The sequence below is a fragment of the Ruegeria sp. CK2 genome, assembly GCF_056536585.1.
Genome location: NZ_JBQFPW010000016.1, coordinates 57,672 through 115,141, shown reverse-complemented (window position 1 = coordinate 115,141; position 57,470 = coordinate 57,672). Strand labels below are relative to the sequence as shown.

Sequence of the window (57,470 nt, the reverse complement as noted above, 5' to 3'; positions counted from 1 at the left end):
CTCTGGCGCAGATGTGCCAAAAGCCACAATGGTCAGGCTGACGATCAACGCGGGCACGCCCAACCGCAGGCTCAGGTTCACGGCACCGCGCACCAGCGCATCACCGGCCAGCAAAAGGATTACCAATCCAAGGCCAGATAGCAGCCATGCCGTCATGCCCGGCCTCCTTTTTCGCAGGCACAGGGGCCTTTTCCAATTTTGAAACGTCCGCAGCGCGGACATTTGGCCGATTTCAAACGCTTCTGACCGGGAAAGCGCAGCTTCCCGAACATCGCCAATACGCCCATGGCGATCAGGAACAGAGTGACAATCTTGACGATCACGTCACAAGCCGAAACGTGCGTAGGCTGCTCGCTCCTCTAGTCCGGCTACGGCATCATGCGCCAGCGCCGCACCGAACCGCGACCAGATCGGCTTCTTTACGCCATAGCGGCGAAACTTCACCTTTTCGCCAAACCGTTCCTGTAGTTTTGGTTTGAGATGGGCAACACCATCAATCAGACCCAACTCATGCGCACGGTGGGCCAACCAGACCTCTCCTGTGAACAGATCGGCGCTTTGGTCCAGCTTGTCCCCGCGCCTTGCTTTGACATGCGCAATGAAGTTTTCGTGGATGTCGTGTAACAAGCGTTCAAGCCGTGCGACATCTTCTTTCTTTTCCGGGGCGAATGGATCCAGCATCGACTTGGACTGACCCGCGGTGTGCACGCGGCGTTCAAAGCCCTGTCGCGCCAGAAAGACGTGGGCTCCGAACCCTGACGAGATCACGCCGATCGAGCCCAGCACCGAACTGTCATCAGCCCATATCTCATCCGCCGCCGCTGCCAGCCAATAACCGCCCGAGGCTGCTACATCCTCGACAAATGCTATGACCGGTATATCGAGCTCTTGCGACAGCCGACGAATTCGCGCCCCGATCAATGAGCTTTGGACCGGAGAACCGCCAGGCGAATTTATCTCAAGCGCGACTGCAACCGGCTTGCCTTTGCGAAACGCTTTTTCAATGACGGGGGCCAAAGTGGTGTCATTCAACGACCCGCGTCCGGCCATACCTATGGCACCAGACAGACGGATGACGGCCACGCTGGGCTGCTTTTTTACAAACGGCAGGCTGAACTTCATGGGTGCCGATGTAGAGTGCAGCCAAGATGTAAACAAGGGACTCGCTGGGCGTAAAACGCGACGTGAACCAATTTCATTAAGGCTGAGGGCAAAAATGCAACGCACCAAGGTGGGTCAACTTCGGATGCGCCAGCCTGTTTTGAAGATCCAGCCGATGATGCCCAGACAAATGCCCGTAAAGGCTAGAATGGCCAAAAGGCTGAATGTGATCGGCACATCCGCCAGCCCATAAAACGACCAGCGGAAGCCCGAGATCAGATAGACTACCGGGTTGAATAAAGTGATTGTCTGCCACAACGGAGGCAGCATCGAGATCGAATAAAACGTCCCGCCCAAAAAGATCAGCGGCGTCACAACAAGCTGCGGGACAAGGGAAATCTGTTCGAAATTGCTGGCCCAGATGCCGATGATAAACCCTAACAAAGAAAAGCTGAGACAGGTCAGGACCAGGAATGCGGCCATTGCCAAGGGGTGCTCGATACGTATGTCCACAAAGAAATTCGCCGTAACCAGGATTACCAGCCCGACAAACAGTGATTTCGTGGCCGCGGCCCCGACATATCCGATCACGATCTCGATGAAATTCACGGGTGCGGACAGCAATTCATAAATTGTTCCCAGAAACTTGGGAAAATAGATTCCAAATGAGGCGTTCGTGATCGCCAGCATGACAACTGACAACATGATCAGCCCGGGGACAATGAAGGCCCCGTAAGATACGCCTTCTACCTCTTGAATACGGCTGCCGATGGCTGTGCCAAAGACCACAAAGTAAAGTGAGGTCGACAGAACCGGCGACAGAAAACTCTGTGCCAGCGTACGGAAAAACCGGGCCATTTCGAACCGATATATTGCGGCGATTGCGGACCAGTTCATACGGCCTCTCCCGATACAAGGTTAACGAAGATCTCTTCCAGACTTGACTGACGTGTTTGCACATCGCTCAGCACAAGCCCCGCCTGCGCCACGTCGTTCAGCAACGTTGTGATGCCGGTACGATCTGCATTGGTGTCATAGGTATAAACCAGTGCCCGCCCATTTCCGTTCAAGGTCAGGTTGTGCGCTGAAAGGCTGTCGGGGATATCTGTTATCGGATCGGTCAGCATGACCTCGATTTGTTTCTTACCCATCTGCGCCATCAGAGTGTCTTTGTCCTGTACCAGCAGCAATTCACCCTTGTCGATGACTCCGACGCGATCAGCGATGGCTTCGGCCTCTTCGATGTAGTGGGTGGTCAGGATGATTGTGACGCCAGCTTGCTTCAACTCGGCCACGATGTCCCACATGTCCTTGCGCAACTCGACATCCACCCCGGCGGTGGGTTCGTCCAGAAACAGGATACGTGGCTCATGTGCCAGCGCCTTGGCGATCAGCACCCGACGTTTCATACCCCCGGACAATTCCTTGATGGAGTTCTTACGCTTGTCCCACAATGAAAGCTTGCGCAGAATCTCTTCAATCCGCGCGTTGTCACTGCCATATCCGAACAAACCGCGCGAAAACCTGACCGTGTTCCAGACCGTTTCAAAAGGCTCCAATGCGATTTCCTGTGGCACAAGACCAATCATTTTTCGGGCAGCGCGAAATTCTGTCTGGATGTCGTGACCGCCCACCGTGACGGAACCGGATGTCGGCGTCGTGATTCCGCAAACTGTCGAGATCAGAGTCGTTTTTCCCGCCCCGTTGGGTCCTAGCAGAGCAAGAATCTCGCCTTCTTCTATGTCCAGCGATACGCCTTTGAGCGCCTCAAAACCATCAGCATAGGATTTGCGCAGATCCTTGATGGATAAAATGGTCGTCATGTCTGCTCCCCGTTCTGCCGGACACCCTATCGCGCAGAAAGAACGCGGAACAGGTCAATTCTGCACATAGCCCTGCGCGTCAGTTCACGTCAGATGCCGATAGATCCTAACGGTTGCGCTTGGGCAGCTCTTGATTGGTTGTCCAGTCCCACGTGCCCTGATCCCGTTCAGCAACAGTCTGTTTCCAACCAACTTCCTCGGTTCGGGTTTTAAAGTTGATGCCTTCCGGCGAATGGCGGGTAATCCCGTCAAAAATCGTGGCCAGCCGCTGCGTTTGCATCATACCCATCTGTTCGATGGCCTGATTGATCACCATTTTCTGCATCGCCAGCTGGTTGACAGGAACTGATGCCATACGCGAAGCCATGGCTTCGACCGCATCGTCCAGCTGGTCGGAGGGAACTGCGTCCAGGATCAGGCCCATATCAGCCGCCTCGCGCCCGGTGATCTTGTCGCCGGTAAACAGCATGCGCTTGGCCTTTTCTGCTCCCAAACGATAAACCCACATCGCCGTGGTCGGACAGCCCCAGACGCGGGCGGGCATGTACCCGATCTGCGCGTCTTCGGCCATGATCGTCAGATCGGCACACAAGGCGATATCCGAACCGCCCGCCACAGCAAACCCATGGACTTTGCAGATCACCGGCTTCATTGCTCGCCACAGCGACATGAAATGCTGCGTGTTGCGCCACATGAACTTGTAATCCTTGATCGGATCCCACGGCATGCTTTGCGTCACTTCGCCCGCGCCATTGCCTTCGGCATAGTAAGCCAGATCGTAGCCAGCGCAGAACCCTGACCCGTTGCCCGCAAGAACCATGACATGAATATCAGGGTCCTCATCAGCTTGAGCCACCGCATCGGACAATTGCACAGGAAGCTCATCATTGATGGCGTTCATCACCTCGGGGCGGTTCAGGGTAATCCGCGCTATCCGCCCGTCTTTCTCGTATAGGACCACAGGCATCTGTTCCTCCTTGTATCGGGTCGAACAAAACACCCGAACTTGCGATCACCTAACCCTTACGGTCAAGACGCCACGTCGCAGAACCTCCCTCTTGCATTCCGGTCACAGTACCGAAACCTTTGCACAGGGAGAGTTACCGCATGCTGGATGGAATACGTGTCGTAGAGATCGAAGGCCTAGGACCGGCCCCGTTTGCAGCCATGTTGCTCGCGGATCTTGGGGCCGACGTCATTACCATCCACCGTAAGGGCGGAAGCATGGCCCCCGGGATGCCCGAACGTTCGATCTTGGATCGCGGAAAACGATCGATAGCGCTCGACCTCAAAGACGATGCCGACCTGGACACCGCCAAACGCCTGATCGACACAGCCGATGCTTTGATCGAAGGGTTTCGCCCCGGCGTGATGGAGCGTCTGGGCCTTGGACCCGAACACTGCCTGAAACGAAACCCCAAACTGGTCTATGGTCGCATGACCGGCTGGGGACAGGACAGCCCGCTTTCTCAGACCGCCGGTCATGACCTTAACTATATCGCCCTGTCCGGTGCGCTTTGGTACGCGTCGGCGCCCGAGACCCCTCCGCAGACACCCGCCACGCTGGTCGGCGATATCGGCGGCGGTGCCATGTATCTGGTCACAGGTCTTCTGGCTGGTTTGATCAACGCTGAAAAGACCGGGCAAGGCACCATTGTGGATGCAGCCATCTACGATGGCTCAGCCCATATGCTGAACCTGCTCATGAGCATGCGCCAAACCGGCAACCTGTCCGAGGCGCGCGGCCAAAGCTTACTGGATGGCCCGCATTGGAGCCGAACGTACATCTGCTTAGATGGCGGCTTCATCACGGTACAATGCCTTGAGCCGAAGTTTTACGCGCAATTTCTGCAGATCATGGGCCTCTCAGACGATGATGCGTTCCAACAGCAATTCGACCGGTCACTCTGGCCAGATCAGTCCCGGCGTCTCGCTGCGCTATTTTTGACGCGAAGCCGTGATCACTGGGCTGAACTGTTTCGCGGCACGGATGCCTGTGCCGCTCCGGTGCTCAGCCCCGAACAGGCACAGGCGCATGATATGAACGCCGCGCGCCTAACATGGCGCGACATCGACGGGACCTTGCAAGCCGCGCCCGCGCCGAGGTTCGCGAACACAGCTTGGCACCCAAAATCCAGCCCGATTCGAGGCGAACACACGAAGGAAATTCTGGCAGACTTGGCCAACCTGACCCAGTCTGATCCTTCATCTGGCTAAAAATATCCCGGGGGATGAATTGGCCGCAGGCCAAGAAGGGGGCTGGCCCCCTTCGCTTTCACCGGCTGCGCACGGTATCGATCATCAACTGAACGTTTTCCGGATCCGCATCCGGTGTGATCCCGTGTCCAAGATTGAAAATATGTGGGCCTTTTGAAAACGCCTCAACGATCTGACGCGTCTCATCCACCAGCGCCTGCCCGCCTGTCACCATATGAGACGACGCCAGATTTCCTTGAACGCACCCATCGACCTGCACATGCTCCACCGCCCAATCCAGAGAAACAGAATTGTCCAGCGCAACGCAATCCACACCGGTCGCCCCTGCAAACCCGACATAACCCTCACCTGCTTCCCTTGGGAAACCGATCACGGGGATGCCGGGATGCCGCGTTTTGATGGCTTGCGTGATTACCCGGCAGGGTTCGACGGCATATTTCTGGAATGCCTCGCCTTTCAAAGATCCGGCCCAACTGTCAAAGATCTTGACCACCTCGGCCCCGGCTTCAATCTGGGCTGACAGATACTCAATCGTTGCCGCAGTGATCCGATCCAGCAAAGCCTCGAACAAGGCGGCATCGCCCTCACGCAATGCGTGAGCAGGTCCCTGATCCGGCGTGCCGCATCCGGCGATCATATATGTCGCGACAGTCCAGGGCGCACCAGCAAAGCCGATCAAGGTTGTCTCGGCTGGCAATTCCCGCGACAAGATACGGACGGTTTCATAGACTGGCGACAGCGTTTCATGAATATCGCGGACCGGCTTCAATGCCGCGAACTCCGACGGCTGCGTGATCGTCGACAAACGTGGACCTTCACCCGTGACAAACCACAAATCCGCGCCCAACGCCTGCGGTACAAGCAAGATGTCGGCAAACAGAATCGCCGCGTCGAACCCGTAGCGGCGGATCGGTTGCAGAGTAACCTCTGCTGCCAGTTCGGGGTTGTAGCACAGCGACAAAAAATCACCCGCCTGCGCACGCGTCGCGCGGTATTCTGGCAGGTACCGTCCGGCCTGACGCATCATCCAGATCGGCGGCACCTCCTGCACCTCACCCGCCAGTGCCCGCAGCAGTTTTTTTGTCTCGGCCATCTTCGCCCCCAGTCGTCAAGATTGCGCAACGGGTCGGCTTTCGGCGGCAATTTGTCAAGCGCGGCCCCATTGTCAGGGCAATGTGACGCGACTAAAGCTGGGCGCATGACATTGACCCTGCCCACCCCCGCATCGCCCCTCCGGATTGGCACCCGTGGTTCTCCGCTGGCTCTGGCTCAGGCCTATGAGACGCGCCAAAGGCTGAGCAAGGCGTTTGATCTTCCCGAAGAAGCGTTCGCGATTAAGGTCATCAAGACCACCGGTGACAACCGCGCCATGATCGACGCGGACAGACCGCTCAAGGAAATCGGCAACAAGGGTCTTTTCACCAAGGAAATCGAAGAGGCGATGCTGCGGGGCGATATTGATATCGCCGTGCATTCGACCAAAGACATGCCGGTCGCCCAACCCGAGGGTCTGGTGCTGGATACCTTCCTGCCCCGAGAAGACGTACGGGACGCTTTCATCTCGGAACACCTAACTTCGATCCATGATCTACCTGAGGGTGCTGTGGTGGGCACTTCGTCCCTACGGCGCCGGGCACAGTTGCTGCACCGCCGCCCGGATTTGAACGTGGTAGAATTCCGCGGCAATGTCCAAACCCGCCTGAAAAAACTGTCTGAAGGCGTGGCCGATTGTACGTTTCTGGCTATGGCGGGCCTGCGGCGCCTGGACATGAGCGACGTTCCGGCCACCGCAATCTCACCGGATGATATGCTGCCTGCAATTGCACAAGGCACGATCTGCATTGAACGGCGCAGCACCGACCATCGCACTGCTCAAATGCTCGAAGCCATCCATCATGGCGAAACCAATCAGCGGCTGCGGGCCGAACGGGCGTTGCTTGGCGCGCTGGACGGGTCCTGCGAAACCCCGATCGCTGGTCTGGCTGAACTCCTGAGCGGTCAATTGCGCCTGCGCGGCGAAGTTCTGCGCCCTGACGGATCAGAATCAATCACCGAGGAATTGACCGGACCTGTCGCCGACGGGGCTGAAATGGGTCGCGATATGGCCGTCAATTTGTTGAAACAGGCAGGTCCCGGGTTCTTTGATTGGAAAAATTAATAAAAAATTTAAACAATGTGAACTACTTCACTGTCGCCCGCCCTGTCATCGGGCATTAAGGTGTCATACCGATTGGAAAGTCGGATCAGTCTCGAAAGTATCGAAAAGTTTTAGATTGTTGGTGTTGTAGTAAGTATTCGAGGGGGCGAGACTGAACCCCGAAATCCAATCAGTTAGGGCCGCTGTCAATTTCGACAGCGGCCCGATTGATTCATCCGCGAGATTCTAATCGCAGATCGCTTCAACGGCCTTGGCGACTGCCTCTCTCGTTTGCCCCAGATCAACCTCGTTTAGCGCCAGCGAAGGGTAAAGCTTGCCCGGTGACTTGAAAATCCCGTGCTCGCGTAAAACTGCGTTGTAAGTGGCATTGCGTTTGGGGTCGTCGTGTTTGGCGCTGCGGTAGTCTCTGCAGGTGCTGTCGGTAAAATAGATATCGAACAACGTCTCATCCCCACAGATCTGATGGGCAATCCCTGCCGCCCTCAGCGCCTCAGATTGCATTTTCTGCAATGCACGGCCAATTGTGCGGAGCCGATCATAGGCCCCGTCTCGTCGCAAAATCTCCATCGTCTTCAATCCTGCCACTGAAGCCACCGGATTGCCGGACAGAGTTCCCAATTGCATCAGCCAGCCGACTTCGCCAACGCGCGACTTATCGAAATGCTGCATGATCTCAGAACTGGCACCAACGGCCGCCAGCGGAAAGCCTCCACCGGTGATCTTGCCCAGCGTACAAATATCCGGCGTTACGCCATATCGCTCCTGGGCCCCACCATAGGCCAGACGGAAGCCGGTCACGATCTCATCGAAGATCAGCAGCACATTGTGTTTGTCACACAAATCACGAAGCCCCTGCAGATACCCGGGCATCGCGGGAATAATCCGTTGCAAAGGCTCGACCATGATCGCCGCGATATCGTCATGTTCGTTCAGCAGATTGGAAACCGCCTCCAGGTCATTGAATGGCGCGATCAGCATCTGCTCAACCACGCCCGCGGGGATACCTGCACTGTCCGGCACAGCCTGCGGGAAATTGACCTCGCGGCTGGGGGCAAGGCTCATTTGTGCTTCTGCGCTCATCCCGTGATAGCCGCCTTCGAATTTCAGGATCTTGTCGCGTCCGGTAAAGGCGCGCGCCAGGCGGATGGCGTACATGTCTGCCTCGCCACCCGAGGCGACAAACCGCACCTGCTCGCAACAAGGTACTGCATCCACAATGGCCTCGGCCAGTTCGATCCCTTTGCTGTTATTGGCAAAGAAGGTCATGCCTTTGGGCAATTGCTCCAGCACGGCCTCCATCACTTCGGGGTGACCATGGCCCAACAGCATTGGCCCCGAGCCGATTAGGTAGTCGATGTATTCGGTGCCGTCCTCATCCCAGACCCGGCTGCCTTCACCTCGGGCAATAATGATACCCGGGTCGAAATTTCCAAACCCACCGGCAGGCAAGACCGTCTGCGCGCGGGCGATCCATTCGGATTGAGTGTTAATCTTAAGCATCTCAAACAACCTCCAAAATCGGGGAACCCAGAACATCCATATCGGGCACAACGCCCAGGCCCGGGCCCTCGGGCGGGGCAATGCGACCATTGGTTCGAACAGGCGCGTCCGGGCAGATCCGCGGCGCCACGTAAGACGACAGATCACAGGTGTTCAGCAATGCCCCGTGCGGCGTGGACGCTGCAAAATGCAGCGAGGCAGCAGTAACGATATCCGAGCCCCACGTGCATTCCGCGCACGTCTCGGTGCCCAGATGCACACAAAGGTCCCGCGCCCGACGCATAGCTGACAAACCACCGAATTTGGACAGCTTCAGCGCTACCGCATCCATGCAACCTAACGCATGCGCCCGCAATAGTGAGGCCAGATCATAAGCGTTTTCGTCAATTTTCATCGGCAAACCGGTGGCCTGTCGAACAGCGGCACAATCTTCGAGCGTTTTGCAGGGCTGTTCCAACATGACATCAAGATGCGCCACTGCACGGCCTGTGCGTGTGGCATGCAATCGCGAGGCCCCGCAGTTCCAGTCGCCATAGACAATCGGACCCGATCCCACCGCTTCGCGCACTTTGAGCAAACGTTCCGCATCGGCCTCCCAATCCCCATCGGCACCCAGTTTGACCTGAAACTGACGTATACCGCTTTGGTACGCGGTGGCTGCGATCCGAGCCATTTCGTCTGGCGCAATGCAAGTGATCGAGTGGTAAAGCGGCATATCCTTGCGCGTCCGCCCGCCCAAAAGTGCATAAAGCGGTAAACCCGTAGCCTGTCCGAACAGGTCCCAAAGCGCAATATCAACAATGGATTTGGCATATGCATGGCCCGGCAGAAACCCATCCAGCTTGCGCATCGGCGCATCAACCCCAAAAGGTGAAATACCCAGAATTTCAGGACCCAACTCAGCCACTGCAGCTGGGACACCATCGGCATAGGCAGGTAGGTAATGTGGGATCGGACAAACCTCGCCCCAACCCTTCAACCCGGTATCCGTTTCGAGGCAAAGGACATGCGTTTTCACTGTCGCGCAGGTCTTGCTTTCGGCCATGTGATAGGTCTCATGGCTGGTCAGATCGACAGACCAGAGCGTTATCTTGGTGACCTTCATAGGTAGACCGCCACCGGATCGCCCAGCACGTCTTCGTCCGGATACACGCCAAGTCCCGGCGTTTCGGCTAGGTGCAGGTGGCCATTGCGATTGCGCGGGCCACGGCCTCCGGCGATATCAACGGTGATCATGTCCTGACAAGCCCAGACCGCGTGACAATTGTCGTCCGGAACGGTTGCGGCCAGATGCAGCGCCTCGGCATCGGCCAGAACCGAGCCGCCTGTGGCCATCACAAACATGTCGATGCCATGGGCCAGCGCGATGTCCCGTATCCGCGCGGCCTTGGTCAGCCCACCTACGCGGTTCAGCTTGATCCCAAACACCTCGGCCAACCCGTCACGGGCAATCCGGGCGGCGTCCTGCAAGGTGACAAGGCTTTCATCCACAGAAACGGGTGAGGCGTGACGACCCGAGATCGCCGCAATATCGTCTAGTGTTTCACAGGGCTGTTCGAACATCACATTCATGTCTTCGCAAGCCGTCATGACCTTCAATGCTTGCTGCCGCGTCCAACCCCGGTTCACATCGTAAAGAACGATCTCACCGGGTTTCAGGATGCTTTCTACATCGCGGACACGGGCAATGTCGCGCTCGACATCGCCACCAATCTTGACCGAATGTGCTACGTAACCACGGTCGCGATACCGCTCCATCGCTTCGCGGGTTTCTTCAGCGGTCTTCGCGCCAACCGAGGACGCAATCGGGCGCGGCGTGCGCGACCCACCGCCCATCAGATCCGCAATCGGTAAACCCGCTGCTTGCCCGGCAATATCCCAGCACGCCATGTCGATCGGGCTTTTGGCATAGAGATGTCCGGGCAAGGCCGTGTCCATCGCCCGCTCGACCTCAAGGACGCGACGCGGGTCAAGACCCAAGACAAAGGGCGCCATCGTCTCGATTCCCGCCCGGATACCCGGCCCGTGGGCAGGGACGTAAGTGTGACCCCAAGGCGTTCCTTCGCCCCAACCGATCAAGCCACTTTCCGTCTCGATTTTCACCAGAGTCGCATCCAACACCTCGAACTTCAGCCGACCACCAGACAACCAATAGGAATGCTCGAGCGGCAGATCGACGTGATAGACCGAGATTCGGGTGATTTTCATTTTAGCTCCACCTCGATAAACGACATCGGGGCATCCCCCGCATTGATCACGTTGTGCTGAACGCCTTTATCCCGGCGATACGCCGTACCAGCCGGAACGGTGACTTCATTGATCGTGCCATCGGGCAGCTCCAGACGCATATGGCATTCGGTGACAGCTGTAATCACATAGTCCATTGCGTGGCGATGCCATCCTGTTTGCGCACCGTGTTCGAAATCGAAACGGGTTACCCGAACACGCGCGTCATCGATCATCTGGGTTGCAACGGCCTGTGGTCTCATTTCAGATATTCCTTTTCTGGTTGTCCTGTTCGCCCAATCTGCACACCAGATCTGGCCCCGACACTTCAACGGCCCGAACTGTCAGGTGTTCACGTCACATCATGCGGCATCCATTTGCGGCAAATCTTCAATACCCTCGCCCCGCCATAGGACGAACGTCAGGATCGATTTGTCGTAGGTATCCATCGCATGGCTTTGCCAGCTGCCGTGCAGACGCGTCTGTCCCGGTCCAACATGGGCTTCATCCCCTGCGACTTTGAACAGGGCATTTCCGGCGAGGTTCAGATACAACTCCTCTGCCTGATGACTATGCCAATCGTATTTCAAACCCGCCCCCCAAAAGGCGATGTATCCACGTAGCTGGGTCGAGTAAAAATGACCGCTCGGTCCGAACAACTCAAAGTATCCGTACCTTTTAAGAAAATCGACACCGACCTCTTCCGCAGAATAGGCAAGCTGCCAGTTGACCAAATGCGCCGTTGCGCGAACCGCGTCGACCAGATGCGCGGTCAAATCTGTTCCAGCCTCGTCAAAGCTTTTGACCAAATCCAACGCAGGGATGGGCGTTGGCTGCAGACCCGACGGTGTCAGATCGGTCGGCCAGGCTCCAAAATCCGAGAGATCGGGGTGTGATTGGTGCAGCCATCGGGCCGCTTCGAGGAGGTCGTCGAGTGTCACGGGATCACCACAATGTTGCCGGTATGCGCTTTGTCGATAAAGGCCTTCTGGGCCTCACGCAGATCAGCTAACGGATAGGTTGCGGCCAATGCTGGCTTGATCTTGCCATCCTCTATGTATTTCACGACATCGGTGAAGTTTTTCGGCCTGTTTACGGTCGACCCGGTAAAGGTCAGATCGCGCAGGTAGAATGTACGCAGGTCAAGTTCGACCAGCGGACCCGCAATCGCACCAGAACACGTATAGCGGCCACCTCGTTCCAGCATATCAATTAGACTGGCCCAGATCGGCCCACCAACAACGTCGGCAACAACCGTCACCTTCTCGCCGTTCAGCGCAACTTTCAGGTTTTCAGGGCTGCGCGGCAGAATGCGGTCGGGCCCAAGCCTGGTGACATCTTCATGTTTTGCTTCGGACGCCATGGCAATCACCCGCGCACCACGCAACTTGGATAGTTGTATCAATGCGCCACCAACCCCGCCGGAAGCGCCGGGGATCAGAACGGTATCACTCGCGCCAACATTGGCGCGATCCACCATGCCTTCGGCGGTGACATAGCCACAGATGAACGTGGCCAGTTCTGCGTCACTCAAATCGCATTCTATTGCTGCAACGCCGCGTACATCAGCCTTAGTGTATTCTGCAAAGCCGCCGTCGCATTCCGACCCGAAATACCCGGCCTTGTCGCGGTTCATCGGATCGTCCCAGTCGCGCAGCCACCCGGCCACCATGACGCGTTTGCCGATCAGCGAGGGGGCTGCACCATCACCAACGGCCACAACGGTCCCCACTGCATCCGCACCTTGGATGCGCGGGAAGGTTAGTGGCGCGCCGCCCCAAGTGCTGTCCTCGTCGTCGACCTGCGAATAGGCCCCGCCGGTCGTGGCCTCATCCACGGCCTTGGAATACCAGCCCGTTCGCGTATTCACATCCGTATTGTTCAGACCGCAGGCGCCAACCTTGATCACGACCTCCATTGGCCCCGCTTGCGGCGTTGGCCAGCTGTCGTGCCATTCGTATTTGTCCATATCACCATGGCCGGTGAGGACCATGGCCTTCATTGTTTGGGGCAGCGTCATCAGATTGTCTCCAGAATTGCGTCCGTTCGCGGCAGCAAGCTTTGAGGGTCATAGGCGGGTTCACTCAACACGCGAGCTGCGCGGGGGCGGCCATGGATCACCACGGTGAGCTTTGTCCCTGGCTTCGCGGCGTCTGGCTCGATGTATGCAAAGGCCAGAATCTTGCCGATCGTGTGGCCATAGACAACCGATGCCGTGGACCCGACTACGCGGCCGTCCAGCAGAACCGCCTCACCTCCGTGCCCGTCGATTTCACCATCCGGTTCGATTTCCAGATAGGCGCAGATCCAAGGCAGGTCTGTGTTCAGAGTTTTGTCTTTGCCCAGATAGTCTTTGTCCGTACGTGCAAAGCGCAGCACGTCGGCCTCGGCCAGCGTAACCTCATTGGTCAACTCGCCCGCGCCTTTGAAGCCCTTCTCCATCCGCATCACGTTCATGGCAAAGCTGCCATAGTCGGCGATACCATAGGGCTCTCCTGCTGCCCAAAGCGCAGTGTATACGTCAAGGCAGGTGGCGTTGGGCATGTGTAGCTCCCACCCCAGTTCCCCGGCATAGGACATTCGGAAGGCCCAGACGGGGTGACCGGCGATTATGATCTGTTGCGCTGACAGCCAACGGAATCCTGCATTGCTCAGATCAACACCGGTACAGCGGGAGAGCACGTCGCGCGACCGGGGACCGTTCAAGGAGAGGGCGGACCATTTGGCGGACAAGGCAGTGATCTGTACATCTTCATCCCGGCGCTGCTGCGCCAGATGGTCCAGCAGGCGCTGTTCAAAGAAGGCGGCGCAGACCAGATAGAACCGATCCTTGTCCATACGGATTATGATCGTCTCCAATTCGATCCGTCCACGCCGGTTCAGCATATGGGTCAGGGTGATCGAGCCGATTTTTTGCGGCATCCGGTTTGCGGTCAGGCGGTCCAACAAGGCATAGGCGTCCGGCCCCACCACCTCGACTTTGGTGAAGGCGGTGACATCCATGATGCCGACGCGTTCGCGCACCGCTTTGACCTCAGCCGCGACCAAGTCGTCGACAGGTGTACGGCGGAAGGAATAGTGATCGCGTTGCTCGACTCCGTCCCGCGCAAACCAGCGGGGGCGTTCGAAGCCGTAGACCTCTTCATGCACCGCGCCTTTGGATTTTAGCAGCTCATGCAGCGGCGATGGCTTGATCGGACGTCCAGCCAGACGGTTGAAATGCGGAAAGGGAATCTCGTGGCGCAGGCAGTAATCTTCCTCAGCTTTGGTCACCTGCCACGCCTTTGTCGCGTAGCTGCCGAACCGGCGCGGATCGTACTCGCGCATCGAGATGTCGGCCGCGCCATGCACCATCCAGCGCGCCAGTTCACGGGTCAGGCCCGGGCCCCAACCAATGCCGATCTGTGTACCACAGCAGCACCAATAGTTCCGAACACCGGGCGCTGGTCCAATCAACGGGTTGCCGTCCGGTGGGTGCGAAATCGCCCCATGTACGTCGCGCTGAATGCCAAGCTCAGCAAAGATCGGCATCCGGTTCAGGCTTTCTTCAAGCCACGGCATGACCCGATCGTAGTCTGCATCAAACAGCCAATTCTCGTATTCCCAGGGGCAATGATCATGCCAGACCGAATTCGGATTCTCTTTCTCGTAGATCCCGATCAACCCGCGGTTCTGTTCCATCCGGATGTAACCCGAAACTTTGCGGTCGTCGCGGATCACCGGCAGTTCCTTGTCCAGCCCCTGAAACTCCGGAACCGGCTCGGTCACGAAGTAATGGTGCGTCATCGAGGTCATTGGCAGTTGAAGGCCTGACCACTCGCCCATTTGCCGCGCATAGGTACCGCCAGCGTTCACCACATGCTCACAAGTGATAGCGCCCTGCTCGGTCTCGACCACCCACTCGCCGGTCCGTGTCTGTGTGATGTTAGTCGCACGGCAGTTGCGGAAGATGCGCACACCCTTTTGACGGGCGCAATTGGCCATCGCCATGGTCACATTGGTCGGATCGACATGGCCATCATCCGGCGTATAGAGCGCACCCAACACGCCCTCGATATTGTAGAACGGGTGTAACTCGGCCACTTTCTCCGGTCCGACCAGCTCGATATTGAAGCCAAGCGCGCGGCCCACGGACAGGGTATGGCGCAGCCAGTCCATCTCATCCTCGGTATAGGCCAGACGGAGGGAGCCGCAGCCGTGCCATGTGACGGATTGGCCGGTTTCAGCCTCCAACACACCGGAATACAGCCTAATATTGTAGTCAACGCACTTGCCCAGTCCAAAGCTTGAGGTCGAATGCGTGATCTGCCCGGCCGCGTGCCAGGTGCTGCCACTGGTCAGCTCGGCCTTTTCCAGGAGCACGGTATCGCTGCCCCATCCTTCATGCGCCAAATGATAGGCCAGACCGACGCCCATGACGCCTCCGCCAACGATTACCACGCGGGCATGTGATGGCAGTTCGTTCCCGGACATGATTTTTCCTCTTCCCGAGTCGCGTTTCTACTCGACAGGCTAATTCCACAAATGTACCATCGTCAATCATGAATGACACAAATGTATCATCAACTGTTCTGAACCGCCTTTCCGAGGAATGGAACGCGCTGACGCCCGAGGCCCAAAAGGCCGCGCGTTACGTGCTGGAAAATCCAACGGATGTAGGGGTTTCGACCGTGCGCGAGATTGCAGAAGCGGCCAAAGTGAAACCCAACACGTTTGTCCGGATGGCACGGCAGGTAGGGTTCGAAGGATATGAAGACTTCCGCGCCCCTTTCCGTGACGCGATTCGTCAGGGCATCGTGTCCTTTCCCGACCGAGCACGTTGGCTGCAGACAATCGGCAAGACAGGCGAACTGGGCGGGCTTTACGCCGATATGATCGGCGCCGCGATCCGCAATATCGAAGACACCTTTGCCGGGATAGATGCCGAGCGCCTGAAAGCCGCAGCCGAAGACATCTGGAATTGCCGTCAGATTTTCACGCTGGGGGTGGGCGTCAACAACTCAAATGCTCGCAATTTTACCTATCTTGCCTCAACCGGTATGAAGCAGTTTCACGCCATACCTCGACCCGGCTCGACCCCAGTCGACGATCTGGCTTGGGCGGACGAGCAAGACGTACTGATCGCGATCACCTGCCATCCCTACCGCACCGAAGTCATCGACGCGATCAAGCTGGCGCGGCAACAGGGAATGACAGTCATCGGCATTTCCGACAGCCCGGCCAGCCCGGTGATTCTGAACGCACAGCACGGTTTTGTCGTTGCTGCCGACACGCCGCAATTCTTCCCGTCCTCCGTTTCGACCATCGCGCTGCTGGAAACGCTTCTGTCCTTTGTGATCGCCGTCTCCAGTGACGAGATTGTCGAACGGGTCGAACGGTTTCATCAACGCCGCCACCAGCTTGGCCTCTATGCAGAGGAGCCGGAATGAATGCCCCCCTGATCCGGTCTTTGGACGCGCGATACTACACTGATCCCGCGATTTTCGCGCAGGAGATGCAGGGCCTTCTGGCAAGGACATGGCAATTCGCTGGGCATGTTGCGCAGGTGCGTGAAACTGGGGACTATTTTGCTTTCGAGATCGCAGGCCAGAGCCTGTTCTGCATTCGCGGCCGAGACGGAGATATCCGCACCTTCTACAACGTCTGCCAGCACCGTGCGCACGAGATGGTGACAGGTGCTGGCAATACCCGCGTCGTGGTTTGCCCCTATCATGCTTGGACCTACGAATTGTCAGGTCAACTGCGCGCCGGGCCCAACATCAAATCTGTCCCCGGCTTTGATCGCAGTTCGATCTGCCTGACATCTGTGCGCACGGAAATCTTCAATGGATTCATCTTCGTAAATCTGGATGATGACGCGGCCCCGATGGACGATTGGTACCCCGGCGTGCGCGAGGAAGTCCGTGCCTTTGTCCCGCATATCGACGATCTGGAACCGTTGGAATGGGTAGAAATCCCCGAGAACTGCAATTGGAAGGTTAGTATCGAGAATTACTCGGAATGCTATCACTGCCCCCTCAATCACCAGACCTTTGCCGAGGGCGTCGTCAAGCCCGAGACCTATGACATCCAGCCCGACGCCGGCGGCGGCTACGTCCTTCGCCACACGACCGAATGCCAAAGCCTCGACAAGATGACTTACCCCATAGACCTAGCGGTGCCGCACGCGGGCGATTATCAGTCATGGTTCCTTTGGCCGATGTTCTCGTTCCAGTGCTACCCTGGCAACGTGCTGAACACCTATCACTGGCGCGCGGGTGATACCGATCACTGCACGGTCTGGCGCGGGTGGTATACCGAGGGCGGATCGGAGAGCGCCGTGATCCGCCAATTGGCAGTACAGGACCGCGAAACCACTGTCGAGGAAGATATCCACCTTGTCGAAAGCGTCCATCGCGGGCTTAAATCCCGCGGCTATCGCCCCGGCCCGCTGGTGTTGGACCCTGCGTTCGGGGTGATGTCCGAACACTCGATTGCCCGGTTGCAGCAGTGGATGCGTGAAGCGGTCGACCCTTGATCAAAGCGCCAGAGGCCCTAAGACAGGCATTCGAGAACCACGTCTTACGCTTGATAAACCCCCAAGCGGCGGTATCTATTTGCCTCGCCTGACAGACAAAAACCCGGAGATCTAAAATGCCCGACCTTTTTGACGAAGACCTTTTTCTGAAAGGGTTGGAACAACGTAAATCCACGCTTGGCGCGGAGTATGTGGAAAAGAACCTTATCGCTGCGGACGACTTCACCCGCCCGTTTCAAGAGGCGATGACCGCCTGGTGTTGGGGCTTTGGTTGGGGCGATGACGTGATCGATGCCAAGACGCGGTCGATGATGAACCTGTCCATGATCGGGGCATTGGGCAAGATGCACGAATGGGAAATTCATTGCAAAGGTGCGATCAACAACGGTGTCACCCCGGAAGAAATCCGCGCCATCATTCACGTCGTCGGGATCTATTGCGGCGTCCCGCAGGCTTTGGAGTGTTTCCGCGTCGCCCGCAAAGTGCTTGAAGAAGTCTAACTCCAATCCATTACAATCCGGCTGCGGACAAGAGCCGCACGACATCAGTGTAGTGGTTTTGGTTTTTGAAACAGCCGGGCCAAGCCCAGCGCTTAGCGGTAAAGCCCGGCTGCAATTCAAGAATCCGGCGCGCGTGTCGGCGCGCCAATGACTCGTTTCCACCAGCGACCGACAGCAAGCATAAAACCACGCGCGCGCGCACACTATCTGGGTCCGCGCGCAGCACGTTATGTGCGTGCTGCCAGGCTGCCTTGTCCTCGGTCAATGCCATCGCCATGGCCAAGTTGGCTTCGATCCAGATCGGTGGGTGCGGAGTCAACGCAAGCGCTTGACGGTAAACGGATATTTCAGCTTCAAGTTGATCGTCGTAGCCAAGCAAGCCAGCGTAATAACCCAGAAGCTCAGGGCTGCTGTGAAATCTGTCCACAACTTCGCGCATCAGCAGGCACGCTTCGTCGGTTTTACCCGCCACGTTGCGCGTAAACGCTTCAAGCGCTGCGCAATATGGGTCTGTCGGATGTTTGGCGCGCAACTGAGCGCATTCCGCGTCCACTTGGATCAGCGTTTGCTCGGGGGTATTATCAATTCCAAGCCGGATCAGATCCAACCGACAGAACCCAATGGCAACACTGGCAGGCAGATAGTCCGGGTCGCGGCCAAGACACGCTTCGTATTGTCGGATCGCGCGGAAAAGCCCGCCTTCAGTTGTGTGGCTTTCCTGGATGCGACCATTCTGAAACGCGGTCCAAACTTCTGTCGAGCTGGAACGGCCCGACCAGATTTCTGACCAATGGCCGTCGCGCAAGCGCAATTGCAGGGCCTCGACGACCTTCATCGCAATCTCTTCAACCGCGTCGAATGTGTCTTGCTTGCGAAACCGGAACCGCTCGGTCCACAAGCAGACTTGGTCAGATGTCGAGGTCAGCTGCGCCGCAACCCGCAAGCCCTCGGCGCCAACAACGCTGCCGCTCAGGACGTAGCCATCAATCGGCCCCTCTTGCCTGCGGGCATCCCGCAGTTCGATCACGTCGGATAGCGTGCCCAACAGAAACAACAGTTCGTCGCGTATAGATACTGCGGCCACCGCAATGTCCGGGGTGTCGCCAACCACCTCCATCGGCTCGACCACCACTGCGGGTCGCTGACGTCCCCAATGCGATGGAGCTCGACCGGTGATCGGGCCGGGACCGTCTTCTCCGGTGTCAATGTCCCAGTAGGCCTGACGTTCGACGGCAAGCCATTCTTCGAACTCTGGGTCTGCAACATCAAGCCCTTCCAGCAACTCCGCCCGATCCGGGTGCAGCTGTGCGTCAAACAAATCAACTTCGAGCGAATTAAGATCAATCGAAACGTTTTCACGTCCGATATCCAGAAATTTTAGATCAAACTTGCCGAAGTGTTTAGTGAGAACGCTGAGTTCCTTGCGCAAGGATGCAGCGCCTTGTGCAGGAGAGCTTTGACTCCACAACCGGTCCTGCAACCAAGTTCGACTGCGGATCGAGTTTTTGGACAAGAGCACCAAGGCGACAAGTGCCTTCGCCTTGGTGCCACGCGGTGTTGCATCCCGACCATCGTCGCAAATTACCTGGAACGGGCCAGTCAGGAATATCTTGGTCCGTGCCGTTGTCACGAAGGTTCCTTGGATAAGCTGAGATTCCTCTCTTACTTACCGCAACCGTAGACGACGATGCCACCCATCGCTTCGTATGCAAAGTCGTCGCACCAGCAGTCGTAGTCGGGTTTGTCATCACCGATCTTGTCGCTCAAGTCGGGAATTATGATGTTGATGCGCTTTCGCGAGTCATAAACAAAAGTAACGTCCAAATGTTCACCCTCCGCGATCATTTCGCGGATTTTGCCTTCTGCCTTTTCCTCTTCGCCCCGCTCGCCCAGCGCACGGGCGCGTGCAGCTCGAAGAACCTCGCAACCTATGTCTTTTACTGAAAAATCTTGCTTAAGCTTCAATCGAGCCATTTCGAAATCCCTTCCCTTAGAACCACAATCATCTGTATATCTCCTTGTGTTGGTATCTGGAAATGAAAATGACTGACTCGCTGATTGAACGGGCCGAGACGGCAAGGCTCATTTCCAAACCATCCTTTGCCGAATTTCCTGACGGCGCGCCGATCCATACGGCTTTCCGTCTGATTAAGCTGCGACCGGGAACTCTGCCGCCGGAAGGCGCGATGGAGCATCGCGTGTCTTTCGGCACAGCACGCACCGCCAGGGACGCGTCGCGGCTGGCAGGATTTGAGGCCATTGAACGCTATGCATTGCAATACAGTTCCGACGCGCCTGACGCCGGCGAAAGCCTGATTGCATCGGACGGAGGAACCTACACCGTGCCAACTCAATCGTTGGCGCTGGGCGCACCGGGCACCAATGGGACGATCACATCCAAGGGGGCGGCGGCCGGCCCGACGCATGAGGCTGCCGCCCTGCGTGCTGTTCTTGAGTGCCTGGAACACGCACTTGATCCGCTGGGCTACACCTTCGCTTTGCCCGGTTCGTCCTTGCCTCAAGACCTGACTAAATGGCTTAACACCTACCTGCGTGAGCTGCACATCCATCTGGCAGAGGTCCCGGGCATTGGTATGTTGTTTCGCGCGGTCTGCGCTGATCCGGATGGCGGGCGGCCCACCTATGGAACCGCATTCGCCGCCGATTTGGAAAGCGGTATTTGGCGTGCCACGTCTGAGGCCGTTGTGTCGTGGCGCAACATGGTCACTCTGGACCACACGGGCGTCACGCAACAGGGGATGGATGCTGAACAAAAACGGCTGTTTCAACTGTACCGCGGCGCGCGCGCAGATCGGCCCGTTGCCCCACAAGCGAAATTTGATCCAAACGAGTGGGCGACGCCGGACCCTACTTTGGGCGAAGCTCTGACTGCGGCGGCGAAGGCTTTGGGGCGCCCCGTTGCTGTGTTTGATTTGACCGCGCCAGAGGTTCCATTGCCGGTGGTCAAAGCTGTACCGGTCTAGGCACATTCTAGTTGTTGTCCTGCTTTAAGGCTTTCTCGTTTCTACGAGGCGCGTTTTCGCACTGGTCCGCGAATTCTGAGATTTGCCTGCATCGCTGGGTTCCAGGCAATCCACAAACAATCCCATCCGGTTCAGCGGCAGGTATCTCGGACAGTTCTACTTTGGTGATCGGGCGCGACGTAGCAGCGGTTTTCACCAGCGGCCCGACCTCGATCAAGCTTGCAAGACTGTATCCTGAAACCGGGTGCGTCGTAACGCCAGCACCCAAACAAACCTCGTCCAGAAACCTTGGGTCGTCGTCGGATGGTCCAAATTCCAGACGCATTGGCATCCCCTCGACCCCACGCGAAAACCGAACCCATTCGTTGGGGACATTTTTTTCATCATGCAAAAGATCGGATGACTGGAAGGATCGGATGTACATTCCCAGTGGATCGGCAAAAGCCATCGCCCGGCCTTTTGGGGGCACTGATCCTTCGACCAAAGCCAAATCATATGCGCCTTTTGCTACGTTTGACAGTGCGCTGCGACAGAACAGATCCTGCCTGTTTGCGTGGGTAAATATCTCGTCAAGTCTTGCCCGACGACTTTGACCCTCTTGCAATACCAGATACGGGAAAGACCCAAAATGCATCACTGAGGTCAGATCGCTCAAACTGTTCCTGCCCGAGGACATAAACAAAACACTTTCAACATTAATTGGATGCTCAGGCGGCTGAGCGCGCCCGGCACCAACCAACCGTTGATGAAAACAGGCCATACGTGCAGATATGTCCAGCGCCTTCCAATCTTCGCCCGTTACGCCAAACAGCTCTTGCGCGCTATAGGCGCACCGCGTGATCGAAGCGACGACATGCAGGAAATGCTCCAGATCATGCACCGCCATTGTCATCCACCACTCCATCAGCTCGGTGGTCGCAACAAAACGTTTCGGGCGCATTCTGCCGGTGAGATCAGGGCGCATCACCAGTGCGTATTCGAGGTATTCATTGTGCAACTCGACCCGACTGGACCAACCCAAATCCGATACGCGTTCTGCCAATTCGGCGCCCAAACAATCCAATGGCTCGCGCGGGCTGCCCGACCACTTGAACTCATCAGAAGTCTGTGTGTCTTCGATATCGCGCGGGTCCAACACCAAAAACGGGCTAACGTCATGATCATTAAACAGGGTCTGGACCCGCGCATTCCAGGCCGCCAGGGCAGCTTCATTTACACCCTGATCAGCTAGGCCTGGAGATTGAAAGACAGGCATCTCGATATTCCGTTTGATTTCAGAAAGGCACGACCGCAGGTTCGCGGACGTGGCCCAAACGCGCCCAGGAGCCCTCGGCGCGGAAATGGCGCGGGGTAAATTCACGACACCCATCCGAACCTACTTGAGAACGTGATGACCTCTGGCATTGATCACCACCCTGCCTGCTCGGGCAGATGGCGAGTCCACCACAATTCGGGCGTGCTATTCTGGACATGGATTTCGCTGTCGTGTTCGTCACTACCTATGATGCTGAGCCGATCACCATCAAAAGTCTCAATCGAGACTTTTGAATTTTCGCTTTGCATGGCCAAGTGCTCTGCCAGCATACCGACTGCAATCCGTTCACCCATGCGAACGCTTTCGAAATAGTCGCTGTAGTAATGCGCACCCGCCATACTGCGCCCGATCGCAATATTGGCGGCCAGCTTATTCAGCTCACCATTCAGCGTAAGGTTATCTAAGGCGTCTTCCGGCCGCTTTGTCGGCACAAGCGACTTGCCGCCAGATTCGGGCACATAGACAGCATATGCACCAGCATCGGCCAACGTCAGACGGGTTCCATCCGAGCTATGCGTTCGGAAAAAGGCCTTGAGCACCGTTACGCAAGCCCCGGCAACTGTTGCGTGGGCTGCACCATAAGACGGATGCATGGGCGATCCCTCGGGATAAGCCATGGGCAACAGAAGATTGCGATCGTTCGAAGGAAGTCCGTTTTGCGAATTCACGTTGTGTGAAAAACGCGGTTCAGACGGCGCTTTGGCTATAGCGTTCATCAAGTTGAACCCCTGACTCGCTGCACTCTCAAGCTTGCTCAGATGTGCATTAGCCAGCGGCTGGGATCGTCCGAGGACCGCACCATGACCATTCGCCACAAGACTTGCGATGCTGCCAAGCTTTTCCGGGCGCGCCCTGTTGTGCACCTGGAATGTCTGGTTTTTGACGGCCCGCAGGGCCCGGGTCGCTGTCTCGGCTAGCAGTGTCAGGGTACGCGGCCCCGCCCAGGTCACGGCATCACGACGACAATCAGTTCCCGAGGCAGACAAACCCTCATCTACGGTTGCACCCCAGCTGAGCAAAAGCAGACATGCGTTCAGGTAGGCCTGGCAGGTGGTCTCGGAATGAACATAGCACGCGAGGTCCCGGGGCGTTTCGATGAGCTTTAGACCCTCGGCATCAATAGCTTGCTCGGCTGTTGTGTCGGCACCGTTCTGCACATCCAACCATTCCGCCCAGTCGCGCATGTAATCCACGCCGGCCGTTTGTGGATCGATCCGCTGATCGATCCGAAGCGCACCAAACGGAGACAGACCGTTTCGTGGCAGAACTGGCGACATATCGGGCTGATCAGATAGCTGCTGTGCGGATGTCACTTTACAGTCAGCCAACCGCTCCTGACCTTGCAGCAAAAACTGTGAGACGTACGGCCCTTGGGCACAACCCTGGCTCGATCCACGGAACAGACTTTGCGTCGTCAGAGCGCCACCATCCCGAACACGCCGTGCCTCAGACACTTTGCTGAGACGCTCACCGTCGGCATCCTTTGGGCTGGCGTCACTCTGGAACCAAGCCATTTGCCCAAGCGCCGACACCACTTTATCCGCACCCTGAGCGCCTTCGCGGATCGCCTCAAAAGGCACGTCCCGCAGATACGCCATCGCATAAAGCTCGGCCATTTCAGCGGCCAGTTCATCCGAGCCGAGACGAGGCGCCGGCGCGATACCCAATGCACCAGCGTCAGGCCCTGTGAAACCAAACGGATGGCCCGAAATCGGGCTTTCCCACGCGCGCCACCGGAAGTCAGCGCACCCTGTGGTCGGCTGGGTGCGAAAAGGCCCGGAATAAGCTGGCATGTCAAATAGAGCCACCCGGTTTCCAGCATTGTCCGTATAGGTCGGATCAGCGACTTCCTCGAGAAACTCGGAATAGGCCTGCGCATCAACGATACCGTACGCATCATGGGGCAAGCCCTTCGAGAAACTCGTGGGCCAGGAGCCTGCAAATGTATCAGCCTCGCCATTATGCGCGGCCACGGCCGCCGAGGCATTGTTCAGCAAAGGCGCCACGCGGCGCTGACTGCTATTTGCCGCGGGGTTGAATTCGTCCGGCTTAGGCCATGGCTGAGTAGGGGCGGTGGGTCGCGGCATGATGTCCTCCTGATCGACGTCGAACAGGTGCCATCGTTGCGTTACCAGAGCGTGACTGCGGGTCGTAATGGCATCTAACATATTAATTTTGTTAAATTTAATTTAACCTTTAGATCAACGGCTGAGTTTTAGGTCACAGAATCAGCTATGCACGTTCAGGCATGGCGGCGATTCGATCAGTCAGCCGTCAAAAAGTCGCCACAAGTAGTTGAAAAGATGTCCATGAAAAGAGCTGCACAGTAGGCTTCAGACAATCACTGAGTGAACCAAACTGAGGTTGTTGCGTGCAAAACGAGAGTGGACTATCGATACGACGATGAAGTTTCTTTGGGTCCCGATTGTCTCCTGTTTCGTGTGCGTCTTGTCACCTGCCAACGCACAGGAAGCTGCGCTTTCGGGGGTCGATATCAGTGAATCTGGGCAAGAGTACTTAAAGGCCGTCCGTTACCGCGGAATTGACACGGAGGTCGTCTATTTCGATCCCGCGCGCCCTGCCCCACCACTGGACACACGGTTTACGCCGGAAACCGAACGACGCCAGTCAGTGACATTGGACAACCGTTGGGTGGTGGGTGGTGTTTCGGCAATCGTTCTGATTTTTCTGGTTCTGTTTGTCTATTTCGGCGCCGGTGGAACCTCTGTGGCTTTCGGGTCGTCCTCGGAAAACGCGCAGCGCAAAGGCGGGCGCAAGCCCACCGGCGAACAGCTGGGTAGTGAGGAAACACCTGATTTGGAGGCGATCCTGCGCATAGAAAACCGCGATCAGGCAGTTGCCGGGCTGGCGCAGCTTGCGCTTGGTAAATGTCTGACCGCCAATGAGGTGTTGTTCAAACGCAGCTGGACGCATCGTGAGGCGCTGCGCAGCCTGCCACAAAACCTTTGGTACATTGCAGACCTGCGCGCGCTTGTTCTTGAGAGCGAACGGGTGAATTTCGGCCACCGTTCGATCAGCGAAGTCGATTTCCGCAGCCTGCTGGATCGCATTCGACCGATCCTGCGCGAGGTCCGCGCGTGACAGAAGCAACCGGATTTGAACCCACAGGCCGGGTCAGAATGGATTGGATTATCGTCGGCGTGGTGGTCGCGCTCTGCGTTGGCATCTTCCTGTATTTCACGGCGGGGCGGCAATACGCATTGCGCGAATCGGCAAGCGGGTTCGACGGGTTGGAATACTGGCTCAAGGATCAAAACCACGCGGCACAGAGCTTTGCCGGAGGGTGGCCACTGAATCGCAATACGGTCGGGTTGTTGATCCAGCCGGTGTATGATGCCCATCCAGACACGGAACGCAGCGCAGCCAAGACCAAAGATGAGCTGTTGCTGCAATCGGATGAGTTCGACCAACAGGTCGATGTCATCCGTGAAAAGGCATTGTCTGTTCCCAGCCTTGTGATCCTGCCGAAATGGCGCAGCGGAATGCGGCTGACCGGACTTGCGCACCCCTTTCTGATCGTGCGCGGCGCAAATACCCAAGAAGTGCTTCATCAAATCGTCGGGTCCGAGGTCGGACCGCTGTCCTTTGCCCGAACTCCGTTTTCAGAGTTTTCGCTCGCTTCAGATCGGAGCCTCGTCGCGCGTATCTATGCCGCTCAGACGTTCGAGGGGCGTGGCTGCGAACCTGTGTTAGGCCGTGAGGGAGCTATGCTGCTTGGGGCGTGCCCTCTGTCGGGCACCGGAGAAAAAGTACACGTTCTGTCCGACCCCGATCTATTGAACAATCACGGACTGGTTCTGGGGGACAACGCCAGGATCGCTGCGCAGCTTTTGCCTGAGATCGCAGGTGAGCATCGGATCATCATCGACTACAGCGACGAGAACTGGCTGACGGAACCCGAGCAGGTGATCGAGCGTGAGCGCACCTGGGAGGACTTGAAACGCCTGTTTGAGCCCCCTTTTGTGGTTCTGTGGGTTGGCGCAGGTCTTCTTCTGGCGCTGGCAATTTGGCGCGGCGGCATTCGCAGTGGGCCAATTGCCGATCCCCAATCCGGGTTGGGCACGGGAAAGCGAACGGCCAACAGGGTGCGTGCACGGCTGATGCGGTTGACCGATCAGGACGGCGCCTTGCTGTCCGATTTTGTTGACACCAGACTACGCGCCCGGGCAGCGAAGGTGTTTGGTACAACGCACGACAAAAGGGGTTCACCGGAACAGGCCTATCTAAAACTCGTTCACGCCAGACGGCCTGAACTGGCCTCTCGTCTGGATGACCTGATCCAGGCAATCCGGGCACTGCCGCCACATATCAGTGCCGATGACGCCATAGAATATGTAGACCAATTTGAATTGATACTGGAGCAACTTGCCGATGACGCTTGATGAATTGTTTGCCCATGCCGAGGCCCTGAGGGCGGAGATCGGCAAAGTTGTCAAAGGCCAGCAAGAGGCGGTTGACCTGCTGCTGACGGCACTTTTCGCCCGTGGACACGTCCTGCTCGAAGGTCCGCCGGGCACCGCCAAAACCCTGCTCGCCCGCAGCTTTGCTAGCGCGCTGAACCTCGAATTCGGGCGCATCCAGTTCACGCCGGATCTGATGCCCGGGGATGTTCTGGGCACATCTATCTACAACTTTCAGACCAGCGAATTTGTACTGACCAAAGGTCCTGTCTTCAGCCAGATCCTTCTGGCGGATGAAATCAACCGGGCGCCGCCAAAGACGCAGGCAGCCCTGCTGCAAGCGATGAACGAACGTATGGTGACAATCGACGGAACCGATCACTCGCTGGGCGCCGAATTCATCGTCGTTGCCACCCAAAACCCGATCGAGCAGCAAGGCACTTACCCACTGCCCGAGGCCCAGCTTGACCGGTTTCTGTTCAAGGTGAACCTGACCTTCCCACCGGAAGACGTCGAATTGTCGATCCTGCGCCAGCACGCGGCCGAGCCGTTGGATTTCCTAAGCGCGACCCAAACCGTGAACCCCCTGCTGGACGGGGAAATGATGGCAGGGGCACGAAAGCTGATTGATGGTATCGTCTTGGATGACGATATTCTGGCCTATATCCTGCGCTTAGTACGGGCGACCCGGGAAAGCGCGGATATTGCCTTTGGCGCCTCTACACGTGCTGCGGATGCCATTGCGGGTGCAGCGCGCGCCGCAGCCGCCCTCAACGGGCGCGATTTCGCAATCCCGGATGACGTCAAGAACCTGATCATCCATGCCCTGCAGCATCGTATTGTACTTAGCCCCTCGGCCGAAATCGAGGGGCGCGGGGCGCGTCAGGTGCTGGAAAACATCCTCAACCAGATCGAGGCGCCCCGCTGATCCGCCCCTCACGCATATTGCTGATTGCGGCCTGTGTGGCGCTTGGCCTTAGCCTGCTTGCGGTCGTAATGGGGGATGCAACGCGCACCATTGCAGGATTGCCGTGGGTCGTTCTTTGCTTGCTGGCGATTTGCGATCTTTTGTTGTCCTGGCCGCGCCGCCGGTCGGTCACCGTTGAGCCTTTGGGGGATGTCTTTGTCGGGGAAGACAGTCAGATCGAGATAAACATAACCCCCATGGCCGCCGGTATGCGCGGGCAACTGGGCTGGCCCGAAGGGTTGCAAGGCCCAGAGAATATCGATCTGTCCGTTCAGCGCTCGCAAATCCGCTTTCGCGCGATACGGCGTGGGACATGGAGGCTTTCCAATCTGTGGCTGACATGGGCGTCGCGGCTTAGGTTGTTCGAATTTGTTCCAAAAATCGCCTTTGGTCTTGAAGTCACGGTCGTTCCCAACATTCGCCAAATCCAATCGGGCGGGATTTCCACGACGGTTCAGTCCAGATTGTTCGGCGTAAAGGAAAACCGCGCCATCGGTGAGGGTACAGAGTTTCACCAGTTGCGCGATTTTGTTCCCGGCATGGATGCCGGTTCGATCGATTGGAAGCGATCCGCCCGGCATCGCTCGCTGGTCGCAAAAGAGGTTCGGGCCGAGCGCAATCACCACGTGATCATCGCGCTGGACAACGGATATCAGATGCGTGAGGAAATCGCGGGGCTGCCCAAGATTGACCATGCCATCACCGCCGCCCTGGCAACCGCATGGGCCGCGACCATCGGCGGAGATCTGGTTGGCCTTTATGCCTACGATGCCAAGCCCCGTCTGTTTCTTCCTCCCGAACCCGGACGCACAGCCTTTACCCGCCTGCGCAGTCGAACCGCCGAACTGAGCTATGAAAGCGTCGAGACCAATCACACCCTGGCCCTGACCGAATTGAACGGACGCACCCCCAAACGCAGCCTGATCATCGTATTTTCTGATTTCGTCGACACCACATCGGCCGAGCTGATGGTGGAAAATGTCCGCGTTCTGGCAAAACGGCACCTGATCGTTTTCGTCACACTGCGCGACCCCATCCTTGAAACGCAGGTTAACGCAGCACCTCAGGACATGAATGACGTGGCTGAAACCGTGTCCACCGGGCAGCTGCTGCAGGAACGCCGACTTGTGCTGGAACGGCTACACCAGATCGGGGTCACCGTTATTGACGCGGAACCGGATAATGTCTCCGCCCGGCTGATTTCAACCTATCTGGAAATCAAAGCGCGAGAAATGATCTGATGTCCGACACCGATCTGATCCGCTCTGCCCGGTTTCGTCAGGAACGTGAAGACGACTGGCGAAAGCTGTCGGATCTGGTTGACAAGGCCGAAAGTCAGGGCCTGCATCGCATGAGCTTTCAGGAAGCACGCGATCTTGCGGATCTGTACCGACAGGCGACCACCTCGCTCTCGATCGCGCGTGAGATTTCGCTGGACCGGGGATTGCTCGAATATCTCGAGGCGCTGACCAGCCGCGCCTATCTGAGTGTCTATGCCCCGCAGCAGCGACTTGGCGGGATCATCCGAAAGTTTCTGACGGCGGGCGGACCGCAGGCGATGCGCGCATCCTGGCGCGTTGTCGCGTTGGGCTTTCTTTGCATGGGAGCCGGTGCAATCGCCGGGTATTTTTTCTACTTTGACAACCCCGAATGGTTCTACGTTTTCATGCCGACTGAACTGTCCGGCGGGCGCGGTCCGGATGCAAGCACCGAATACTTACGGGCACAAATCTACGGTGAAGACTCAAGCACAGGTCTTGGCGCCTTTGCCACCTATTTGTTTTCGCATAACACGCGCATTGCGATCTTTGTATTTGGCCTGGGCGCATTCTTATGCGCGCCGACGATATTGCTGACCTTTTACAACGGTCTGATCTTGGGGGTGTTTTACGCTCTGCACATTGATCGCGGGTTGGGCTGGGATATGTTTGGCTGGCTCTCCATACACGGCGTAACCGAGCTGTCAGCGATTTGCATCGCCAGCGCCGGAGGTTTGCAGCTTGGGCTTGCTGTGCTCTTTCCCAGACAACAGACACGTCGCGCCGCGCTGCGTGCGGCGGGCCACACTGCGGTCAAGCTGGCATTGATCGCCGCGCTGATGCTGGTGGTCGCGGCCCTGCTGGAAGGGTTCGGGCGCCAGCTTGTGCAGGATCGCTCGACGCGCATTGCAATCGGCTGGGGCGTCGGTGGGCTGTGGTTGCTTTGGTTTGTTTTGGGCGGGAGAAAGCGATCATGAGCCAGGCAGCCCTGGATCGTCTTTTACCACCTGAAGGTGTGCCCCTGTATTTCCGGGTCGGCGGCATCGGCGTTCGGCTTGCAGCCCAGTTCACGGATTTGCTGATCACAGGCGCAGGCGCCGTCGCCATCTTTCTTCTGGTTTTGGTATTGAATCTTGCTACGCCAACAACAGCGATCGCCGTTGCAAGCATGTTGTTTTTCTTCATCCGCATCCCCTACTACGCGGCGTCTGAATTGCTTTGGAATGGCCAGACAGTGGGAAAGCGGCTGATGAAGATCAAAGTCGTTTCTGCCGATGGCCAAGCCCTGACCACTCAGTCTTTGGTCGTGCGCAATCTGATGAAAGAGGCCGAGATCTTTCTGCCCGGCACCTTAGTGCTGACCCTGAGTACCGAAGCCCTTGTGCCTTCGATCCTGTCTCTGATCTGGGTGATGGGTGTTCTGGCCGTGCCGTTACTCAACCGGCGCCGGCAGCGTCTGGGCGACATTATTGCGGGAACCTATGTGATTCACCTGCCGAAACCGTTTCTGCTGCCGGACATGTCCAAGACCATGCGCCCGCCATCAGCTGCACAACCTTCGTTTCAATTCCTCACGCATCAGTTGGAGCATTACGGCGCGTTCGAGCTGCAAACTTTGGAAGGAGTCCTGCGCAGTTCAAATCGCGCCAAGGGACCAGACGCCTACAAGCGCCACAAAGAAACGTTGGCCGCAATCGTCGTGCAGGTGCGACGCAAGATCGACTACGCCGAGCCGGTCCGCCCCGAGGATCAACAAGCCTTTCTCGAAGCTTTCTACAAGGCCCAGCGCGCGTTCCTGGAACAACGCCAACTGTTCGGAGACAAACGTCAAGATAAACATCACGCTGCATCGCCTGATCAGGAATAAGATGCCATGTTGCAATTTTACCTAAGGAAGAAGTCGGCCGTACTTTTTCTGCTTGCAGGTGATACCTCCAAGGCGGCTTTATCGGTCTCAGAAAAGCAATTGTTAGTTTAGGGTGTTAAAATGACAGATACTGTTAACCCCGGAACGCATGTTCCATTTGGCGTCGGCACTGTTGTCAGCGATACGTTTTCGATCTTCTTCAAAAAAATCCATATCGTCATTTTGTTGGGATTCATCCCGGCACTTATCGATGTCATACTGAATACCTATTCGCTGGATACGTCATTCGAGACCGTACCAGGCAGCAGTTTTGACTGGGGCGGATTCGCAGTGACAATGATCGCGGTCGGATTGATCTCGTTGGTCGCTGCCGCCGTGACGACGGCAATGGTCATCCAGTTGGCTTACGACACGAAGCTGGCACGATCGGCGCGCATCGGACAGTACTTTTCGGCCGCGCTCAGCAACTTGCCTGCAATCGCCATCCTTTCGATCGTCACGGCTTTCATTATTTTGGGGGGAACGCTCTTTGTTATCATTCCCGGGCTTTGGTTGTACGCTGTTTTTTCGGTTGTCGTCCCCGCTATTGTGATTGAGGGCGCCGGATTTGGCGCATTGCGGCGCAGCGCAAGTCTGACCAAAGACTACAGGTGGCCTATTGCCGGAACACTGGTTCTCGTTTTCCTGTGCGTCATGCTGGTGTCTTTTGTTCTTGGATTTCTGCTTGCATTGGTGGGCGGAAATCCCGTTCAGGGTGCCTTGTCACCAACGCCTGGTCCTTGGTTGTTCTTCGAAGCCGCGCTCAACGCGATTGCTTATGGTTGGACGAGTGTCGCGATTGCGCTGATCTTTGCTCGCCTAAAAGAGATCAAAGAAGGCGTCAGCGTTTCCGATCTTGCGGACGTTTTTAAGTAGCTTCTTTTGAAATACAGACCAACGGCAGGTGATCCTGCCGTGGGTTTTCGTATATTTGCGCTTACCAAATCAAAACCAAACTTGACCTTTTAGCCCTTTGGGTTGGAAGGTGACGTGTTTTCATAATCGTAGCCGGACAGGCTACCTGACATTCAACGGCCGTGGGAGAGATGATATGACATTGGAATTGGTTGAGCTGTGTAGCGGTTTAGGGTTCCCCGAAGGCCCGGTGGCCATGAACGACGGATCGGTTTTGTTCGTGGACATCAAAGAAGAAACGCTCGCTCGCCTGGGAACAGACGGGAAGGTCAGCGTCGTTGCCGAAATTCCGGGCGGCCCAAATGGCGTCGCCATCGGACCGGATGGCGCCGCCTATGTTTGCAACAATGGTGGCGTTTACAGCTTTGTACCTTTTGGCCCCGATCAGATCACCGTCCCAGCGCCGATACGCCCGAACTATAAGGGCGGTTCTGTGCATAGGGTTGATCTTGGCACAGGAGAGGTCAAGCAACTGTTCGACTCGTATGAAGGCAAGCGCCTGATCGCTCCGGATGATATTGTTTTCGACAGCGCCGGTGGGTTCTGGTTCACCGATACAGGGATCGAGGATGAGGAATCGACGCGATATGGCGGGCTGTACTACGCAACAATCGACGGAAAGACCCTGATCAAAGCGGCAACGATACCAATGCCGAACGGTGTCGGGCTGTCACCTGATGGCAAGACTGTCTATGTCTCAGACACTGTCTACGGCAGGCTCTGGGCCATGAAGATCACTGGTCCCGGTCAGGTAGAGCCGGGTCCGATCCACGGCATGCCCGGAAATGTGGTGCAAACACTGCCCGGATATCAGTGGCTGGACAGTCTCAAGGTCGAAGAATGCGGTCGCGTCTGCGTCGGAACGATCTTCAACGGCGGTATCACAGTCTTTAGCCCAGATGGCACAACCGAACATGTAGCGATCCCGGATCTGTTCACGACAAACTTGTGTTTCGGCGGCGATGATATGCGCGACCTGTGGATCACCGCCTCGAGCACGGGAAAGATCTACAAAACCAGATGGCCACGCCCCGGTTTGAAACTTGAGTATACAGCCTGACCCGTTTTCGGCCGCGCATTTTGGGTGTGGCACCAAAATGCGTGACAAAATAGATGGCATTTGACTTAACCTTTGCGTCAATATGACAGCTAGCGCTAGCGAGGAACGGCGCAGTGTTGTAAACCATTGGCCGATATGGGGGACATTTCGGGGATATCAGCTAAGGCAACTGGAGACTTGGGGCAAAAGCGCCAGGTCTCTGTGCTGTTTGCCGATATGGTCGGGTACACGGCAATCATAGCTGAACTGGGCGAAGAGCAGTCTCTGGAATTTGTTCGTCTCACCTACGAGAAACTTGTCGGCGCGGTTGAAGAACATGGCGGCACGGTCCGTGACTTCGCCGGAGACAGCATCATGGCGCTGTTCGGTATTCCTGATGCATTGGAAGACCCCGCTTTACGTGCCTGCCGTGCGGCAGTGTCGATCAACGCCTCATTTGCAGCCGCCGCTGATGATATCGAGGCCCGCTTTGGCGTCCGACCCGTCATGCGCGTGGGCATCAGTTCAGGCAATGTGCTTATGGCTGCGGTCCAAGGAGATGGCAGCCCGGCCACGGCCGTCGGTAGCACAGTCAATCTTGCCTCCAGGATCGAAAACCTTGCGACTCCGGGCCATCCCCTGATTTGCGACACAACGCGCAGTTTGGTCGAATGGGTGACAGATCTGAGTTTTTTTGGCGAGCATCAGGTCAAGGGCCTGACCAAGCCCCAAAAGCTCTGGCAGCTGCAATCCATCCATCAGGATGCGACACGGTTTGACGCATCTGTCGCGAAAGGTCTGAGCGGTTATGTGGGGCGAGAGCCCGAGCTAAATGGCATGTCTCATGCGCTGGCCCGGGCACGCCGCGCCCTTTCTGTCATAGATCTGGTCGCGGAACCCGGGTTGGGGAAAACGCGCCTTGTTTTTGAGTTTCTGCAGCAACTACGACGCGAAGACGCGCTGATCTTGACCGGATATTGTTTTGCCGATGGTCAGCAAACTCCGTATCTTCCCATCCTCGAAATCCTTCGAAACACATTTAAGATCCGGGATCGCGACGACCCCATCAGAGTTGCGCAAAAGGTTGAATCCGGCCTGAAAACCTGGGGCGTTTACTCTCACGAGAACCAGGCCTTGGTGCTCAATCTCTTTGGGCTTACTCCGCCGCCAGGGGTGCTGGATGGGCTTGACGGCGTTCTAATCGGCTTGCGCACGCGAGAACTGCTGCCGGTTCTGCTCAAGGCCAGATGTGCCAAGCAAAAAGTCATCCTGCTGTTCGAAGACAGTCACTGGATCGACAGCGCATCAGAAGAGGTGCTGCGCAATCTGATCGAAGTTGAGACGCTGTCAAACCTGCTCATCATTCAGACCCGACGCCCCGAGTACACGCCAGATTGGGTGGGCTGGCCCGGTGTCACAACCGTCGAATTGAAGCCGCTGGGCGTTGAGGACTTTGCCCAGCTAGCGCGGGCGCGGCTGGGTGTCGACACGTTGCCGGACGGTTTGGCCCTGCAGCTGACCGAACGCGCTGGGGGAAACCCCTTATTTGGCGAGGAAATCCTGAGTTTCTTGCTGGATCAGGGCGCATTGCAGGTTAAAAACAACGAGGCTGTTCTAGACACACAATTGATGGAAACCGGTCTGCCAGACAGTATGCGCAGCCTGCTGACCGCCAGAATGGAACGCCTGCAACCAGAAGACCATGACCTGTTGCAAGCTGCCGCCGTTATCGGGCGCAGATTTGATCCCGGATTGTTGTCTCAACTGGTCGAGAACACCGAGGAAACCGGGACAACCCTGCAGCGGTTACAGTCCGAGGATGTGATTTACCGCGAGGCGAATTCATCAGACTACGTTTTCAAACATGTTTTGTTGCGGGATTCCGTGTATCAAAGCCTTGTGTCTTCACGCCGGTCCGAATTGCATCTGGCGATCGCCGATGCGCTGGCATCGCGCAACGCAAATCGTCTTCACGAAACAGCGGAAACTCTGGCCTATCACTACGGGCAAACAGATCGAACGGATCAGGCGTTTCGATACAGCGCCATGGCCGGTGACAAGAGCTTGGGTGTCTATTCGCTGGACGAAGCGAACAGGTACTTTGTGTCAGCGCTCAACTTGTTCCAAAATGACCCAAGCTGCGCGTCGAAAGAACAGTTTACCGAGTTTCTCGCCAGTTTCGCGCTGTGCGCGAATATTTCCCTGCGCGTGAAATCAATCATCGATCTCGCCGAAACAGTTCGACCGATCCTTGCGCAAGTCGGAGATACACCGCATCACGCGTTGTTCCTGCACCACTACGTGTCCTGCCTAGTCTGCAACGGCAAATACCGCGAGGCGCACTTTATCCAGCAGGAACTGACGGGCATGGCCGAACGTCTGGGCGATCCGGCTTCCCGAGCATATGCGATGGTGAACGAGCTGTCGGTTTCGATCTATTTCTCACCCATTGAAAACGAGCTTTTTGATGCCAAAAAACGCATCATTGAACGCGAGCTTCAAAGAATAGACGACGCCTATATTCAGAACTTCTTCCTTGCGACCGTTGGCTGGAACGAGCTGACCCGCGGACGTGTTGCACGTGCGCATGCGACCTCGGACCGGATGATCGAGCTGGGCAAAGCCAAGAACGATCCGCGATCCTTGGGTTACGGGACCGCAATGAAAGCCTTGATTGCCATGGTCACGGATGACTATGAACTGGCACTGGCCATGGCAGAGGAGGCACGCGCGGCGTCGCAGGTCGAATTCGAACTGGCAATTGCCGAAGCTGCAAGAATTGGCGCCATGGTGCCACTTGAGAAACCGGACGCAATTGAAGCTGTGCAACGCCACATTCGCAGTTGCGATGCAAAAGGTTGGAGCCTGTTCACTGTGGGCCCCGCAACGATGTTGGGTGTTGCGTATGCCCTGAATGGTCAAGTCGCTGACGGCCTGCGTCAGATTGAAAACGCCATCCAGAAACGCACTGATGAAGGGACTAAGGTTGCTGCCGATTGGGCTCGTCTTTTCCTGTGTGAGATGTACTTAGCAATTCTTACAGGTGAAGGCGGCGGCTCACCTGGCGTTCTCCTTAGGAACTTCAGATCCATCATGCGTGTCATGTTGTTCGGCAAAAAAGAACTGATCGCTATGATTGATGAGGTACGGCGCAATCCGCAATTTGACGACCAGGGGCATTATGTTGCCCGCTGCGATATGATTATGGGATTGCTCTACAAGGCAAACAAAAAGAGATTGCCGGCCATCGAACACCTGACCAAAGCCCGCGTCGTCGTGGAAACAGCGGGTCAGACACCGATGCTGACCCGGATCGACAAGGCGCTGGCCGAACTAAAGTGACGTTTTGGCTCAGTCCGTCAGTTCCGACAAATATTTGATCGCAGCTATGCTCGGCAGGAAGGTGTAGGCTCCTCCGCGCGCGTAGATTAGACGCGGGAACCCGTAGATGCGGATCGTATCCCCGTCGGGTAAAGTCATATCGAACCAGCTGGTTTCAGGTGTATTTGCCCCCAATAAAGGATCATTCGCGCCGGTGATATTCGGATCCTGAAGGCCCAAATTGATCCAGTCACACATCACTGCTTCGAACTGCGCCGCGATATTGGCCCCGATGAAACTACCCAGCAGACCGCGTTCTGCATTGTCAGGGTTTTTGGGGTCGAAATCGGGCCCGTAAGACATACCACGTCGGATCAACCGACGCGTATAATTTGCAATACGTTGCACGATTGGACCGCCACGTGGATTGGCACGGCGCAGATGTGCCCCGGCCGGACAACGTGACGCGTGCGTATAGTCAAAATTGGTCGGCGAGACTTCGGTTTCGGGGAATTGTGCATCCGGCGACAGCTCGTACGGAACACCGTTGCGCCATCGCCCGCACATCTGTGCGGCGACCACTTCGCGCAAGGCACCAAACATGTCTAGGCCTTCCCCAATGCGGCCCAGATTGTCCGGGTCCGCCAGCAGATGTTTCTTGGGATGGTCCATTAGGGTTGTGGCCGCCTGATCCAGATAGTTTTCGAAGGCCACCACATCCTGTTCCAGCACCCGAAACGCGTTGAATGAGCCGTTAAAGCCCAGCTCGTGCGGTGTAGGCACACGGTACAAAACGCCTTCCTGCCGGGTTGGATACCCCAACAGCGCTGTACCCAGAGGGTCCATGGGCTCATCCACATCAGCCATTTCCGGATCAATGACGCGCTTGAACCGAGGCTGTGAAATTCCGTCGACATACCCAAAGAAAACCCGGCCTTCGGGAAGGTTTCGACCGTTACGTACACCAAGGACGGTAAAGGCTTTCGCCACCTCTGCTTCGACTTGATCAAGATGCTCGGAAACGTCCGAGTGAATGGATGCAATCAGATGCACGCGGTCTGGTTGGTCAAAAGGCGCGGGCCAATTCTCGGGGGCGCTGTCGCCGAAATCTCCGATCTTGATCGCACGCTTGGTCATGCCATGCTTGAATTCGGTCGGGAACGTGTTCAGGTGCCGGGAAGATGTTCCCAGAGCGCGCAGGCCTTCATACGTGATGCCAATGTTGAAACAGTAAGGCGGCCTTACCTCCCAAGTTACATCACGTGTGATCTTGGGTGAGTCTGCGGTATCATCATCAACAGCCGCCGCCAGAAAACGGCGCGCCGCGCCTTTGTCTTTCACTTCAAGGATCAGATGGCGCACCAGATTACGACGATAACCGCGCAGGATGTTGCCCTGAATATCAGAGAGTTTAAAATGCGTATTCACCAGCCCTGTCCAAATTTCTGGCGCACTTGCGCGGCCGAGACCCCGGGATAAGCGCGATAGCCGCCGCCCAACGAAAGGTTACGATTTGCATGCAACTGCAAAACGAACTCGCGCGGCAATGACGCCAACATATGCGGTGGTTCGTTCGGCGTTTGACCTTTGGCCGCATCCTGCAGACCAAACAAATCGGTCGGAAAATCAGGCGCCTGAAAGAGGTCGTGTTCCTGCACCCAGTCAATGAACTCCTCGACATTGTGTTCGGTGGGGATCAGATGCTCAGCACCATCCACCAGCGAGATTACATCGTTGAACACGCTTCCAATCGTGGTGATGAAATCCCGGATGTAATTGCTGAAATCGCCGTCATAAACGGATATCATGCAGATATTGTTGTCGATTAGAAGAAACCGCGCAAAGTGGACGGTGCCAACATTGTCCAGCCCGGCAAAAATCTCATCAACGTTCTCGGCAATGGCCAGAGTCGCATGGGCACGCCCGGCAGGCGACGGGTCTTTTAGCGGCATTATCAGGTTCATCATGCGCTGTACGTTCTGGCTTGGCTGCGGAGAGGGTCTTGGACCGCCTGGTAGTTTCGGCTTGGGATCCCGCCAGGCCCAATAGGGCACAACCACGTAGCGCGACAGGAACTTGAACCATCCCCGTTCCGGCAAGCTGTTGACGTAGCGATTGAACCAAGTGTTCTGGCGTGTCATCGGTTTACCTCTGCGAGAATGGGCAAGGTGTTCCGCTGCGCCAGGCGCTGGAGACCTTGTAGGCGTCAACGCGCACTTTCAACACTGGATCGTCCGACATCTCGATCCCGTCGGTCAGCAATCCCGGATTAAAACTGAGCTTTTCCGAGTGTTCGATCTGATCCTCTGGCACTGCGTTCAGCGTCAATGTTCCCATCATGATCCGTTTGCGATGTGGTGGCCATGGCCGGGCGGAATTGTTGAAATCGTCACCCACCTCCCCGATGGTCATCATCAGCGAAAAGCGCGCAGTTTCCGCGCTCAGCCGGTCTTTGAGTTCTTGCTGAAGGAAGTCATCCACTGGTGGCAAATTGGGGTTTGTCTCGAGAACACCCGCTATCGGCTGCCAGGCAAACCGCACCCAGCGACGGGTTTTGTTCGGGTCTGTAATAATGAATGTATGTACTGCGTGATACGCTGCACGCACGTAACTGACCGGAGCCCCGATCGCAGCGGCCTGAACCACACCCAGCTGCGCATGCGCGTTTTGATCCGCGAACTCAATGGCCCCTTCATCTGGGCTGATCGTTTCACCCGGATAGGGATCACGTTTTGGCAATATCAGGTGCAAGTAGTTGAAGATCTTCTGCCACGGGGTCTCGCCTTTGTACGGCTTGGGCTTAGCTTTTTCGGCAAAAGCCAGAAAATCCTCAGGCGTTGGCGAAAAGAACTCGGGCAAAGTCATTGCGATCAGATCTGTATCGCTTTTGTCCGACAGATGAAAACGAACGGCCATGCCACGCACATCGGACCAGCCATCACGTACCGTCGCCGCGCCTGATCCATTCGAAAAGCGCACAATGACATCTGTTTTCTTTTCGCGAAAATGTTCGGCAATACAAAAGTTTTGCGCGATCGGAGATGGCTTGAAATACCCCGTGGCGCTTATTCCAATCGTGTGAACTGGTCGCAGCGCTGTATCGCCATCAGGACGATGCAGTACTTCCACCAATTTTTCGGCAATGCCGGAATCCCCCATGTCCCAACTCTCAATCTGATAATTCTTTAATATCTATCAACTAATTCTTAACGACTGCTCTCAAAAACGCAACAGAGAGGTTGTTTTGGGGAAACTCGGAAAGTTACCATCTGTTCAGCAGCTTGACTGCTTTGTCCCAATGATGGGTCTGCTTGCTGGCCTGAAAAGCTATATCCATCATGTCATACGAGGCAGGTTTGTGTGTGGCCAGGCCGACAACTTTGGGCAATGGTGGGTTCAGACGTACCAGCCGGTCTTTCAGTACAAGATTTGCCATCCAGTACTGGTTCTCGGCGGATGTCGTCAGTAGCAATTCAATCAACGCACCCTTGGTTGCACCCGACGTAATACCGAACCATTTGAGCAACCCCCAATCATTTGGGTCCTTGATCATTTCTTCCGAAATATCTGTCGGTTGCTGACCGGTCCCGATGGACAAAGCCTCAATGTCTTCCAGCCCGTCTGCGTGATTTGCTGCAATCGCCACATTGATGCCATTCATCACCGGATTGTTGGCAAATGTGCCCCCGTCCGCGAAGTAACCATAATCGACACCATCCGCAGTGATCAGATGAGGCGGAAAGTAGGTTGGCGCGGCTGAACTCGCCATCGCCACATCCAACAGTTTGACGGCGCTCATATCCAGCCAGTGCTCGTGACTCAGATCCTGATTGGTCACTGTGAATGGCGACCAGCCAACCTTGTCGTCCCGATGCAGGCACACAGTATTGACCGCCAGAACGATCTCGGGGTCCAATGTCTCCAGCGTCCGATGCCCGACAAGGCTCTCTCCGATTTCTGCAAGACCTGTCGAGTTGTACTGTGACGCCGTGATCCCTGGGCCTCCGCCCAATTTGAATTTTCTCAGAACGTCGTCAAAGGCCTTGTCCAGAAAGGTCCGTTCGTTTTCACGGAAAAGCTTGTCCGCATCATCGCGGTAATGCGCCGCCAGTTTGCCGACCAGTGCAGCCATGTCCTTGCCCTGTGACCGACCGTCCGCCAGAGCAACCGCAATCATGCCACCCGTAGACGTCCCGGCGAACCCATCCGCCTTGTCCAGAAAACGCGTTTCTTCATGCAGGCTCTGCAGAATCAAACACGTCAAGTACCCTCTAATCCCGCCCCCATCGCAGGAAACCAGCCTGAATGCCATCCGACATGCCCCATATCACGTCCACCAATTTGACCCTGCCCCAACCCACCCTTCAGGTGAAAACGAGTGATGGACCAAACTGACTGCTACGACTCATTTACTGGCAACTATCATGAAGAAAACGAAACGCCACGCAAGAATACTTGAACTCGACCGTTACCTGAACGACACCGCTAAGGCATCGCAGAAAAATGCACGCGCCGGAAAAATCGACCTTGTATCTCGGTTACATGCACGGATATACCCGTCGGCGGAGACGTGGCCGAGTGGTCGAAGGCGCTCCCCTGCTAAGGGAGTAGGCCCGGAAGGGTCTCGAGGGTTCGAATCCCTTCGTCTCCGCCACTAAACTAACCCTATTGTGGGCATTCTTCCAGAAAATATGTATATTTTTCAGATGCGTAAATTTCATTAACCAACACGTCCCTGCGTTTCTAATATGGATGCGGAGTCACGAAGAGAGTATTGAAATTTGCCCGATGTCGCATGGTAGCCCATTCAGTGAGAAACACGTGCGGATCAGAATTGAAATTCCGTCTTAGCGAGTCATGAGCACAGAGAGTGTTCCGTTTGAATCCACGACCATGGGCTGACGCCTGTCTTCTAGTTGTTCGTCTTTCAGATTGACAACCGACCCCTTCATCTTCTGGACCTGTCGCAGCGCTTCGGTTTGACTGGGTACCCTGATGCCAGGAACCCATGATGGGATGGTACCCCCTTGGAGAGCGCCCGCGAGAACAAATCCGATTTCGATCCCCGCACAGAGGATCGGCCAAGGTCCTTTGCATGTGTGATCCAAAGGCGCAGCTCTCCAACCAAAGAGGTCGCTGTAGAATTCTGTGGGAAACTCATCTTTCAGCGCCAAATAGAATTCAGCACCGAACTGCATTGCTGGCGCAGGGTATTGGTGGCTGGACCGGGTAATGCCGATATATGCGCCATTTGGATCGCGTAGCAAACAGTTACGACCGACTCCGTTGACTTCAAACGGTGCCTTGGTGACGGTGCCGTCCAACTCCAGCGCCCTTTCAGCTGTCGCGTCGACGTCATGAACCTCAACATACGGCATCCATCCGAAATGCTCCGAGTCATTCAACTCGACAAATCCAGCACCTGCCTCGCCCTCCGAATGGGTAAGAATGTAGTCCCCCTGCCCGCCACCCCACGCGAACTCCATGGCGTGCTCTGTCACGTAGCTCCAGCCCGCAATCCTTTCATAGAATGATTTTGACTGAGTGGCATTCCTGGTGAACAGGTCATGCCAAACAAACCGGCCTATTTTATCTGAAACCATCTTTTCGACTCCGAGGTGTACGCACTGCCTAGCGTGCAGAGACGGCGCCTGCGTTGACTTGGGTCAATGAGCAAGACGGGCGGGTTGGTCATCAGACAAACATCTCCAGCACGGCCCCGGAGAATGCCGCAATGACAGCTTTCACCCTGCGTTTTGGAAGTGCGCACAAGGCCGTAGATAGGCCATCGGCTAAGGCCGCATTGGTCGCAGAGACGGACACGGTATGCATCGCAACTTCGTCGCCTTTTGGATTGAGGATATGACCTTGCTGATCCGCAAGCATCATGCTGTTGGGATTCGAGGTTGCGACGGCTCTGTCCTGAAGTGAGATGGTCTTTTGAACTTTGCCTTCGGGCCCAGCCAAACCGACGCGCCAGCCTTGCCCGTCTGCCCGCCACCCATGGGCCGCGATCTCTCCCATGTTCACCAGAACATCACGTAAGCCATACGACGCCAGCAGCGCGCTGATACGATCGGTTATGGCGCCTTGCGCTATACCATTCAAAGTCAGTGCCGACTGACCAGGTTGTGGCAGACGGATCTGATCTGTCTGAACAGACACGCGGTTCCAGCCAACTGTATCTCGGGCCGCAGTCACTTGGTCCGAGTGTGCTCTGGTTGCCAATGCGGCCCAGAGGGGTTGAATTGTGGGATCAAAAACGCCGCCTGTGGCCTCGAACAAGGCTGTGCACAGACCAAGTATATCTAACAGTTCCGGCGCTGGGGCGATCAAATGCCCATACCGGTTCAAACGGCACAGTTCCGAGTCGGGCCGATACAGGCTGAAGATGTTTTCCAGACGGATCACTTCGGCCTCGACCGCTGCAAAGATTGGCGCGGCTTGGGTCTCCGTCAACCCAACCAACCGTAGACTGGCCGGTGCGCCCAAGGCAGTGCCTCGCCAACGGGCGATTGATGCCGGCATGGCGCTTGTGGGAACGGCAGCGCAAGCCGCAGACATGAACAGGAAACGGCGGCGGGACAAATAGGTCATGCTGGTGTCTCCAACTGCAGATCCAGATCCACCGGTCCCAGAACTTCGGTACTAGGAATGCCGGACAGAGGCAGGGCGGAGCCGCCAAACCGTTCGATGAACGCTGAAGCATCTGCCGGATCGGCAAACGGCACAACCTCACGGGCGCCCATACCACCCGCAACGTCGGCGCCAACGACAAATGTCGCTCCATCGGCCACGATCCAATTTGAAATCCCCGGTTGCCGCCAGCTGGGCGCGATACCCATGTCACTGACATAAACGGCGGTGATCTCGGCGTCCCGTTCGGGGCTTTTGAGATACGCCACCATGTCGCGCACCTGCGCAAAAAACAGCGGGGTCGGGTATCCCTTCAGGTGGATCTGGCCCTTAGGTCCGCCATGTTCGGCGATATTCATCTGGCAGAAATAACTTAGTGCATCCGGCGTCAGGTCGACGGGGTTCGGGGCCTCGGCGACCTCCTCCTTGCAGGCAGCCAATGCGACGAGCGCTATAAGGGCAAGGTGTCTCATGGCTCAACCCTCCGAAATGCGAAGCGGGCAAGGGCAAAGCCGATCACTGGCCAGATCAGCAGCGAGGTGGGCGCCGCCAAGACCGGCAGCGCCTGTGCGGCACCGCTCATACCCGAAGCCATCGCGACGCCTTCGGTTGCGGCGATGTTCCATAGTCGGAAAGCGTCGGCCGGGTTGGCCACCATCGCCCATGGAAAGACGGATTGGGTGAAGGTGCCGCCCTCGTCCATGACGACGGCTCCCAACAGCCCAAGATCGTAGAGGACGACAAAAACCAGCCAGAGCCCGGCCGACAAGCCTGCTGCCGCAGTGGCCCCCTTTGCCAGGGCAGACAGCAGGTATCCCAACGCCAGGAACACGGCGCCCAACAGGATTGATGTGAGGATCAGGCGGACCAGCGCCATCAGGCTTTCCGGCCCAGCGCCTCCGAACCAAGCCGCGACGGCTCCTGCGGCGCCAAAGCCGATGAACATGGCAAAGGCCAACGCCGCAAGATGCGCGGTGAACTTACCCAGCAGAATCTCTCCGCGCCCTGCCGGATATGACAGCAGCAGCGACAGGCTGCCGCGATCGACATCCCCGGCGATGGCATCAAAGGCGATCATCAGCGCCAGCAACGGTGCAAGATAAACCGACAGCGTGGTCATCGACGCGACCGAAACGGTCAACATGTCGACGCCCAAACTGCCGGTTGGCGCGCTGCCTGCAAAGGTCAGCGCCAGCGCGAACAGCACCATGATAAGCGTTGCGACCAGCAGCCAGCGATTGCGCCGCAGGATCAGCATTTCAGTACGGGTGATTGCAAGGAAACGGGTCATTGCATCTCCTCCTGTGCATAGTGGCGATAAAGGTCCTCCAGCTTGGGCGGAGTCATTTCCACATCCGCAACCGCATCGCCCATCCCAGCGATACGGCGCAGAGCCTCCATCTTGTCATCTGGGGAACACAGCAGCTCGACCGAGACACCGTTGATCCGTTTGCCGCCCAGCTCGGCGGCAAGCGCATCTGGGTTGGTGCTGGCACGCACTTGCAGGCGGATTGGCAATCCGGCCAGTGCTGACAGGTTGCTCAACGTGTCGTCGGCGACCATCCGGCCCTTGCGCATGATGGCGATGCGATCAGTTCGAGCCTCGACCTCTGTCAGGGCATGAGAGGCGATCAGGACCGCGGTCCCGTGCGCTGCCAACTCGTCGATGATGGCGTAGAGGTCCTGCCGTGAGATCGGGTCCAGCCCGCTCGTCGGCTCATCCAAAAGTGCTACCTTTGGCTTGCCCAAAAGGACCTGCGCCAGACCCAGACGCTGCCGCATTCCTTTGGAATAGGTGCCGATGCGGCGATCCAGCGCGTCGCTAAGACCTACCCGGTTCAGCAGGGCCGGAACATCGGCCTTTTCACCAGACAGCTTCGCAAACAGGGTCAACTGCTCCCGCCCGGTCAGGGCGGGATGGAACGAGACTGCCTCGGGCAGATAAGCCGTTTCCCGGCGCGCTTGCGCGCTGCCGGGGGTGGCGTCCCCGATCCGAATGGCTCCGCCATGGATCGGCGTCAGTCCAAGGATGGATTTGATCAGCGTCGACTTGCCCGCGCCGTTATGGCCCAGCAGCGCCACGCGCTGACCGGGGGCAAGTGACAGAGTGATATCGTCAAGAACACGGGCTTTTCCACGGTCCTTGAAAACATGGTCGATTGACAGGGCCTTATCCGTCATGAGGCACCTTTTTCATTGCTGGGGGTTCAGGGGCTTGCATCAATGGGTTGCTGTCCATCACGCCCCCCGGCAACAGCGCCGGGAAGGCGGATTGCGACCAGCGCACCAGTTGCACGGCAGGCGAGCCGAGCAACAGTTTGGCTGCGGGTTGGGTCCACAACACATGGTCCATCGAGTCATTGGGGCGATAGGGGGCATCGGCGATGCCGTTGCCATCCACGTCGTATGCGGCGAAATCGGACCAGTAGTTGCCGCGTCCATTCTCGGACCACTCGACCCACTTGGTCGAGACGTATTTCACTTGGGTCCGGTTACCGACAAATGCGTTTCCGACGATCCGGTTACGCTCGGACCCGGCCGTAAAGTGGATGCCGATGCCGCATCCCTGGAACCAGTTGTCGGTGAATTCGTTTTTGTTCGAGTTATAGAGGAAAGTGCATTTTTCCTTGGCACCTTTCACCACGTTGCCAGTGATGGTGCTTTTGTTGGCGTAGTTCAGCATCACGCCATGTTCGCGGTCACCTATCGAGACATTGTTGGCCACGGTCACATTAGTCGTGAACATCACCGCATAACCCAGATCGTTGCCGATCGAGACGTTGTCGCTGACGATCGAGTTATCGGCGTACATATAATGCACCGCAAAACGCAGATCGCGGAACAGGTTGCCGGTGAAGGTGTTCTCTTTCGACGAGTTCACAAAGATCCCGTCACGGCCATAGCGGATATCGTTGTCTTCAACCCGCGCACCCGGCGCGTTCCAGACATAGACACCATTGCCGCGGTCATTCATCCGCTGGTCCAAACGGCCTTCGATCCGGTTGCCACGCACGATGCTGTCCTTGGCCCCGTGAATGTCGATGCCATAGAGATTGCCAAGCAACACGTTATCCTCGACCACCGGCGCCTTGGCCGTTTTGGTCAGTTGGATACCGCTGTCGATCCCGTCATGGCTGGAACCTGAACCGATCACTGTCAGCCCGCGCACGGTCACGCCCGGCCCGGTCACGGTAATGACGCTGCCGTTGCCTTGTCCGTCGATGGTGGCTTGGCCCAGCCCGTCGATGGTGACGGGCCGGTCCAGAACCAGGGTTTCGGTGTAGACGCCGGGGCTCAGGCGGAGGGTGTCTCCATCCGCCGCCTGAGCCAGTGTTTCATTGATGGCCCCCGCCCGATTGGGCACATCCCAGTCGGCCGCCCAAAGGGGCGAGCCGAGCAGGAGCGGTATGAGCAGGGACCAACGCATGGGTTATGCTCCCGCCGGTTCGACCAGCATCCGGCCGCGCATTTCCATGTGCAGCGCGTGGCAGAACCACTGACAATAGAACCAGTGCACGCCCGGACGGTCGGCGGTGAAGGTGACCGATGCGGTTGCCATCGGAGCCACTTCCATCGCGATGCCGTAGTTGCCCAGGCAGAAGCCGTGGGTCACATCGTCCACGTCATCCAGGTTGGTGATGTAAACCGTCACCTCGTCACCCTGTTTGACAGTGAATTTCTCAAGGCTGAAGGTCGGGGCCTGCGAGGTCATATAGACCCGCACCTTATTGCCGTCCCGGATGGGCTCCTCGGCGCCGTCTTCCAAATCGATGCCATCAGCCTCGGCCTGTTTGCGGGCGTCTTCCCATGTGACATCGGCGCGGTCCCAGACGTTGACCGGGTTGACGATGTCGGCGCGAACCATGATCGAGTCGTGCGGCTCAGCAAAGGTCGGACCGTCGTGAACCACTTTCATCTCGTTGGATGAGATGTCGATCAGCTGTTCATTTTCAGGCTTCAGCGGGCCCGTGTTCAGGAACCGGTCTTTCGAGAACTTGTTCATCGAAATCAGCCATTTGCCGTCGGCCTCCTTGGTTTCACCCATTGTGGTCGAGTTGTGGCCCGGCTGATAGTGCACATCAACCTTCGAGATGATCGGGTCCACGTCCTCTCCGGCATAGGCCTTGATGGCGTCTTCGATGTTCCACTTCACGATCTGACTGTCGAGGAACAGCGTGGTGAACGCATTGCCCTGACCGTCATAGGCGGTGTGAAGCGGGCCAAGACCCAGCTGCGGTTCACCCACAATGCAGGAACGTGGGTCGGCGTCGCTTTCGAACAGGGCGTCCAGCTTGGTCACATCCATGATCGATACGGTGGGCGACAGCTTACCGTTGATGCAGACGTGCTTGCCGTCAGGCGCAGTGTTGATACCGTGCGGCGAGTTCGGGATCGGGATGTAACGGGTGTACTTCTTGTTCTGACCCTTGCGTCCATCGAGAACCTTGACGCCTTTCAGTTCCTGATAGTCACCGGCCTCAATCCCTGCTTCGATTTCTGCGAGGTTGAAGACAACGACATGATCCAGCTCGTTCTCGGTCATCTCGGCCAGGTTCATACCCATTTCCGAGTTGTACGAGGTCGAATAGGCGTATTTGCCCTGATAGTCGCAGTCCGTGTTATCGAGGTTACCCGACACGATCACCTGCCACGCGACCTCCATGGTGTCGCCGTCCAGCGCCGTGAAGATGTTCACGTATTGCGACGGATCGTCCAGCACTGTGCCGTCATTGACCAGTGGCGTTTCATCCTCACCATTGGCAAAGACATAGCCGGTGCGCGGGAATTTCTGCGGACGCAGACCGTGGATCGCCTTGGCGTTCGGAATCTCGGTGATCTTGTCGCATTTCATCACATCGCAGCGCACGCGGGCGACGCGGGTGTTGGCCTTGTCGTTCATGAACAGATAGCGGCCATCATAGGTACCATCGGTGAACGACATATGCGGGTGGTGAAGGTCGCCGTTGTCATAGGTTTTCATGCCCCGCTTGGCGAGAAATTCCTTGGTTTCCGGCAGCAGGCCATCGGTCATAATCTTCAGTGACTCGTTGGTCTGACCCCAGCCGGTGGCCGAGCAGCGGTTGAACACCGGCACCCGCATCAGCTCGCGCATAGACGGGAAGCCCAGAATGCGCAGCTCGCCTGTCTGACCCGAGGACCAGAAGCCGTAATACTCGTCCAGCTCACCGGGCTCCAGATTGGCATTGGCCGCAGCGCTGGCCTGTTTCGCGGTCATCAGGGTCGAACCCAAACCGGTCCCGGCCAGCACGGCGCCGGTGGCGGTTGCCCCCAGCATCCCGCGGCGTGTGATGTTCAGTTTATTGTCATGTTCCGACATAATTTGCTCCTCCTTTTAGGAAGCGGTTAACGGTTTGGCGTTCGGATGGTTCGCCGGTGGTTGTCCGAGTGGGGTCTTCATCTGGACCGACCCTGTCTTGGCCCGCCGCTTAAGCTGGCGGATAACGACGGGACATTTGTCCTCGGACTGGTAGAGCACCTGACAATGCAGGCAGGTGACGCACTCGTTCGGATTGATCTCACCGGTGGGGTGGATCGCCTGAACGGGGCATTCGTTGGCGCAGGTCTGACAGGGGGTGCCGCAATCCTTGTAGCGGCGCAGCCAATCGAACATGCGCATCCGGGCCGGGATCGCCAGCGCACCGCCCAGCGGGCAGAGGTAGCGGCAATAGAACCGTTCGATGAACAGCCCGATCCCCAGCAGGCCCAGCGAAAAGACCACAAAGGGCCATTCGCGCATGAATTTCAGGATGATCGCGGTCTTAAACGGCTCGATCTCGGCATAAGTCTCGGCCAGCGGGATCGAGACAAAGCTGAGCCCGAAGAGACCGAGGAAGATCATGTATTTCGCAGGCCACAGACGTTCGTTCAGCCCCCATGGCAGTGTCCATTGTGGCACTTTCAGCGCGCGCGCGATCTTGTTGGTCAGTTCCTGCAGTGCACCAAACGGGCACAGCCAGCCGCAATAGGCCCCGCGCCCCCAGAACAGCAGGGCAGCGGCCACGGCAAACCACTGGATGAAGACCAGCGGATCCAGCAAGAAGGCATCCCAGCTGAACCCGGTGCGCAAGCTGCCGGCCAGCGCCATCAGGTTCACTACGCTCAGCTGTGCGTTGGCATACCAGCCGATGAAGAACAGCGTCAGGGTCAGATATCCGATGCGGAACCAGTAGAAGACCCGGGCGTTCATCGTGGCGTGGAACTGGAAGAAGAAGGTTGCAGTCAGCACCAGCAGCATGACGCCCAGACCCGCAATCTCGACCGTGCGATCTTTCCAGATGCGTTTCCACAAGGCAGCTTTCGCAGCGGCCTCGCCAGTGGCGTCATCCACAACAGTGGGAGCTGCTACTGGCAACAGATACTGCTCGGGCAGCTTGTAGCCCAAATCGAAGGTTAGGAAGGTTTTTTCGACCGCACCCACAGCCCTTTGCACCAGCAATTGCAGGCGGAACGGCTCGGCCGGGTTGAACTCGGCTTCGGCGGGGATCTTGAAGATGTCCAGCTCGGTGAAACTGGGCGCATCCGCGGCTGCAACCCTGCCAAGACGCTCTTGCTGCTTGTCGAAGAACCGGACCGAATTGTCGCCCTGGATAAGCTGAATCCGGTCGAAGATTCCGCCGCGTACGTACCCTGAACCCTTAAAGCTGTAGGCCCCACGCCCTAGCACCAGAATCGCCTGTTCGCCCTCGTCCAGCCATTCGACAAGGTTCTGATACTCCGCCTCGCCCAACAGGGATTTCCCGATAGATGGAACCGAGACCAGCGCCATTTGCATGTCGATGAACGTGTCATCCAGCTCACCCCGTTCGCGCCGTCTGATCGCCCGCTGATCGCCTGTGGCCTCAAAGGCGGCATTGACCTGCCCAACATCCAGCGTCAGCCGCCGGATCGAGCCATCGCCCGACAGGGTCGACCAGTCATAGATGGCGTTCTTGGCCATGTCGATTTCGCGCTTTGGACCATCGGCCTGCAACGGTGACAGGCCGCCCAGACCCAGTGCCCGCGCCACCTTGATGCCGCCGCGCACGAGGCTGTCATCGATCACCATGATCGTGACGGTTGCGCCGGATATGATGTCGAGATCGTGCCCTTCTCCCCCGGTCTCAGCCTCGCGTTTGAGGTCAAGCCCTGCATAGCCTTCGGTCAGTTCGGCCATGCGCGAATTGGGGATACCGATCAGAACAATGGGTTCCGAGTGTTTGACCAGTTGCACACCGGTCAGGACCGCATCGTCATTGATAGCAGCGACCACATGGATCGGCTTGCCGGAATACCCTGTGGTTCCGACAAAATCAGAGGTCAGGAAAGCCCATGCAACCGTTTCGCCACCCTTCAAAACGGGGGCAACAGGAACATCCGCGCGCACCGGACCAAAGCCATCAGCACCGGGTGCCAGATCAGTGGGATCAATTTCGGGCAAGAAGCTGGCGAGGCTGTCGGCCTGTGCGCTCAGCGTCACCAGGCAGGACAAGATGAAGGCCAGCAGAAAATGGATTGAGCGACTTACGACCACGGCGCACCTCCGGATATTTGGATTGCCGCCATGGTCACGCGCGGGGCGCGTTCGGTTATGATTTGGGGCCCACGCGGGGGTCCGCGGGTTGCAGGCCACAGCCAGGCCATATTGTTTGAGTTGTACACGTCCTCACGCCGGAATTGCGCGTGTTGTAAAAACTCAATGCGCGTCAAATCAGGAACGTCCAGGACCGGAACGACCCCTGTTATCGCGCATAAAGTACAGTCAGCGCATTTCGGGCAGGGCATGGTCGGGTCTTGGCCTTCTTCATCAAGATCAACCTCAACCCAGACCGCGCCTGCCTCCGAGCAGATCTCTATCCACATGCTTTCCCCGGGGCTCGCCAGCGCCGGGCCAAACGTTTGCAAAAGCAGAAGGAAGAGGCCCGCCAAACCACATGCCGTGCGAAACGCACGGACAGGGAGGTAGTGTGTTGTGGCATTGACAGGCATTGAGAATCCAACTCGGTAACCATTCCCGAGTCCTAAGGGATTCTTGCTTTAGGTAACTTGACTTAGGTCAGGTGTTCTCAAATCGGCGGCTTTTTATGCAACCGCGTTTTGCGGGATGTCGCATCTCAGGAGATCATGAACAAAAGCTTACCTGTCAGCCTCATCCATCAACCCACGCACCCAGCGTCCGGCCAACCAGGATGCGGGCGCACCCAAGGGCAAACACCACCACAGTGCGGTGATCGGAGATATTACGCTGAACCCCAAACCGTGCAGGACTAGCCCCGCCAGAAACAGGTTGATGGCAACCGCCAATGCGGTCGCCGGATAAAGCAATATGGCCAGTTTCCACACCGGCCATCTGCCATCAGTGGCTGGTGCCTTCCGAGAAGGTGATCTTGTTCCAGACATTATACTTTCCCGAAGGTTTGCGCATCGGCAGACGGCGGATTTCCTCAAGCGTCTGCGCGTCGTAGACGATTACCGCGCCGTCATCTTCCCAGATCGAAACCAGCGCGTGGCTGCCATCCTTGGTGAATTCCACATGGGCCACAGTCTTGCCCGGCGCAGGGCGCAGCGTTTTCACGATCTCAAGGCTTTGCTTGTCGATCACATGCATCGCGTCCTTGTTGGGGCCAAAGAACACATCAGCCCAAACGTAGGGCGAATTCTCATGGCTGCGCATGAAGAACCCCGGCCCTTCTGTCTTGATCCGCTTGACGGTCTCCCATGTCTGCATGTCGATCACGGAAACGGTGTTATCGGTCAGATGCGGCGTCGCCATCACCGTTGTATCGCCATACTGCCACGTGGTTCCCGATCCCAGATGCGGCATCCCCGGCAGGTCCAGATCAGCCACCTTCTGGCCGATGACCAGATCGATGACCTGACCGCCCTTGCCATCGCGGGACGCACCCATGACGTATTCATAGCTCTGATCGAAAAAGAAATCGTCCAGATAGTCGGGCGTGCTGATCTTACGCACCGGGAATGGATCAGGGTTCTTGAATTGCCCTTCAATGCGAAAATCATGGCCCAATCCGGATTGCGGAGGATTGCCGCCATAGAAAACCTCCCAGATCTCCGGCACATCCTTAAGCGCCAACACAAAGCTTTCACGTGGTGGGGCTTGATAGACGGCCGAAACCCGACTGGCGTTACCCTTTTTGCTCTTAACATCGATAACTTTCGCCACCGATAGATCATCGGTTGACAGCAGTGTCAGAGAGTTCGGCAGATAATTCGCCACCGCCACCCATTTGCCATCACCGGAAATAGCGATGTTGCGGCTGTTCAACCCCGCACGCACGCGGCCCACCTGTTGCAACGCCCAGATGTCATACTTTTGCACCCAGCCATCGCGAGACACGATGAACACGTAACGCCCATCGGGGCTGAATTTCGGGCCGCCATGGACGGCAAAGGGGGTTTCGAACCGGTCCAGAACATCGAACGTATCGCCATCTAAAACGCTAACGTGATGATCGCCGGTTTCAACGGCCAAGGTGATGTTCATCGGGTCACTGTCCCAGACAGGGACATCAACTGATGCATAAGCCTCATCCAGAATGCGGCTTGCCATGATCTCGGCCTCACCCCATTCAGGATTGCTTTCCAACGGTGATTTCAACCATCCGGCCAGTTCTTCAATTTGCAGCGCGTCCAACTCATACGAAAACGCGGGCATCTGGGTGGCCGGCCGCCCTTCGGCAATCACGGCCGCGACGCGGGGGCCGCGCATGCGTTTCAAAGTCTCAGGGATCAATGCAGGACCAATGCCGCCCAGACGGGTTTCGCCATGACATGAGGCGCAATGTTCGGCGTAATCTGATGGCGCGTCTGCCCAAGCAGCCCCGACGCCGAGGATTGAGCACAACACCCCGATCTTCATCTTTTCAAAAATACTCCCGCCGGAGGCTCCGATACCGCTCAACAGCTCTGCGGCTGGGCGCACAGTGCCAACAGCGTCAAAAGAACTGATGTGCCGGATCATGACGTTTCCCTCGGAACGGCGTGACCTGTAGACGCTCACCTGCATCATCCACGCCGATTTCATCATTTGACAGGTAGCAGGCCGGGTCTTCGGCCCAGGGATCACCGGTCAGTTGCAAGGCCCGGATGCGGGTATTCCCGCCACAGACATCCTTGAGCTGGCAGGCTCCACATCGCCCTTTCAACGGACGCGGGCGGGTGCGCAGCATGGCCAGCATTTGGTCGTCGCCGGCCCAGAGCTCGGAAAACGATGTCGTTTTAACGTTACCGATCGTGTAATCCGACCAATAAGTGTCCGGGTGAACCCGGCCCAGATTATCGATATTCGCCACACCCAGACCGCTGGAGTTTCCGCCCCAACGGGCCAGATGCTGGCGCACATGCACCTCTTTCTCGGCATCGAAATTCGCGCGGACCCAATTCAGGAAATAGCCTGCGTCAGCGTCGTTGTTGCCGGTCACGATATCCAGTGGTCGCCCGCCCGAGGCGGCCTGCCACGCGCGTTCCAGCAACAGGTCCAGACCTTTGCGGGTGCGTAGGTGTTCGGCATCCTCGCCCCGGTTCTTGTCGCCGCGCCCGGCATAGACCAGATGGGACAGGTAGAACTTATCGACGCCCTCATCATCGCAGAGCTGCAGCAGATCCGGTAAATGATGTTGCGTACCTTCGGTCAGGCAGAAGCGCAGGCCAACTTTGATGCCGCGCTTCTTGCATTCGCGCACGCCCCGCAAGGCGTCGACAAAGGCGCCCTCAACGCCCCGGAACCAATCGTTTGTGGCGCCGATCCCATCCAACGAGATGCCGACATAATTAAATCCCACATCAGCGATCCTATCGGCGGTTTCGCCGTGAATGCGGGTGCCATTGGTCGACAGTGCCAGCATTGGCACCAGATCGCGGGCCCGATTGGCGATGTCGAAGGAATCGAACCGGTCCAGAGGTTCCCCACCCGAGAGGATCAAGGCCGGGACGCGAAACTGGCCAAGATCCTCAAGGGTTTCCATGGCTTGCTCATGACTGAGCTCGCCCGGGAACGCCACATCCGCCGAGACGGTGTAACAGTGACGACATTTCAAGTTGCAGCGCCGAGTCAGGTTCCAGATCACCACCGGCTTCACCGGGCCGGAGCGGCGCTTGCGCACCGGGGTCGGGGTGACCAGTTGGTGCATGTATTCGGTCAGGCGGAACATGGTCTCAGCCTTTCACTTGTTCTTTTGTTTTCAGACGCAGGCCGGTCTTTTTCAGGATGCGCGTGGAATAAAGGATGTCCCTGGCGCGACAGGTGACGCCCAAAATGGCGCCGATCTGGTCACGTTTCTCTTCGACCTCGGCGCGGTTGGTGCCATGTACCATGGCAAACAGGTTATAGGGCCAGTCTGGCAACGCGCGCGGGCGTTCGTAGCAATGGGTGACAAAGGGCAACGCACCGATATGCATGCCCAGTTCACTGATCTGGTCGTCATCGACATCCCAAACGGTCATTCCATTCGAAGTCATGCCCAGTTTGTAGTGATTGGGTGCGGCAGCGATGCGACGGATCACGCCACGCGCCTTAAGTTCTGCCAGACGATTGAGCAGCGCGCTCTCGGCCAACCCAAGTGTTTCGGCCACATGCGCGAAAGGCGCGGGTACAAGGGGCAGCCCACCTTGCAGAGCCTCGATAATCTGTCTGTCTTTCGCGTCGATCATGCTGCTACCCTGAAGCCGATAAAGAATTCCTGAAGTTTGGGGAATTGCAGGACCTCGATCCCTGTTTCCCGTTGGATTGCTTCGGCTGTATCTCCGATCCCTTTGGTGGTTTCTGTGGCCAACACGAACCACATATTCAGCCGATGTGTGCGTTCATAATTATGCGCCACCTCGGGATGCGCATTGACTTTGGTCAGGACGGTTTCGAAATCTTCTGAAGGAACCGCCATGGCACACAGGCAGAACGCGCCGCCCATCGCAGCGGCGTCAAAGAACGGGCCAAACCGGGTGATCACACGATCTTCACGCAAGCGGGTCAGACGGCTGAGCAGCTCGCTTTCAGAGATACCCAGCTCCTGTGCAATCGCGCCATACAGGTTAGATACCAGCGGCAAATCATCTTGCATGCGGTTCAAGATCGCGCGGTCGGTTCTGTCTAACGTCATGCTGCGGCCTCATCGTGTTTGATCAATGCGCCTGTCTGTTTGAAACAGCGGATTGAGAACAGCACCTTGTGCTGCGCCCCGAACATCTCTGGCAGGGCGGCGGCCCCTGCCAGCACTCGCCGCGCCTCGCTCCGCGAGCGCGCGTGGATCATGGAATACAATCGATAAGGCCAGACGTCTTCGACTGGACTTCGCTCGTAACACAGCGTGACTCCGGGATGTGCCGCCAGGGCGGGTCCTGCGACCGAGACCTGTTTGGCCGGCATGTCCCAGACCACCATTGCGTTGGCCGACCAGCCCAAAGCGCGGTGTCGTACAATCACGCCTAGGCGCGAGACGATGCCCGCCGCATGCAGCGCTTTGATCCGTACCATCACGTCATCTGCGTTCCGTTCCAATGACCGGGCCAAAGCAGCATAGGGATCGGTGACCAAAGGCAGACCGGAACTGAGCGCCTGCAACAACGAACGGTCGCCGTCCTGCATGGCAGTGCGATCCACCTTGCGCGGCCGCGGCACATCGTGGGAAGTGCCTGACATGCGAAAGCCCAGATCCACGTTGAATGGGCGTACCAGCCGCAGATCCAGAACATGCAGTCCGGTCCTCTCCTCGATCCGCGCCAGAGTCTCATCCACATGCGCCCGGTCCGGGCCCGTGGCGACAAACCAAAGGTTCCAGGCATCCTCGCGTTGGTAATTGTGGTTCACGCCCGGTTCAGCGTCGATCAGAGCGGCGACCTCTTCCAGCCGCTCATCCGGCGCGGCGACAGCAGCCAAAGTGCTGGCGGAAACCGCGCCCGGTGCGATCGTCGCACCCACTCGCGTGATCCGCCCTGTAGCCCGCATGCGTGCAAGACGATCAAGAACACCCGCCTCATCCAAGCCCAGGGCATCAGCCAGCGGCTGAAAGGGGCGGTCAACAACGGGAAAATCGCGCTGGAACTCATCCAGCAGGCGGCGGTCGATCGGGTCTGTAATATGATGCATAGATTACAGCCCCGTTCTGTGCGCGCGGGCGGTGAAGAATATGCCGGATGGGCTATCCGCATCAATTTCACGCAGTTTTTCAAAGCCTTGCGTGTCATAAATCATGACCTTGTTGGCGTCCCGCACGCTGATCCAAACCTCATGACCGCGCGGTGTGAACTCCATATGCAACACAGCGGGACCGGGTTTGAATTCATGGATCACCTTCTTGCTGACGGAATCGATCACCTGGATCGTGTCGTTCAGAGGATGGGCAAAGTTGACCCAAACCTGCCGCCCATCGGGGCGAGCCATGGCAAAGACCGGCTGTCCATGAGTTTGGGTACGACCGGTTTCAACCAGCGTGTCGGCGTCGATCCAGAGGATTTCATGATGGCCCACAGCGGGCAGAACGAATTCCCGACCGGTCAGCGCCCAACCTTCCAGATGAGGCATCTTGTAGACGGGCATTTCCTCTTGCCCGCGTCCGTAGCCGGGAAGCACGCGGATCGGTTCTGGGCTGTCCGCCCATAGGTCCAGTGCGGTCAACCCGTCTTCGCCGAACAGACCAGTGATATAGGTGCGTCCGTTGGCAGTGATCAGCGCGTCATACGGGTTTTTACCCATATCGGTGATCTTGGTGATCTCGGGTTTGCCCGCGGTAAAATCGGCAATCCAAGTTTCACCAGAGTCCCACATAGTGAAGACAAAGCGGCGGCCCGGGGCGTCAACCAAGCCAATGGTTTTGCTGCCAGTCGGGATGTCAGCCACCAAGTCGAGCGTATCGGTATCAAAAACGCGGACACCGCCGGGTTCATAATTTGATACCGCGACAAGGGTCCCGTCATCCGAAATGGCGCCTCCGATGGCATTGCCGGATTGCACGACACGGTTGGCGATTTGCCGCGTGACGATATCGACCTTAGTCAGCCCGCCATCGCGCCCAAACACATAGGCAAAGCGTTGATCCGGTGAATAGACCAACGAGGCATGGGACAGATCGCCCAGACCTTCGATGCGCGCCAATGCTGCGCGATCGGACTGATCAACCAGCAGAACCGAGCCCTTGGCGCGTTCAATCACCAGCCCCAGATCTCCGGTCGCGGTGGGTTCCGCGTGGGCGGCAGTCATCATCAGGGAAGTGACAAGGCCAAGGACAAGATGTTTCATTGTGCCTCCGGTTCCAGAAGGTAACGGGCGATCCACTCAGCCTCTTCCGGGCTGATCAGAGGTCGCCATGGGGGCATCGCAGTGTCCGGGATGCCGTCCAGAATCACTCCGGTCAGCACCTCGGCGTCGTAGTGATCCAGTGTTTCGGCTCGAAGATCAGGGCCAAGCCCGCCTTTCAAGGACAGGCCGTGGCATGACCCACAATCCTGGTGAACAAGTCGCTTCAGGGCGTTGGGATCCAAAGCGTCAGCGGCAAAAGCCGAGGTTGCGACAAGCACTGCAGTTGTCAGAAAGGCGCGCCCGGCCCAGCCCGAACCGCCGGCGGGCGCGGCAGAGCGCAACCCCAACTGGATATGAGCAAGGCTAGCCATGGGCCTGTTCCAAAACACCGGCGACCGGCTGTTGCGCATACAGCGA

Annotated in this window: 54 protein-coding genes and 1 tRNA gene (2 of these 55 cut by a window edge); 16 read left to right on the top strand and 39 right to left on the bottom strand. The window is 57.2% G+C overall.

Annotated elements, in window-relative coordinates:
• The 5 genes from ACR0BU_RS20515 to ACR0BU_RS20495 all read right to left on the bottom strand — a co-directional run.
• Positions 1-156, bottom strand: the start of a protein-coding gene (locus ACR0BU_RS20515; RefSeq protein WP_298937730.1) for a calcium/sodium antiporter. 807 nt of this gene lie to the left of the window's left edge; the window shows 156 of its 963 coding nt (coding positions 1-156); it begins with the start codon at positions 154-156; its stop codon lies off the left edge, out of view.
• Positions 157-324: 168 nt separating this feature from the next.
• Positions 325-1,122: a S49 family peptidase gene (locus tag ACR0BU_RS20510; RefSeq protein ID WP_480736558.1), complete on the bottom strand. Its 798-nt coding sequence runs from the start codon at positions 1,120-1,122 to the stop codon at positions 325-327.
• A 114-nt stretch (positions 1,123-1,236) separates the two neighbouring features.
• The gene (locus ACR0BU_RS20505) at positions 1,237-1,998 is read right to left on the bottom strand and encodes an ABC transporter permease (protein ID WP_299084276.1); all 762 of its coding nucleotides are present in this window, start codon (positions 1,996-1,998) and stop codon (positions 1,237-1,239) included.
• On the bottom strand, positions 1,995-2,924 hold the full coding sequence (locus tag ACR0BU_RS20500) for an ABC transporter ATP-binding protein (protein WP_480736560.1): 930 nt from the start codon (positions 2,922-2,924) through the stop codon (positions 1,995-1,997). Before ACR0BU_RS20500 ends, ACR0BU_RS20505 begins: the two co-directional genes overlap by 4 nt.
• A 106-nt stretch (positions 2,925-3,030) precedes the next feature.
• Positions 3,031-3,891, bottom strand: a complete 861-nt coding sequence (locus ACR0BU_RS20495; protein ID WP_480736562.1) for a crotonase/enoyl-CoA hydratase family protein — start codon at positions 3,889-3,891, stop codon at positions 3,031-3,033.
• A 140-nt stretch (positions 3,892-4,031) separates the two neighbouring features.
• On the opposite strand from ACR0BU_RS20495, the gene ACR0BU_RS20490 reads away from it, so the two are divergent.
• The gene (locus tag ACR0BU_RS20490; RefSeq protein WP_480736563.1) at positions 4,032-5,141 is read left to right on the top strand and encodes a CaiB/BaiF CoA transferase family protein; all 1,110 of its coding nucleotides are present in this window, start codon (positions 4,032-4,034) and stop codon (positions 5,139-5,141) included.
• A gap of 58 nt (positions 5,142-5,199) precedes the next feature.
• Here the strand turns inward: ACR0BU_RS20490 and hemE are convergent, their stop codons facing one another.
• Entirely contained in the window at positions 5,200-6,234 is a 1,035-nt protein-coding gene (gene hemE / locus ACR0BU_RS20485; RefSeq protein ID WP_480736564.1) for a uroporphyrinogen decarboxylase, read from the bottom strand.
• Positions 6,235-6,339: 105 nt separating this feature from the next.
• On the opposite strand from hemE, the gene hemC reads away from it, so the two are divergent.
• On the top strand, positions 6,340-7,299 hold the full coding sequence (gene hemC, locus ACR0BU_RS20480) for a hydroxymethylbilane synthase (RefSeq protein WP_480736565.1): 960 nt from the start codon (positions 6,340-6,342) through the stop codon (positions 7,297-7,299).
• A gap of 225 nt (positions 7,300-7,524) precedes the next feature.
• Here the strand turns inward: hemC and ACR0BU_RS20475 are convergent, their stop codons facing one another.
• The 7 genes from ACR0BU_RS20475 to ACR0BU_RS20445 form a co-directional block, all read right to left on the bottom strand.
• Entirely contained in the window at positions 7,525-8,799 is a 1,275-nt protein-coding gene (locus tag ACR0BU_RS20475; protein ID WP_480736567.1) for an aspartate aminotransferase family protein, read from the bottom strand.
• Between the two features lies 1 nt (position 8,800).
• Complete coding sequence (locus tag ACR0BU_RS20470; RefSeq protein ID WP_480736568.1) at positions 8,801-9,904, bottom strand: mandelate racemase/muconate lactonizing enzyme family protein; 1,104 nt, start codon at positions 9,902-9,904, stop codon at positions 8,801-8,803.
• On the bottom strand, positions 9,901-11,007 hold the full coding sequence (locus tag ACR0BU_RS20465; RefSeq protein ID WP_480736569.1) for a mandelate racemase/muconate lactonizing enzyme family protein: 1,107 nt from the start codon (positions 11,005-11,007) through the stop codon (positions 9,901-9,903). Before ACR0BU_RS20465 ends, ACR0BU_RS20470 begins: the two co-directional genes overlap by 4 nt.
• Positions 11,004-11,288 (bottom strand): cupin domain-containing protein, encoded by a 285-nt coding sequence (locus ACR0BU_RS20460; RefSeq protein WP_298937741.1) that lies wholly within the window; start codon positions 11,286-11,288, stop codon positions 11,004-11,006. Before ACR0BU_RS20460 ends, ACR0BU_RS20465 begins: the two co-directional genes overlap by 4 nt.
• A gap of 99 nt (positions 11,289-11,387) precedes the next feature.
• A complete protein-coding gene (locus ACR0BU_RS20455; RefSeq protein ID WP_480736570.1) occupies positions 11,388-11,966 on the bottom strand; it encodes a dimethylsulfonioproprionate lyase family protein in 579 nt (192 codons plus the stop codon).
• Positions 11,963-13,045: an alcohol dehydrogenase family protein gene (locus ACR0BU_RS20450; RefSeq protein ID WP_480736571.1), complete on the bottom strand. Its 1,083-nt coding sequence runs from the start codon at positions 13,043-13,045 to the stop codon at positions 11,963-11,965. Before ACR0BU_RS20450 ends, ACR0BU_RS20455 begins: the two co-directional genes overlap by 4 nt.
• Complete coding sequence (locus ACR0BU_RS20445) at positions 13,045-15,498, bottom strand: FAD-dependent oxidoreductase (protein WP_480736572.1); 2,454 nt, start codon at positions 15,496-15,498, stop codon at positions 13,045-13,047. The genes ACR0BU_RS20450 and ACR0BU_RS20445 overlap by 1 nt, the downstream gene beginning before the upstream one ends.
• Before the next feature lie 68 nt (positions 15,499-15,566).
• Between ACR0BU_RS20445 and ACR0BU_RS20440 the strand changes: the two genes are divergently transcribed.
• From ACR0BU_RS20440 to ACR0BU_RS20430, 3 genes are all read left to right on the top strand, one after another.
• Complete coding sequence (locus ACR0BU_RS20440; RefSeq protein ID WP_480736574.1) at positions 15,567-16,454, top strand: MurR/RpiR family transcriptional regulator; 888 nt, start codon at positions 15,567-15,569, stop codon at positions 16,452-16,454.
• Complete coding sequence (locus tag ACR0BU_RS20435; protein ID WP_480736576.1) at positions 16,451-17,542, top strand: aromatic ring-hydroxylating oxygenase subunit alpha; 1,092 nt, start codon at positions 16,451-16,453, stop codon at positions 17,540-17,542. The genes ACR0BU_RS20440 and ACR0BU_RS20435 overlap by 4 nt, the downstream gene beginning before the upstream one ends.
• 116 nt (positions 17,543-17,658) lie before the next feature.
• Positions 17,659-18,042, top strand: coding sequence for a carboxymuconolactone decarboxylase family protein (locus ACR0BU_RS20430; RefSeq protein ID WP_299084236.1), 384 nt, complete (start codon positions 17,659-17,661; stop codon positions 18,040-18,042).
• A 10-nt stretch (positions 18,043-18,052) separates the two neighbouring features.
• Here the strand turns inward: ACR0BU_RS20430 and ACR0BU_RS20425 are convergent, their stop codons facing one another.
• Together ACR0BU_RS20425 and ACR0BU_RS20420 are read right to left on the bottom strand one after the other, a co-directional pair.
• Positions 18,053-19,672: a hypothetical protein gene (locus ACR0BU_RS20425; protein WP_480736578.1), complete on the bottom strand. Its 1,620-nt coding sequence runs from the start codon at positions 19,670-19,672 to the stop codon at positions 18,053-18,055.
• A 32-nt stretch (positions 19,673-19,704) separates the two neighbouring features.
• On the bottom strand, positions 19,705-20,016 hold the full coding sequence (locus ACR0BU_RS20420) for a hypothetical protein (RefSeq protein ID WP_480736580.1): 312 nt from the start codon (positions 20,014-20,016) through the stop codon (positions 19,705-19,707).
• A 68-nt stretch (positions 20,017-20,084) separates the two neighbouring features.
• Between ACR0BU_RS20420 and ACR0BU_RS20415 the strand changes: the two genes are divergently transcribed.
• A complete protein-coding gene (locus ACR0BU_RS20415) occupies positions 20,085-21,026 on the top strand; it encodes a YcaO-like family protein (RefSeq protein ID WP_480736581.1) in 942 nt (313 codons plus the stop codon).
• A 7-nt stretch (positions 21,027-21,033) separates the two neighbouring features.
• Here ACR0BU_RS20415 and ACR0BU_RS20410 read toward each other — a convergent pair whose 3' ends face one another.
• Together ACR0BU_RS20410 and ACR0BU_RS20405 are read right to left on the bottom strand one after the other, a co-directional pair.
• A complete protein-coding gene (locus tag ACR0BU_RS20410; protein ID WP_480736582.1) occupies positions 21,034-22,281 on the bottom strand; it encodes a hypothetical protein in 1,248 nt (415 codons plus the stop codon).
• 152 nt (positions 22,282-22,433) lie between these two features.
• Positions 22,434-24,428, bottom strand: a complete 1,995-nt coding sequence (locus tag ACR0BU_RS20405) for a phosphatase PAP2 family protein (protein ID WP_480736584.1) — start codon at positions 24,426-24,428, stop codon at positions 22,434-22,436.
• A 316-nt stretch (positions 24,429-24,744) separates the two neighbouring features.
• Here ACR0BU_RS20405 and ACR0BU_RS20400 point away from each other — a divergent pair, with 316 nt between their 5' ends.
• The 9 genes from ACR0BU_RS20400 to ACR0BU_RS20360 all read left to right on the top strand — a co-directional run bounded on the left by ACR0BU_RS20400 (position 24,745) and on the right by ACR0BU_RS20360 (position 36,190).
• Positions 24,745-25,443: a DUF4129 domain-containing protein gene (locus tag ACR0BU_RS20400; protein WP_480736586.1), complete on the top strand. Its 699-nt coding sequence runs from the start codon at positions 24,745-24,747 to the stop codon at positions 25,441-25,443.
• Positions 25,440-26,744: a hypothetical protein gene (locus ACR0BU_RS20395; protein WP_480736588.1), complete on the top strand. Its 1,305-nt coding sequence runs from the start codon at positions 25,440-25,442 to the stop codon at positions 26,742-26,744. Before ACR0BU_RS20400 ends, ACR0BU_RS20395 begins: the two co-directional genes overlap by 4 nt.
• Positions 26,734-27,690 (top strand): AAA family ATPase, encoded by a 957-nt coding sequence (locus tag ACR0BU_RS20390; RefSeq protein WP_480736589.1) that lies wholly within the window; start codon positions 26,734-26,736, stop codon positions 27,688-27,690. The genes ACR0BU_RS20395 and ACR0BU_RS20390 overlap by 11 nt, the downstream gene beginning before the upstream one ends.
• A gap of 68 nt (positions 27,691-27,758) precedes the next feature.
• Positions 27,759-28,970 carry a DUF58 domain-containing protein gene (locus tag ACR0BU_RS20385; protein ID WP_480736591.1) on the top strand — a complete coding sequence of 404 codons (1,212 nt, stop codon included), beginning with the start codon at positions 27,759-27,761 and terminating at the stop codon, positions 28,968-28,970.
• Complete coding sequence (locus ACR0BU_RS20380; protein ID WP_480736593.1) at positions 28,970-29,965, top strand: stage II sporulation protein M; 996 nt, start codon at positions 28,970-28,972, stop codon at positions 29,963-29,965. Before ACR0BU_RS20385 ends, ACR0BU_RS20380 begins: the two co-directional genes overlap by 1 nt.
• Positions 29,962-30,855 (top strand): RDD family protein, encoded by an 894-nt coding sequence (locus ACR0BU_RS20375; protein WP_480736594.1) that lies wholly within the window; start codon positions 29,962-29,964, stop codon positions 30,853-30,855. The genes ACR0BU_RS20380 and ACR0BU_RS20375 overlap by 4 nt, the downstream gene beginning before the upstream one ends.
• 120 nt (positions 30,856-30,975) lie before the next feature.
• Entirely contained in the window at positions 30,976-31,770 is a 795-nt protein-coding gene (locus ACR0BU_RS20370) for a hypothetical protein (RefSeq protein ID WP_480736595.1), read from the top strand.
• Between the two features lie 175 nt (positions 31,771-31,945).
• Positions 31,946-32,869: an SMP-30/gluconolactonase/LRE family protein gene (locus tag ACR0BU_RS20365; protein ID WP_298937760.1), complete on the top strand. Its 924-nt coding sequence runs from the start codon at positions 31,946-31,948 to the stop codon at positions 32,867-32,869.
• A 135-nt stretch (positions 32,870-33,004) separates the two neighbouring features.
• The gene (locus ACR0BU_RS20360) at positions 33,005-36,190 is read left to right on the top strand and encodes an ATP-binding protein (protein ID WP_480736596.1); all 3,186 of its coding nucleotides are present in this window, start codon (positions 33,005-33,007) and stop codon (positions 36,188-36,190) included.
• 9 nt (positions 36,191-36,199) lie between these two features.
• On the opposite strand, the gene ACR0BU_RS20355 is transcribed toward ACR0BU_RS20360, so the two are convergent.
• The 4 genes from ACR0BU_RS20355 to ACR0BU_RS20340 form a co-directional block, all read right to left on the bottom strand.
• Positions 36,200-37,597, bottom strand: a complete 1,398-nt coding sequence (locus tag ACR0BU_RS20355; protein WP_480736597.1) for a Dyp-type peroxidase — start codon at positions 37,595-37,597, stop codon at positions 36,200-36,202.
• Entirely contained in the window at positions 37,594-38,310 is a 717-nt protein-coding gene (locus ACR0BU_RS20350) for a hypothetical protein (RefSeq protein ID WP_298937763.1), read from the bottom strand. The genes ACR0BU_RS20355 and ACR0BU_RS20350 overlap by 4 nt, the downstream gene beginning before the upstream one ends.
• A 4-nt stretch (positions 38,311-38,314) precedes the next feature.
• The gene (locus ACR0BU_RS20345; protein ID WP_480736599.1) at positions 38,315-39,328 is read right to left on the bottom strand and encodes a catalase; all 1,014 of its coding nucleotides are present in this window, start codon (positions 39,326-39,328) and stop codon (positions 38,315-38,317) included.
• 103 nt (positions 39,329-39,431) lie between these two features.
• Positions 39,432-40,481 carry a patatin-like phospholipase family protein gene (locus ACR0BU_RS20340; RefSeq protein WP_300068448.1) on the bottom strand — a complete coding sequence of 350 codons (1,050 nt, stop codon included), beginning with the start codon at positions 40,479-40,481 and terminating at the stop codon, positions 39,432-39,434.
• A 252-nt stretch (positions 40,482-40,733) separates the two neighbouring features.
• Here ACR0BU_RS20340 and ACR0BU_RS20335 point away from each other — a divergent pair.
• Positions 40,734-40,823, top strand: a tRNA-Ser gene (locus ACR0BU_RS20335).
• Positions 40,824-41,016: 193 nt separating this feature from the next.
• Here the strand turns inward: ACR0BU_RS20335 and ACR0BU_RS20330 are convergent.
• The 18 genes from ACR0BU_RS20330 to cobA form a co-directional block, all read right to left on the bottom strand.
• The gene (locus ACR0BU_RS20330; RefSeq protein ID WP_480736601.1) at positions 41,017-41,772 is read right to left on the bottom strand and encodes a VOC family protein; all 756 of its coding nucleotides are present in this window, start codon (positions 41,770-41,772) and stop codon (positions 41,017-41,019) included.
• 91 nt (positions 41,773-41,863) lie between these two features.
• On the bottom strand, positions 41,864-42,766 hold the full coding sequence (locus ACR0BU_RS20325; protein WP_480736602.1) for an FAD:protein FMN transferase: 903 nt from the start codon (positions 42,764-42,766) through the stop codon (positions 41,864-41,866).
• Complete coding sequence (locus ACR0BU_RS20320; protein WP_480736604.1) at positions 42,763-43,278, bottom strand: nitrous oxide reductase accessory protein NosL; 516 nt, start codon at positions 43,276-43,278, stop codon at positions 42,763-42,765. The genes ACR0BU_RS20325 and ACR0BU_RS20320 overlap by 4 nt, the downstream gene beginning before the upstream one ends.
• Entirely contained in the window at positions 43,275-44,096 is an 822-nt protein-coding gene (locus ACR0BU_RS20315) for an ABC transporter permease (protein WP_480736605.1), read from the bottom strand. The genes ACR0BU_RS20320 and ACR0BU_RS20315 overlap by 4 nt, the downstream gene beginning before the upstream one ends.
• Positions 44,093-44,986: an ABC transporter ATP-binding protein gene (locus ACR0BU_RS20310; protein WP_480736607.1), complete on the bottom strand. Its 894-nt coding sequence runs from the start codon at positions 44,984-44,986 to the stop codon at positions 44,093-44,095. The genes ACR0BU_RS20315 and ACR0BU_RS20310 overlap by 4 nt, the downstream gene beginning before the upstream one ends.
• Positions 44,976-46,232: a nitrous oxide reductase family maturation protein NosD gene (locus tag ACR0BU_RS20305; protein WP_480736609.1), complete on the bottom strand. Its 1,257-nt coding sequence runs from the start codon at positions 46,230-46,232 to the stop codon at positions 44,976-44,978. The genes ACR0BU_RS20310 and ACR0BU_RS20305 overlap by 11 nt, the downstream gene beginning before the upstream one ends.
• Before the next feature lie 3 nt (positions 46,233-46,235).
• Positions 46,236-48,143: a TAT-dependent nitrous-oxide reductase gene (nosZ, locus tag ACR0BU_RS20300; protein WP_480736610.1), complete on the bottom strand. Its 1,908-nt coding sequence runs from the start codon at positions 48,141-48,143 to the stop codon at positions 46,236-46,238.
• A gap of 15 nt (positions 48,144-48,158) precedes the next feature.
• The gene (locus tag ACR0BU_RS20295; RefSeq protein WP_480736611.1) at positions 48,159-50,336 is read right to left on the bottom strand and encodes a 4Fe-4S binding protein; all 2,178 of its coding nucleotides are present in this window, start codon (positions 50,334-50,336) and stop codon (positions 48,159-48,161) included.
• The gene (locus ACR0BU_RS20290) at positions 50,327-50,791 is read right to left on the bottom strand and encodes a DUF2946 family protein (protein ID WP_480736613.1); all 465 of its coding nucleotides are present in this window, start codon (positions 50,789-50,791) and stop codon (positions 50,327-50,329) included. Before ACR0BU_RS20290 ends, ACR0BU_RS20295 begins: the two co-directional genes overlap by 10 nt.
• Before the next feature lie 147 nt (positions 50,792-50,938).
• Positions 50,939-51,145 (bottom strand): hypothetical protein, encoded by a 207-nt coding sequence (locus ACR0BU_RS20285; protein WP_367180723.1) that lies wholly within the window; start codon positions 51,143-51,145, stop codon positions 50,939-50,941.
• 13 nt (positions 51,146-51,158) lie between these two features.
• The gene (locus ACR0BU_RS20280; RefSeq protein ID WP_480736676.1) at positions 51,159-52,682 is read right to left on the bottom strand and encodes a cytochrome D1 domain-containing protein; all 1,524 of its coding nucleotides are present in this window, start codon (positions 52,680-52,682) and stop codon (positions 51,159-51,161) included.
• A 76-nt stretch (positions 52,683-52,758) separates the two neighbouring features.
• Positions 52,759-53,973 carry a heme d1 biosynthesis radical SAM protein NirJ gene (gene nirJ / locus ACR0BU_RS20275; protein ID WP_480736615.1) on the bottom strand — a complete coding sequence of 405 codons (1,215 nt, stop codon included), beginning with the start codon at positions 53,971-53,973 and terminating at the stop codon, positions 52,759-52,761.
• 4 nt (positions 53,974-53,977) lie between these two features.
• Positions 53,978-54,472 (bottom strand): siroheme decarboxylase subunit beta, encoded by a 495-nt coding sequence (ahbB, locus tag ACR0BU_RS20270; RefSeq protein WP_299084404.1) that lies wholly within the window; start codon positions 54,470-54,472, stop codon positions 53,978-53,980.
• The gene (locus ACR0BU_RS20265) at positions 54,469-54,918 is read right to left on the bottom strand and encodes an Lrp/AsnC family transcriptional regulator (RefSeq protein ID WP_298937583.1); all 450 of its coding nucleotides are present in this window, start codon (positions 54,916-54,918) and stop codon (positions 54,469-54,471) included. The genes ahbB (ACR0BU_RS20270) and ACR0BU_RS20265 overlap by 4 nt, the downstream gene beginning before the upstream one ends.
• A complete protein-coding gene (ahbB, locus tag ACR0BU_RS20260) occupies positions 54,915-55,904 on the bottom strand; it encodes a siroheme decarboxylase subunit beta (RefSeq protein WP_480736617.1) in 990 nt (329 codons plus the stop codon). Before ahbB (ACR0BU_RS20260) ends, ACR0BU_RS20265 begins: the two co-directional genes overlap by 4 nt.
• A 3-nt stretch (positions 55,905-55,907) precedes the next feature.
• Entirely contained in the window at positions 55,908-57,053 is a 1,146-nt protein-coding gene (locus tag ACR0BU_RS20255) for a cytochrome D1 domain-containing protein (protein ID WP_480736619.1), read from the bottom strand.
• A complete protein-coding gene (locus ACR0BU_RS20250; RefSeq protein ID WP_366525399.1) occupies positions 57,050-57,424 on the bottom strand; it encodes a c-type cytochrome in 375 nt (124 codons plus the stop codon). Before ACR0BU_RS20250 ends, ACR0BU_RS20255 begins: the two co-directional genes overlap by 4 nt.
• Positions 57,417-57,470, bottom strand: partial view of a uroporphyrinogen-III C-methyltransferase gene (gene cobA / locus ACR0BU_RS20245; protein ID WP_480736620.1) — the final stretch only. 708 nt of this gene lie beyond the right edge of the window; only the last 54 of its 762 coding nucleotides appear in the window; its start codon lies beyond the right edge, outside the window — the gene reads right to left on this strand; it ends in the stop codon at positions 57,417-57,419. The genes ACR0BU_RS20250 and cobA overlap by 8 nt, the downstream gene beginning before the upstream one ends.

Bases quoted from the DNA above. Each gene is read 5' to 3' on its own strand.
- ACR0BU_RS20365 (WP_298937760.1), top strand. From the start codon at position 31,946: ATGACATTGGAATTGGTTGAGCTGTGTAGCGGTTTAGGGTTCCCCGAA.
- ACR0BU_RS20445 (WP_480736572.1), bottom strand. From the start codon at position 15,498: ATGTCCGGGAACGAACTGCCATCACATGCCCGCGTGGTAATCGTTGGC.
- ACR0BU_RS20475 (WP_480736567.1), bottom strand. From the start codon at position 8,799: ATGCTTAAGATTAACACTCAATCCGAATGGATCGCCCGCGCGCAGACG.
- ACR0BU_RS20340 (WP_300068448.1), bottom strand. From the start codon at position 40,481: ATGGCATTCAGGCTGGTTTCCTGCGATGGGGGCGGGATTAGAGGGTAC.
- ACR0BU_RS20370 (WP_480736595.1), top strand. From the start codon at position 30,976: ATGACAGATACTGTTAACCCCGGAACGCATGTTCCATTTGGCGTCGGC.
- ACR0BU_RS20325 (WP_480736602.1), bottom strand. From the start codon at position 42,766: ATGACCTATTTGTCCCGCCGCCGTTTCCTGTTCATGTCTGCGGCTTGC.
- ACR0BU_RS20305 (WP_480736609.1), bottom strand. From the start codon at position 46,232: ATGCGTTGGTCCCTGCTCATACCGCTCCTGCTCGGCTCGCCCCTTTGG.
- ACR0BU_RS20410 (WP_480736582.1), bottom strand. From the start codon at position 22,281: ATGCCTGTCTTTCAATCTCCAGGCCTAGCTGATCAGGGTGTAAATGAA.
- ACR0BU_RS20350 (WP_298937763.1), bottom strand. From the start codon at position 38,310: ATGACACGCCAGAACACTTGGTTCAATCGCTACGTCAACAGCTTGCCG.
- ACR0BU_RS20290 (WP_480736613.1), bottom strand. From the start codon at position 50,791: ATGCCTGTCAATGCCACAACACACTACCTCCCTGTCCGTGCGTTTCGC.
- ACR0BU_RS20430 (WP_299084236.1), top strand. From the start codon at position 17,659: ATGCCCGACCTTTTTGACGAAGACCTTTTTCTGAAAGGGTTGGAACAA.
- ACR0BU_RS20390 (WP_480736589.1), top strand. From the start codon at position 26,734: ATGACGCTTGATGAATTGTTTGCCCATGCCGAGGCCCTGAGGGCGGAG.
- ACR0BU_RS20360 (WP_480736596.1), top strand. From the start codon at position 33,005: ATGGGGGACATTTCGGGGATATCAGCTAAGGCAACTGGAGACTTGGGG.
- ACR0BU_RS20320 (WP_480736604.1), bottom strand. From the start codon at position 43,278: ATGAGACACCTTGCCCTTATAGCGCTCGTCGCATTGGCTGCCTGCAAG.
- ACR0BU_RS20330 (WP_480736601.1), bottom strand. From the start codon at position 41,772: ATGGTTTCAGATAAAATAGGCCGGTTTGTTTGGCATGACCTGTTCACC.
- ACR0BU_RS20510 (WP_480736558.1), bottom strand. From the start codon at position 1,122: ATGAAGTTCAGCCTGCCGTTTGTAAAAAAGCAGCCCAGCGTGGCCGTC.
- ACR0BU_RS20250 (WP_366525399.1), bottom strand. From the start codon at position 57,424: ATGGCTAGCCTTGCTCATATCCAGTTGGGGTTGCGCTCTGCCGCGCCC.
- ACR0BU_RS20465 (WP_480736569.1), bottom strand. From the start codon at position 11,007: ATGAAAATCACCCGAATCTCGGTCTATCACGTCGATCTGCCGCTCGAG.
- ACR0BU_RS20380 (WP_480736593.1), top strand. From the start codon at position 28,970: ATGTCCGACACCGATCTGATCCGCTCTGCCCGGTTTCGTCAGGAACGT.
- ACR0BU_RS20450 (WP_480736571.1), bottom strand. From the start codon at position 13,045: ATGACGCTGCCCCAAACAATGAAGGCCATGGTCCTCACCGGCCATGGT.
- ACR0BU_RS20400 (WP_480736586.1), top strand. From the start codon at position 24,745: ATGAAGTTTCTTTGGGTCCCGATTGTCTCCTGTTTCGTGTGCGTCTTG.
- ACR0BU_RS20345 (WP_480736599.1), bottom strand. From the start codon at position 39,328: ATGGGGGATTCCGGCATTGCCGAAAAATTGGTGGAAGTACTGCATCGT.
- ACR0BU_RS20385 (WP_480736591.1), top strand. From the start codon at position 27,759: ATGGGGGATGCAACGCGCACCATTGCAGGATTGCCGTGGGTCGTTCTT.
- ahbB (WP_480736617.1), bottom strand. From the start codon at position 55,904: ATGCATCATATTACAGACCCGATCGACCGCCGCCTGCTGGATGAGTTC.
- ACR0BU_RS20500 (WP_480736560.1), bottom strand. From the start codon at position 2,924: ATGACGACCATTTTATCCATCAAGGATCTGCGCAAATCCTATGCTGAT.
- nosZ (WP_480736610.1), bottom strand. From the start codon at position 48,143: ATGTCGGAACATGACAATAAACTGAACATCACACGCCGCGGGATGCTG.
- ACR0BU_RS20310 (WP_480736607.1), bottom strand. From the start codon at position 44,986: ATGACGGATAAGGCCCTGTCAATCGACCATGTTTTCAAGGACCGTGGA.
- ACR0BU_RS20265 (WP_298937583.1), bottom strand. From the start codon at position 54,918: ATGACGTTAGACAGAACCGACCGCGCGATCTTGAACCGCATGCAAGAT.
- ACR0BU_RS20440 (WP_480736574.1), top strand. From the start codon at position 15,567: ATGAATGACACAAATGTATCATCAACTGTTCTGAACCGCCTTTCCGAG.
- nirJ (WP_480736615.1), bottom strand. From the start codon at position 53,973: ATGTTCCGCCTGACCGAATACATGCACCAACTGGTCACCCCGACCCCG.
- ACR0BU_RS20420 (WP_480736580.1), bottom strand. From the start codon at position 20,016: ATGGCTCGATTGAAGCTTAAGCAAGATTTTTCAGTAAAAGACATAGGT.
- ACR0BU_RS20375 (WP_480736594.1), top strand. From the start codon at position 29,962: ATGAGCCAGGCAGCCCTGGATCGTCTTTTACCACCTGAAGGTGTGCCC.
- ACR0BU_RS20255 (WP_480736619.1), bottom strand. From the start codon at position 57,053: ATGAAACATCTTGTCCTTGGCCTTGTCACTTCCCTGATGATGACTGCC.
- ACR0BU_RS20405 (WP_480736584.1), bottom strand. From the start codon at position 24,428: ATGCCGCGACCCACCGCCCCTACTCAGCCATGGCCTAAGCCGGACGAA.
- ACR0BU_RS20505 (WP_299084276.1), bottom strand. From the start codon at position 1,998: ATGAACTGGTCCGCAATCGCCGCAATATATCGGTTCGAAATGGCCCGG.
- ACR0BU_RS20415 (WP_480736581.1), top strand. From the start codon at position 20,085: ATGACTGACTCGCTGATTGAACGGGCCGAGACGGCAAGGCTCATTTCC.
- ahbB (WP_299084404.1), bottom strand. From the start codon at position 54,472: ATGATCGACGCGAAAGACAGACAGATTATCGAGGCTCTGCAAGGTGGG.
- ACR0BU_RS20280 (WP_480736676.1), bottom strand. From the start codon at position 52,682: ATGAAGATCGGGGTGTTGTGCTCAATCCTCGGCGTCGGGGCTGCTTGG.
- ACR0BU_RS20495 (WP_480736562.1), bottom strand. From the start codon at position 3,891: ATGCCTGTGGTCCTATACGAGAAAGACGGGCGGATAGCGCGGATTACC.
- ACR0BU_RS20435 (WP_480736576.1), top strand. From the start codon at position 16,451: ATGAATGCCCCCCTGATCCGGTCTTTGGACGCGCGATACTACACTGAT.
- ACR0BU_RS20470 (WP_480736568.1), bottom strand. From the start codon at position 9,904: ATGAAGGTCACCAAGATAACGCTCTGGTCTGTCGATCTGACCAGCCAT.
- hemC (WP_480736565.1), top strand. From the start codon at position 6,340: ATGACATTGACCCTGCCCACCCCCGCATCGCCCCTCCGGATTGGCACC.
- ACR0BU_RS20460 (WP_298937741.1), bottom strand. From the start codon at position 11,288: ATGAGACCACAGGCCGTTGCAACCCAGATGATCGATGACGCGCGTGTT.
- ACR0BU_RS20315 (WP_480736605.1), bottom strand. From the start codon at position 44,096: ATGACCCGTTTCCTTGCAATCACCCGTACTGAAATGCTGATCCTGCGG.
- hemE (WP_480736564.1), bottom strand. From the start codon at position 6,234: ATGGCCGAGACAAAAAAACTGCTGCGGGCACTGGCGGGTGAGGTGCAG.
- ACR0BU_RS20490 (WP_480736563.1), top strand. From the start codon at position 4,032: ATGCTGGATGGAATACGTGTCGTAGAGATCGAAGGCCTAGGACCGGCC.